General features: G+C 65.8%; 46 protein-coding genes, 1 tRNA gene and 1 pseudogene. 7 read left to right on the plus strand and 41 right to left on the minus strand.

Annotated features, from left to right (window positions below; all coding sequences use genetic code 11):
* Positions 1-94 precede the first annotated feature (94 nt).
* The 4 genes from lpdA (at position 95) to pilH (ending at position 3,854) form a co-directional block, all read left to right on the plus strand.
* Positions 95-1,519: a dihydrolipoyl dehydrogenase gene (lpdA, locus tag JMF82_RS11970; RefSeq protein WP_201314809.1), complete on the plus strand. Its 1,425-nt coding sequence runs from the start codon at positions 95-97 to the stop codon at positions 1,517-1,519.
* Positions 1,520-1,778: 259 nt separating this feature from the next.
* Positions 1,779-2,375, plus strand: a complete 597-nt coding sequence (locus tag JMF82_RS11975) for a TIGR00730 family Rossman fold protein (RefSeq protein ID WP_201314810.1) — start codon at positions 1,779-1,781, stop codon at positions 2,373-2,375.
* Between the two features lie 37 nt (positions 2,376-2,412).
* A complete protein-coding gene (locus tag JMF82_RS11980) occupies positions 2,413-3,420 on the plus strand; it encodes an oxidoreductase (protein ID WP_201314811.1) in 1,008 nt (335 codons plus the stop codon).
* Between the two features lie 68 nt (positions 3,421-3,488).
* On the plus strand, positions 3,489-3,854 hold the full coding sequence (gene pilH / locus JMF82_RS11985) for a twitching motility response regulator PilH (protein WP_038616934.1): 366 nt from the start codon (positions 3,489-3,491) through the stop codon (positions 3,852-3,854).
* A 72-nt stretch (positions 3,855-3,926) separates the two neighbouring features.
* Here the strand turns inward: pilH and JMF82_RS11990 are convergent, their stop codons facing one another.
* Positions 3,927-4,826, minus strand: coding sequence for a DnaJ C-terminal domain-containing protein (locus JMF82_RS11990; RefSeq protein ID WP_201314812.1), 900 nt, complete (start codon positions 4,824-4,826; stop codon positions 3,927-3,929).
* Between the two features lie 230 nt (positions 4,827-5,056).
* On the opposite strand from JMF82_RS11990, the gene JMF82_RS11995 reads away from it, so the two are divergent.
* The 3 genes from JMF82_RS11995 (at position 5,057) to JMF82_RS12005 (ending at position 8,116) form a co-directional block, all read left to right on the plus strand.
* The gene (locus JMF82_RS11995; RefSeq protein WP_201314813.1) at positions 5,057-5,536 is read left to right on the plus strand and encodes a peroxiredoxin; all 480 of its coding nucleotides are present in this window, start codon (positions 5,057-5,059) and stop codon (positions 5,534-5,536) included.
* A 75-nt stretch (positions 5,537-5,611) separates the two neighbouring features.
* Positions 5,612-5,992 (plus strand): DUF427 domain-containing protein, encoded by a 381-nt coding sequence (locus JMF82_RS12000; protein WP_201314814.1) that lies wholly within the window; start codon positions 5,612-5,614, stop codon positions 5,990-5,992.
* A 123-nt stretch (positions 5,993-6,115) separates the two neighbouring features.
* Positions 6,116-8,116, plus strand: coding sequence for an amidohydrolase family protein (locus JMF82_RS12005; protein ID WP_201314815.1), 2,001 nt, complete (start codon positions 6,116-6,118; stop codon positions 8,114-8,116).
* 60 nt (positions 8,117-8,176) lie between these two features.
* On the opposite strand, the gene gyrA is transcribed toward JMF82_RS12005, so the two are convergent.
* From gyrA to fabD, 40 genes and pseudogenes are all read right to left on the minus strand, one after another.
* Positions 8,177-10,792: a DNA gyrase subunit A gene (gyrA, locus tag JMF82_RS12010; RefSeq protein ID WP_201314816.1), complete on the minus strand. Its 2,616-nt coding sequence runs from the start codon at positions 10,790-10,792 to the stop codon at positions 8,177-8,179.
* Between the two features lie 137 nt (positions 10,793-10,929).
* Positions 10,930-11,340: a GtrA family protein gene (locus JMF82_RS12015; protein WP_201314817.1), complete on the minus strand. Its 411-nt coding sequence runs from the start codon at positions 11,338-11,340 to the stop codon at positions 10,930-10,932.
* A complete protein-coding gene (gene mtnA / locus JMF82_RS12020; RefSeq protein ID WP_201314818.1) occupies positions 11,340-12,350 on the minus strand; it encodes an S-methyl-5-thioribose-1-phosphate isomerase in 1,011 nt (336 codons plus the stop codon). Before mtnA ends, JMF82_RS12015 begins: the two co-directional genes overlap by 1 nt.
* 54 nt (positions 12,351-12,404) lie before the next feature.
* Positions 12,405-12,590: a PspC domain-containing protein gene (locus JMF82_RS12025; protein ID WP_201314819.1), complete on the minus strand. Its 186-nt coding sequence runs from the start codon at positions 12,588-12,590 to the stop codon at positions 12,405-12,407.
* 26 nt (positions 12,591-12,616) lie between these two features.
* Entirely contained in the window at positions 12,617-13,651 is a 1,035-nt protein-coding gene (locus JMF82_RS12030) for a class III poly(R)-hydroxyalkanoic acid synthase subunit PhaC (protein WP_201314820.1), read from the minus strand.
* 43 nt (positions 13,652-13,694) lie between these two features.
* On the minus strand, positions 13,695-14,729 hold the full coding sequence (locus tag JMF82_RS12035; RefSeq protein ID WP_201314821.1) for a poly(R)-hydroxyalkanoic acid synthase subunit PhaE: 1,035 nt from the start codon (positions 14,727-14,729) through the stop codon (positions 13,695-13,697).
* Positions 14,730-14,884: 155 nt separating this feature from the next.
* Complete coding sequence (gene pnp, locus JMF82_RS12040) at positions 14,885-16,990, minus strand: polyribonucleotide nucleotidyltransferase (protein ID WP_201314822.1); 2,106 nt, start codon at positions 16,988-16,990, stop codon at positions 14,885-14,887.
* 82 nt (positions 16,991-17,072) lie between these two features.
* A complete protein-coding gene (gene rpsO / locus JMF82_RS12045) occupies positions 17,073-17,342 on the minus strand; it encodes a 30S ribosomal protein S15 (RefSeq protein WP_038616913.1) in 270 nt (89 codons plus the stop codon).
* 145 nt (positions 17,343-17,487) lie between these two features.
* The gene (gene truB, locus JMF82_RS12050; RefSeq protein ID WP_201314823.1) at positions 17,488-18,429 is read right to left on the minus strand and encodes a tRNA pseudouridine(55) synthase TruB; all 942 of its coding nucleotides are present in this window, start codon (positions 18,427-18,429) and stop codon (positions 17,488-17,490) included.
* Between the two features lie 64 nt (positions 18,430-18,493).
* On the minus strand, positions 18,494-18,889 hold the full coding sequence (gene rbfA, locus JMF82_RS12055) for a 30S ribosome-binding factor RbfA (RefSeq protein WP_201314824.1): 396 nt from the start codon (positions 18,887-18,889) through the stop codon (positions 18,494-18,496).
* 156 nt (positions 18,890-19,045) lie between these two features.
* Complete coding sequence (infB, locus tag JMF82_RS12060) at positions 19,046-21,889, minus strand: translation initiation factor IF-2 (protein WP_201314825.1); 2,844 nt, start codon at positions 21,887-21,889, stop codon at positions 19,046-19,048.
* Positions 21,890-22,013: 124 nt separating this feature from the next.
* A complete protein-coding gene (gene nusA, locus JMF82_RS12065) occupies positions 22,014-23,519 on the minus strand; it encodes a transcription termination factor NusA (protein ID WP_201314826.1) in 1,506 nt (501 codons plus the stop codon).
* Between the two features lie 47 nt (positions 23,520-23,566).
* Complete coding sequence (rimP, locus tag JMF82_RS12070; RefSeq protein WP_038616905.1) at positions 23,567-24,082, minus strand: ribosome maturation factor RimP; 516 nt, start codon at positions 24,080-24,082, stop codon at positions 23,567-23,569.
* Between the two features lie 221 nt (positions 24,083-24,303).
* A tRNA-Met gene (locus JMF82_RS12075) sits at positions 24,304-24,380 on the minus strand.
* A gap of 111 nt (positions 24,381-24,491) precedes the next feature.
* Positions 24,492-25,931: an NADH-quinone oxidoreductase subunit NuoN gene (nuoN, locus tag JMF82_RS12080; RefSeq protein WP_201314827.1), complete on the minus strand. Its 1,440-nt coding sequence runs from the start codon at positions 25,929-25,931 to the stop codon at positions 24,492-24,494.
* A gap of 16 nt (positions 25,932-25,947) precedes the next feature.
* Positions 25,948-27,456 (minus strand): NADH-quinone oxidoreductase subunit M, encoded by a 1,509-nt coding sequence (locus tag JMF82_RS12085; RefSeq protein ID WP_201314828.1) that lies wholly within the window; start codon positions 27,454-27,456, stop codon positions 25,948-25,950.
* 13 nt (positions 27,457-27,469) lie between these two features.
* Positions 27,470-29,503 carry an NADH-quinone oxidoreductase subunit L gene (gene nuoL / locus JMF82_RS12090; protein ID WP_201314829.1) on the minus strand — a complete coding sequence of 678 codons (2,034 nt, stop codon included), beginning with the start codon at positions 29,501-29,503 and terminating at the stop codon, positions 27,470-27,472.
* A 4-nt stretch (positions 29,504-29,507) separates the two neighbouring features.
* Positions 29,508-29,813, minus strand: a complete 306-nt coding sequence (gene nuoK / locus JMF82_RS12095) for an NADH-quinone oxidoreductase subunit NuoK (RefSeq protein WP_038616898.1) — start codon at positions 29,811-29,813, stop codon at positions 29,508-29,510.
* The gene (locus JMF82_RS12100) at positions 29,810-30,463 is read right to left on the minus strand and encodes an NADH-quinone oxidoreductase subunit J (RefSeq protein ID WP_201314830.1); all 654 of its coding nucleotides are present in this window, start codon (positions 30,461-30,463) and stop codon (positions 29,810-29,812) included. The genes nuoK and JMF82_RS12100 overlap by 4 nt, the downstream gene beginning before the upstream one ends.
* A gap of 14 nt (positions 30,464-30,477) precedes the next feature.
* Complete coding sequence (gene nuoI / locus JMF82_RS12105) at positions 30,478-30,969, minus strand: NADH-quinone oxidoreductase subunit NuoI (protein ID WP_201314831.1); 492 nt, start codon at positions 30,967-30,969, stop codon at positions 30,478-30,480.
* A gap of 8 nt (positions 30,970-30,977) precedes the next feature.
* Positions 30,978-32,006: an NADH-quinone oxidoreductase subunit NuoH gene (gene nuoH / locus JMF82_RS12110; protein ID WP_201314832.1), complete on the minus strand. Its 1,029-nt coding sequence runs from the start codon at positions 32,004-32,006 to the stop codon at positions 30,978-30,980.
* Positions 32,007-32,010: 4 nt separating this feature from the next.
* Positions 32,011-34,332, minus strand: coding sequence for an NADH-quinone oxidoreductase subunit NuoG (nuoG, locus tag JMF82_RS12115; RefSeq protein ID WP_201314833.1), 2,322 nt, complete (start codon positions 34,330-34,332; stop codon positions 32,011-32,013).
* Entirely contained in the window at positions 34,329-35,639 is a 1,311-nt protein-coding gene (gene nuoF, locus JMF82_RS12120) for an NADH-quinone oxidoreductase subunit NuoF (protein ID WP_201314834.1), read from the minus strand. The genes nuoG and nuoF overlap by 4 nt, the downstream gene beginning before the upstream one ends.
* 12 nt (positions 35,640-35,651) lie before the next feature.
* Complete coding sequence (gene nuoE, locus JMF82_RS12125; protein WP_111983558.1) at positions 35,652-36,179, minus strand: NADH-quinone oxidoreductase subunit NuoE; 528 nt, start codon at positions 36,177-36,179, stop codon at positions 35,652-35,654.
* Positions 36,180-36,197: 18 nt separating this feature from the next.
* On the minus strand, positions 36,198-37,451 hold the full coding sequence (locus JMF82_RS12130; protein ID WP_201314835.1) for an NADH-quinone oxidoreductase subunit D: 1,254 nt from the start codon (positions 37,449-37,451) through the stop codon (positions 36,198-36,200).
* Positions 37,452-37,453: 2 nt separating this feature from the next.
* On the minus strand, positions 37,454-38,182 hold the full coding sequence (locus tag JMF82_RS12135) for an NADH-quinone oxidoreductase subunit C (protein WP_201314836.1): 729 nt from the start codon (positions 38,180-38,182) through the stop codon (positions 37,454-37,456).
* 18 nt (positions 38,183-38,200) lie between these two features.
* Positions 38,201-38,758: an NADH-quinone oxidoreductase subunit B gene (locus tag JMF82_RS12140; protein ID WP_038616880.1), complete on the minus strand. Its 558-nt coding sequence runs from the start codon at positions 38,756-38,758 to the stop codon at positions 38,201-38,203.
* Entirely contained in the window at positions 38,749-39,105 is a 357-nt protein-coding gene (locus JMF82_RS12145; protein ID WP_201314837.1) for an NADH-quinone oxidoreductase subunit A, read from the minus strand. Before JMF82_RS12145 ends, JMF82_RS12140 begins: the two co-directional genes overlap by 10 nt.
* Before the next feature lie 279 nt (positions 39,106-39,384).
* Positions 39,385-39,741, minus strand: a complete 357-nt coding sequence (locus tag JMF82_RS12150; RefSeq protein ID WP_038616875.1) for a PilZ domain-containing protein — start codon at positions 39,739-39,741, stop codon at positions 39,385-39,387.
* Between the two features lie 111 nt (positions 39,742-39,852).
* Positions 39,853-40,782 (minus strand): PIG-L family deacetylase, encoded by a 930-nt coding sequence (locus tag JMF82_RS12155; protein WP_236585441.1) that lies wholly within the window; start codon positions 40,780-40,782, stop codon positions 39,853-39,855.
* 1 nt (position 40,783) lies between these two features.
* Positions 40,784-42,406, minus strand: coding sequence for a hypothetical protein (locus JMF82_RS12160; RefSeq protein ID WP_201314838.1), 1,623 nt, complete (start codon positions 42,404-42,406; stop codon positions 40,784-40,786).
* Positions 42,407-42,468: 62 nt separating this feature from the next.
* Positions 42,469-43,404 carry a DNA polymerase III subunit delta' gene (holB, locus tag JMF82_RS12165; protein ID WP_201314839.1) on the minus strand — a complete coding sequence of 312 codons (936 nt, stop codon included), beginning with the start codon at positions 43,402-43,404 and terminating at the stop codon, positions 42,469-42,471.
* Positions 43,401-44,036: a dTMP kinase gene (gene tmk, locus JMF82_RS12170; protein ID WP_201314840.1), complete on the minus strand. Its 636-nt coding sequence runs from the start codon at positions 44,034-44,036 to the stop codon at positions 43,401-43,403. The genes holB and tmk overlap by 4 nt, the downstream gene beginning before the upstream one ends.
* On the minus strand, positions 44,033-45,070 hold the full coding sequence (gene mltG / locus JMF82_RS12175) for an endolytic transglycosylase MltG (protein ID WP_201314841.1): 1,038 nt from the start codon (positions 45,068-45,070) through the stop codon (positions 44,033-44,035). The genes tmk and mltG overlap by 4 nt, the downstream gene beginning before the upstream one ends.
* The gene (gene pabC, locus JMF82_RS12180; RefSeq protein ID WP_201314842.1) at positions 45,067-45,894 is read right to left on the minus strand and encodes an aminodeoxychorismate lyase; all 828 of its coding nucleotides are present in this window, start codon (positions 45,892-45,894) and stop codon (positions 45,067-45,069) included. The genes mltG and pabC overlap by 4 nt, the downstream gene beginning before the upstream one ends.
* Positions 45,894-47,222, minus strand: a complete 1,329-nt coding sequence (locus JMF82_RS12185; RefSeq protein WP_236585442.1) for an aminodeoxychorismate synthase component I — start codon at positions 47,220-47,222, stop codon at positions 45,894-45,896. The genes pabC and JMF82_RS12185 overlap by 1 nt, the downstream gene beginning before the upstream one ends.
* Positions 47,223-47,251: 29 nt before the next feature.
* On the minus strand, positions 47,252-48,490 hold the full coding sequence (gene fabF, locus JMF82_RS12190; protein ID WP_201314844.1) for a beta-ketoacyl-ACP synthase II: 1,239 nt from the start codon (positions 48,488-48,490) through the stop codon (positions 47,252-47,254).
* A 215-nt stretch (positions 48,491-48,705) separates the two neighbouring features.
* Positions 48,706-48,945, minus strand: coding sequence for an acyl carrier protein (gene acpP / locus JMF82_RS12195; protein ID WP_038616856.1), 240 nt, complete (start codon positions 48,943-48,945; stop codon positions 48,706-48,708).
* Between the two features lie 298 nt (positions 48,946-49,243).
* Positions 49,244-49,986, minus strand: a pseudogene (gene fabG, locus JMF82_RS12200) (3-oxoacyl-ACP reductase FabG).
* A gap of 64 nt (positions 49,987-50,050) precedes the next feature.
* Positions 50,051-50,998, minus strand: a complete 948-nt coding sequence (gene fabD / locus JMF82_RS12205; RefSeq protein ID WP_201314845.1) for an ACP S-malonyltransferase — start codon at positions 50,996-50,998, stop codon at positions 50,051-50,053.
* Between the last annotated feature and the right edge of the window lie 1,131 nt (positions 50,999-52,129).

Here is a 52,129-nt window from a genome sequence, read left to right on the forward strand (position 1 = left end):
GTTCGGTCTTGCCGCAACGCCTCGCTCCGCACGCACCCTCACCCGCCCTACGGGCACCCTCTCCCGATGGGAGAGGGGTAAAGCGAGAAACGATATGAGCGAGAAGTTTGACGTCATCGTCATCGGCGCCGGCCCTGCCGGTTATGTGGCCGCGATCCGCGCCGCGCAGCTGGGCCTGAAGACCGCCTGCGTGGACGCCTTCGTCGGCAAGGACGGCAAGCAGGCCCTCGGCGGCACCTGCCTCAACGTGGGCTGCATCCCGTCCAAGGCGCTGCTGGACTCGTCCAAGCAGTACTACAACATCGCCCACAACCTGCCGGTCCACGGCATCACGGTGGAAGGCGCCAAGGTCGACCTGGGCACCTTCATCGGACGCAAGGACAAGATCGTCAAGCAGTTCACCGGCGGCATCGGCCAGCTGTTCAAGGCCAACAAGGTGACCCCGTTCTTCGGCAAGGGCAAGCTGCTGAAGGGCAACGAGGTGGAGATCACCGGCAACGACGGCGCCAAGCAGACCATCAGCGCCACCAACGTGATCCTCGCTTCCGGTTCGGTGCCGATCGAACTGCCGTTCGCCAAGTTCGACAACAAGTTCATCGTCGACAATGCCGGCGCGCTGGACTTCACCGAAGTTCCGAAGCGCCTGGGCGTGATCGGTGCCGGCGTGATCGGCCTGGAGCTGGGCAGCGTGTGGAAGCGCCTGGGCTCGGACGTGACCGTGCTCGAAGCACTGCCGGATTTCCTCAGCGTGGCCGATGCGGACATCGCCAAGATCGCCGCCAAGGAATTCGCCAAGCTGGGCCTGAACATCAAGCTCGGCGCCAAGCTGACCAAGGCCGAGGTCAAGGGCAACGAAGTCGCCCTCACCTATGAGGACAAGGACGGCGCCCATGACCTGGTGGTCGACAAGCTGCTGGTCGCCGTGGGCCGCCGCGCCTACACCGACGGCCTGCTGGCCGACGACACCGGCGTGAAGCTGGACGAGCGCGGCCGCATCGTGGTCGACGAGCACAACCACACCGGCGTGAACGGCGTGTGGGCCATCGGCGACGCCGTGCGCGGCCCGATGCTGGCGCACAAGGGTTCCGAGGAAGGCGTGGCCGTGGCCGAGTGGATCGCCGGCAAGGCGGGCCACATCAACCTCGACACCGTGCCGTGGGTGATCTACACCGAGCCGGAAATCGCCTGGGCGGGCAAGACCGAGAAGCAGCTGAAGGAAGAAGGCGTCCCCTACAAGGTCGGCACCTTCCCGTTCGCCGCCATCGGCCGCGCCGTGGCCATGAACGAGGCCATCGGCCAGGTGAAGATGCTCGCCCACGCCGAGACGGATCGTATCCTGGGCGTGCACATGGTCGGCCCGGGCGTGTCCGAGCTGATCGCCGAGTGCGTCGTCGCGATGGAGTTCAAGGGCTCCTCCGAAGACCTGGCCCGCATCGTCCACGCGCACCCGACGCTGTCCGAAGCCGTGCACGAGGCGGCGCTGTCGGTCGACAAGCGCGCCATCCACAAGGGCAACTGAGGGCAGGATGCCCTTGTCCCGTGCAGGCCATGGATGGCCGGCGACACGGGATCCACGGCCCGCTCGTGACAACATGGGCGGGCCGTTTGCTTTTCCCCCCGTCATTCCGGTGAAGGCCGGAATCCAGTAGCGTGACGATCCGATGGCCGCGAACCGGCCAACGGGTTCAGCTTCATCGCGACAACCCTACGGTGCCTTCACTGGATTCCGGCCTTTGCCGGAATGACGTTCGTTCCAACCACGCGCCCCCAAAAATCCCATGCCCCAACCCACCTCTCTTTGCGTCTATTGCGGCTCCAGCAGCGGCAAGCATCCCGAATACGTCGAGCAGGCCCGCGCCTTCGGCACCGAGATGGCACGGCGGGGCATCGCGCTGGTCTACGGCGGCGGCAAGGTCGGCCTGATGGGCACGGTGGCCGATGCGGTGCTGGCGGCGGGCGGCAAGGTCATTGGCGTGATTCCCCGCCAATTGGTCGACCTCGAGGTCGCGCACGCCGACCTCACCGAACTGGTCGTGGTGGAAACCATGCACCAGCGCAAGACGCGCATGTTCGAACTGTCGGATGCTTTCGTGGCCCTGCCCGGCGGCTTTGGCACCATGGACGAGATGTTCGAGATGCTCACCTGGGCACAACTCGGCCTGCATCGCTACCCTTGCGCGTTCCTCGACGTGCGCGGCTATTACACGCAATTGCGCGCGATGATGGACCACATGGTGGACGAGCGTTTCGTCCGTCCCGAGCAGCGCGAAAGCGTATGGTTCGGTCAGGACATGCAGCAGCTGTTCGACTGGATGGAAGGCTACCAGGGCAGCCATACGCCCAAGTGGATCGACCGCAGCAGTGTCGAAGCCTGATTCCGGCGAGAAACACGAACCGACGTAAGGAACGGCCATGAACACCCCCTCCCCCTTTCGCGCCTTCCGCATCCACAACGACGACGGCGGCTACCGCGGCGGCATCGAGACGATCAGCGCCGATGCGCTGAGCCCCGGTGAAGTGCTGGTGCAGGTGGCCTATTCCTCGGTCAATTACAAGGACGCGCTGGCCGGCACCGGCAAGGGCAAGATCCTTCGCCAGTACCCGCTCAATGGCGGCATTGACGTGGCGGGCACCGTGGTTGCCTCCACCGACCCGGCCTACAAGGAAGGCGATGCCGTGCTTTGCACCGGCAGCGGGCTGTCCGAAGTGCGCGACGGCGGCTACGGCGAATACGTCCGCCTGCCCTCGGCCTGGACCATTCCGCTGCCCAAGGGCCTCAGCCTGCGCGAAAGCATGATCATCGGTACGGCCGGCTTTACGGCCGCGCTCGCCCTGCTGCGCATGGAAGACAACCGGCAGACGCCGGCGCTGGGCCCGCTCGCCGTCACCGGCGCGACGGGCGGCGTGGGCATGCTGGCCATCGACATCTTCACCCGTGCCGGCTACGCCGTGCATGCGATCAGCGGCAAGAACACGCACTTCGATTTCCTGCGCGACCTGGGCGCCGCCGAGTGCATCGACCGCCACCAGCTGGCCTTCAGTGGCAAGCCAATGGATTCGGCGCGCTTCGGCGGTGCGCTGGACAATGTCGGCGGCAGCATGCTGGCCGGCCTGCTGCCGCTGATCGCGCCCTACGGCAACGTCGCCATCTGCGGCAACGCCGGGGGCATCGGCTTCGAGAGCACCGTGATGCCGTTCATCATCCGCGGCGCCAGCCTGCTGGGCATCGCCTCGGCGGGTACCGCGCGGGACATTCGCGACCGCGTGTGGGAGCGTCTCGCCGGCGACTGGAAACCGCAGCACCTGGAGCGCATCGCCACCCGCGAGGTGACGTTGGAGCAACTGCCGGCTATTTTCGATCACATGCTCGCAGGCGAGTCATTCGGGCGTACTCTGGTGCGCGTGGGCGCCGTCGCCTGACCGCCACGCTTGGAAGCGCGGCACCTGCGCCTTAGAATCAAACGAAACAACAAGGGGAATCCCACCTTATGGCACGCATCCTGATCGTCGACGATTCGCCGTCGCAGCTGTTGGGCATCAAGCGTATCGTCGAGAAGCTCGGGCACGAGGCCCTCACCGCGGAAGATGGCGCGGCGGGTGTCGAGGCGGCCAGGCGGGAACGCCCCGACCTGATCCTGATGGACGTGGTGATGCCTAACCTCAACGGTTTCCAGGCCACCCGCACCATCAGCAAGGATCCGGACACTTCGCACATCCCGGTCGTGCTGGTCACCACCAAGGACCAGGAAACCGACAAGGTATGGGGCCTGCGCCAGGGGGCGAAGGCCTACGTCACCAAGCCGATCAAGGAAGAGGAACTGGTGACCACGCTCAAGGAACTGCTGCCCGCCTGACCGAGGCCCAGTGCTCCAAGATGAAAACGGCGCCTGGTGGCGCCGTTTTCCGTTTGGCCGTCCGTACGGCCATCAATGCCGCGGATCGTATCCCTCGAACGCTCCCCTCAGCGCCTCGTACGCCTTGCGTTGTTCGTCGCTTTCCGCGACCGGCGTGCGAATCGACAACTCCACCAGCTGGTCGCCCGGATGAGCGCCTGGCAGGCCGCGCCCCTTGAGCCTGAGCTTGCGACCGGACTGCGAACCCGCGGGAATGCGCAGGTCCACCGCGCCCGCCAGCGTAGGCACCGGCACGGTCGCGCCGAGCGCGGCCTCCCACGGCGCGATGGGCAGCACGTGCAACACGTTGCGGCCGTCCAGCTTGAACCGCGCATCGTCGCGAATGCCGACCTCCAGCAACAGGTCGCCGTTGGCGGCGCCGCCGCTTCCGGCGTGCCCCTGCCCGGCGAGGCGGATCACCTGGCCCGGCTGGATGCCGGCGGGAATCTTCACTTCCAGCACGCGTTCGCCGCCGTGCCCATCCTGCAGGGCCAGCCGCGTGCGGCCGCCGTCGAAGGCGGTCTGCAGGTCGATCTGCACATGCGCGTGGACGTCGCCGCCGCGACGCGCACGCGGTGCGCCGCGCGGGCCGCCCGCACTGCGGCCAAACAGGCTCTCGAAGAAATCGCTGAAGTCGCCGCCGCTGTCGCCACCGAAATCGAAACCGTGGCTCTGGCCCCAGCCCGGCGGCGGACGAAACTGTTCGCCACCGCGATAACCGCCCGCGCGCAGCTCGTCGTAGGCACGACGCTTCTCGGTGTCACGAAGCACTTCGTTTGCTTCGTTGATCGCCTTGAACTTCTCTTCCGCGCCCGCTTCCTTGTTGCGGTCGGGATGGTATTTCTTGGCCAGCTTGCGATAGGCGGCCTTGATCTCGGCCTCCGTCGCTTCCGGCTTCACGCCCAGGATGTCGTAATAATCTTTGAATTCCACTGCAGCTCCCCGGCGACCGCTCCGCCCCGCGTGGCGTGCGGGAACTATCGCCCTCCCGCCGCCCCGCCGGCAAGGCAGAACCCGCCTGACTCGTTTGGGTAATGCATGGCGTTGACCGCCACCCTCTCTATGGTGGTTGAGATGGGTGCGAAAGCCACGTGATTCAAGGCGACAACCCACCCTGACAGGCGCTAGCATCCGCCTCTTCTCCTCCTGCAAGGCACCTTCCCATGAGCATCCAGGTCGGCCAGGCCCTGCCCGATGTCGAGATCCGCGCGATCGGCGAAAGCATCGAGCAGACCCATACCGGCGCGCTGTTCGCCGGACGCAAGGTGGTGATGTTCGCCGTGCCGGGCGCCTTCACCCCTACCTGCTCCAACCGGCACCTGCCCGGCTATGTCCAGCATTACGCCCAGTTCCAGGCGCGCGGCATCGACGTGATGTGCCTGGCGGTGAACGACGCCTATGTGATGCAGGCCTGGGCGGCATCCCAGCACGTGCCGCACGGCATGCTGATGCTGGCGGACGGCAACGGCAGCTTCACCCGCGCGCTGGGCCTGGAGCTGGATGGCAGCGGCTATGGCATGGGCCTGCGCTCGCGGCGGTTCGCGCTGTACGCCGAAGATGGCGTGGTGAAGCAGTTGCAGGTCGAAGCACCGGGCGAGTTCCGTGTGTCTTCGGCCGAGGCGATGCTCGACGCCACGGCCTGAGGCCGGGCTGCATACACTTCAGCTGATCATCGGGGGGAGTAGCCTCGACGCTCCCTTTGCCGCAGGACGGAAGCCATGAACAGCCGCGTGCACCGGATACCCGGTCCCGATCATCCGATCGAGGTCACACCCGACCCCTCGCATATCGTCGTTCGCATCGCTGGCCGCGTGCTGGCCGATACACGGTCCGCACTCACCCTGCGCGAAGCGTCCTATCCGCCGGTGCATTACATCCCGCGCAAGGACGTGGACATGTCGCTGCTCGAACGCACCGATCACCAGACCTACTGCCCCTACAAGGGCGACTGCTCGTACTACAGCATTCCGCTAGGCGGCGACCGCTCGGTCAACGCCGTGTGGACCTACGAGCATCCGTATGACGCGGTGGCGCCCATCAAGGACCATCTCGCCTTCTACCCCAACCGGGTCGACGAGATCAGCGTGACGCCCGCCTGACGGCGGGCACGCGGCACGCACTGGCGCAGCCGAACCTGCGCAGGTAACGTCGCCGGGTCCCGCGTCGGCCATCGTGTCGACACCCGTCGGGATGCCGCCCGTCACCCGCGTCAGGAGCTGTCTATGAAGCCGGAGTGTGCAAGTGCGTTCGTCGTCGCTGCTCTCATCGCTTTCGCTTCGCCCGGCCTCCACGCGCAAGCGGCCTCGCCCAACGAACAAGGCAGCTTCGTCCTCCACAAGTTCGCGCGGGCCATCGGCAAGGAAACCTACACGCTGGAGCGCAAGGACGGACAGCTGCTGCTCACCTCGGATTTCCTGTTCACCGATCGTGGCACCCCGGTACCGCTCAAGACCGAATACCGCGCGACCGACGAGGCGCATCCGCTGTCGTTGACGACGCGCGGCAACTCCTCGCGTTCCAGCGAATTGAACGACGATTTCGCCATCGATGCGGCGCGCACGCAGGTGTCGCTCGTGCGCGACGGCAAGAAGACGCTCTATCCCGCCAACGACCACACCTTCCTGATGGACGGCTATTCGCCGGTCGCCATGCAGCAGATGTTGATGAGGTACTGGCTTGCGCAGGGACATCCCGGGCGCATCGCCGCACCGCCGGGCAACGACATCCGCATCCAGCCCACCTCCGACCTGCACATCAAGGTCGCGGATCGGGACGTCACCCTGCATGGCTACCAGGTATCGGGGCTTGCATGGGGCAGCGAAGCGCTGTGGATGGACGACAACAACCAGTTGGCCGCCCTGGTCACGCGGGACGCGGAGTTCGATCACTTCGAAGCCGTGCGCGACGCCTATGAGCCGGCGCTGGGCACCTTCATCCAGCGCGCCGCCCATGATGGCCTGTCGACGCTGGCCCAGCTGGCCGCCAAGGGCCGGCAGCCGATCGTGAAGCGTCTCGTCGTCACGAACGCCACGCTGATCGACGGCACCGGTGCGCCGGCGCAAGACGATGTTTCCGTGTTCATGGAGGACGGGCGCATCACCCGCATCGCCCACGCCAGAGACCATGCATCGACCAAAGGCTATGACGTCGTCGACGGCCACGGCAAATTCCTGATCCCCGGGCTGTGGGACATGCACGCCCACTACGAGCAGGTCGAATGGGGGCCGGTGTATCTCGCCTCGGGCATTACCACCGTGCGCGATTGCGGCAACGTGTTCGATTTCATCACCGCGGTACGCGATGCGATCGACCAGGGACGCGGCATTGGCCCGCGCATCCTCATCGCAGGCGTGATCGACGGCACCGGGCCGATTGCCTTGGGCGCGGTCATTGCCGACACGCCCGAGCAGGCCAAGGCATGGGTCAAGCGCTACAAGGACGTCGGCGCGCGGCAGATCAAGATCTACAGCAGCATGAAGCCCGAACTGGTACCGGTGATCACGGCCGAGGCGCATCGCCTCGGCATGACGGTCACCGGCCACGTACCCGAAGGCATGACATCCGAGCAGGTGGTCAAGGACGGCTTCGACGGCATCAACCACGTTCACTTCGTGGCGCGCGACCTGTTGCACATGGAGCGCAACAAGCCGCTTCCCCCGCTGGATTTCACCACGCCGGACGCGACGCGCCAGCTGGCCCTGTTCCGCGAGCATCACACGGTCATCGATGACACGATCGTCCTGTTCGAGACGCAGATGCATCCGCCATCGACGCCATTGAGCGCGATCGAGCCTGGCATCACGCACGTGGCTCCCGAACTCGCCGCCGCGCTCGACAGTCCCGGCGTTCCGCCGGAGCGCGCGAAGCGCTACGACTATCTGCTCGCCACCTTGCGCGAACTGCATCGACAAGGACTGACCATCGTCGCCGGCACGGACCAGGCCATCCCGGGTTACTCGCTGCACCGTGAACTGGAAATCTACGTCGAGGCCGGCTTTACGCCGATGGAAGCCCTCATGGCGGCAACCAGCGTACCCGCGCGCGTGATGGGCCTGGAGAACGACGTGGGCACGTTGACCGTGGGCAAGCGCGCCGACATGGTGCTGCTCGACGGCGATCCGCTCGCCGACATCCACAACACGCGGCGCATCGCGAAAACCATCGAGGCGGGTGCGGTCTACGAGCCGGCGCCGCTTTGGCGATCGGTGGGCTTCAGGCCGTAATGGCATGGCCAAAGAAAACCCCGGCAATGCCGGGGTTTTCTTTGGTACATCGAACGGCGATCACTCGTTGTCGGTGGAAACGTCGTCACCGGCAACAGGCAGGTCGCCATCGGTCGCGTCGGGGGCCGAGCCCTCTTCGCCTTCACCGTTCTCGGCTTCCGCGTCGAGACGCACCACGCTCACCAGCTTCTCGTCGGCCGGCAGGCGAATGAGCGTCACGCCCTGGGTATTGCGGCCCAGCTGCGAGACTTCGGCCACGCGGGTGCGCACCAGCGTGCCCTGGTCGGAGATCAGCATCATCTCGTGCGCCTCGGTGACCTGCGTCGCGGCCACCAGCGCGCCGTTGCGCTCGGAGCACTGGATGCCGATCACGCCCTGAGTGCCGCGGCCCTTCTTCGGGAACTCGTCGAGCACGGTGCGCTTGCCGTAGCCACGCTCGGTCGCGGTGAGGATGTCGCCCTCGGCCGCCACGATCAGCGACACCACTTCGGCATCGTCGGCCAGCTTCATGCCGCGCACGCCGGTGGCGGTGCGGCCCATCGAACGCACTTCCGATTCGTCGAAGCGCACGGTCTTGCCGTTGGAGGCGAACAGCAGCACGTCGCTGTTGCCGTCCGTCAGCGCCACGTTGACCAGCGCATCGCCCTCGTCGAGATTGATGGCGATCTTGCCCTTCTGCAGCTGGAACGCGAACTCGGTAAGCGGCGTCTTCTTCACCGTGCCCTGCTTGGTGGCGAAGAACACGAAGCGGTCTTCGGTGTATTCGCGCACCGGGAGCACGGCCTGCACCTTCTCGCCCTCGCCCAGCGGCAGCAGGTTCACCATCGGCTTGCCGCGCGCGTTCGGGCCCGACTCCGGCATCTGGTAGACGTTGAGCCAGTACACGCGGCCAGTGCTGGTGAAGGTGAGCAGCGTGTCATGGGTGTTCACCACCCACAGCTGCTCGACGAAATCCTCGTCCTTCAACGCCGACGCGGAACGACCCTTGCCGCCGCGACGCTGCGCGCGATACGTGCTGGCCGGCTGGCGCTTCACGTAACCGGTGTGCGACAGCGTGACGACCACGTCTTCCGGCGCGATCAGGTCGAGGACGTTGAGGTCTTCCTGCGAATGCTGGATCTCGGTACGGCGCTTGTCGCCGAACTCCTCGTTGATCGCGATGAGTTCCTCGCGGATCACCGCGAGCAGGCGGGCGGGATCTTCCAGGATCTGGATCAGGCCACGGATGGTCTCCAGCACCTGGCGGTACTCGTCCGAGAGTTTCTCCTGCTCCAGGCCGGTGAGGCGATGCAGGCGCATGGCCAGGATTTCCTGGGCCTGCACTTCGGACAGCTGGTAGCCCTCGGCCTTGAGGCCGTCGCGCGGATCCATGTCTTCCGGACGCGAGGCTTCCGCACCCGTCGCCTGCAGCAGCGTGGCCACCATGCCCGGCTGCCACTTGCGCGCGAGCATGCGCTCGCGGGCTTCCTGCGGCGAGGCGGAAGTGCGGATCAGCTCGATCATCTCGTCGATGTTGGCGAGCGCGACCGTGAGGCCTTCCAGGATGTGCGCACGCGCACGGGCCTTGCGCAGTTCGAAGATGGTACGGCGGGTCACCACTTCGCGGCGGTGGCGGATGAACGCCTCGAGGATGTCCTTGAGGTTCAGCAGGCGCGGCTGGCCGTCCAGCAGGGCGACCATGTTGATGCCGAACGTGACCTGCAGCTGCGTCTGCTGGAACAGGTTGTTGAGCACCACGTCGGCCATCGCGTCGCGACGGATCTCGATCACCACGCGCATGCCGTCCTTGTCCGACTCGTCGCGCAGTTCGCTGATGCCCTCGATCTTCTTTTCCTTGACCAGCTCGGCGATCTTCTCGATCAGGCGGGCCTTGTTCACCTGGTACGGCAGTTCGTGGACGAGGATCGTCTCGCGGCCGTTCGACTCCGTTTCGATCTCGGTGCGTGCACGCACCAGGATCCGACCGCGACCGGTGCGATAGGCCTCGACGATGCCGGAGGAGCCGTTGATGATGCCGGCGGTCGGGAAGTCCGGCCCCGGGATGAACTGCATCAGGTCATCGATCGACAACGACGGGTCGTCGATCAGGCCGATCGTCGCGGAGATCACCTCGTTGAGATTGTGCGGCGGCACATTGGTGGCCATGCCCACCGCGATGCCGGCCGAACCGTTCACCAGCAGGTTCGGCACGCGGGTGGGCAGCACCAGCGGCTCTTGTTCGCTTTCGTCGTAGTTGGGACCGAAGTCGACGGTGTCCTTGTCGATATCGGCCAGCAATTCCTGCGTGAGGCGCGACATGCGCACTTCGGTGTATCGCATCGCCGCGGCGTTGTCGCCGTCGACCGAACCGAAGTTGCCCTGGCCGTCGACCAGCATGTAGCGCAGCGAGAACGGCTGGGCCATGCGCACGATCGCGTCGTAGACCGAGGCGTCGCCATGCGGGTGGTATTTACCGATGACGTCACCGACCACGCGGGCCGATTTCTTGTAGGGCTTGTTCCAGGCGTTGCCCAGTTCGTTCATGGCGAACAGGACGCGGCGGTGCACCGGCTTGAGGCCGTCGCGGACATCCGGAAGGGCGCGTCCCACGATCACGCTCATGGCGTAATCGAGGTAGCTCTGGCGCATCTCGTCTTCGATGTTGACGCGAATGACTTCTTTGGCGAGTTCTGCCATCAATCGGCTTCCCTGATGAAGAAAAGGGTCGCGGCACGCGCACCCTCCGTGCGTGTGCGAGCGACCTGGAAACAACCCATGGAGTGTAACACGTTTGACGTCGAATTCACAGTATTTATTGCTTGTGAATCAACAACTTAAACCGACGTCTTGGCGCGCTTGAAAAGCACGCCGCGGGCTGTCGAAAAATTAACCAGCGAGGCCGCGGCCGAGCTCGCCGCCACGGCCAGCGCGGGCCAGCGATGCAGCCAGGGATAGAACAGCAGGATGGCCGCGTAGGCGGCGTAATTGACCACGGCGCCCACGCTCATCAGCGCGACCCAATGCAGCCACTCGGCCCGCAGCGAGCGCCCGCTGAGACGATGCGCGAAGGTGTAGCGACGGTTCCACAACCAGGTCGCCGTCGCCGCCAAGAGGAACGACACCACGCGCGCGAGATACGCGTTCCAGTGTCCCCAGCTGACCAGTGCCTGTACCACGCCGGCATCGACCACCAGGCCGATGACGCCACCAATGCCGAACAGCACGACCTGCCGGCGCAACCCCATCAGCCGAACATCGCCTGCATGGCCTGGGTGCTCGGGCGTTCGATCACGCCCTTCTCGGTGACGATGGCGTCGATCAACGACGCCGGCGTGACATCGAACACGGGATTCCACGCCTGCGCGCCATCCACCACGGTGCGCCGCCCGGCCACCGCCAGCAGCTCGGCCGGATCGCGCAGCTCGATTTCGATGTCCTCGCCCGACGCCGTGGCCATGTCGACCGTGGACGACGGCGCCACCACCATGAACTTCACGCCGTGATGGCGTGCCGCGATGGCCAGCTGGTAGGTGCCGATCTTGTTGGCGGTGTCGCCGTTGGCGGCGATGCGGTCCGCGCCCACGATCACCCACTGCACTTCGCCCGAACGCATCAGGTGCGCGGCGGCCGAATCGGCGATGAGCCTGGCCGGCACGCCGTCGCGCACGAGTTCCCACATGGTCAGGCGGGCACCCTGCTGCCACGGCCGCGTCTCGCCCGCGTACACGCGCTCGACGCGACCGCTGGCCACGCCTGCACGAATGACACCGAGGGCGGTGCCGAAGCCCGCCGTGGCGAGCGAGCCGGTGTTGCAATGCGTGAGCACGCCCGAATGGGGCGCGATGAGGGAGGCACCCAGTTCACCCATGTGGCGGTTGGCGGCCAGGTCCTCGTCCTGGATTGCCTGCGCTTCGCGTTCCAGCGCCGCGGCATCGGCACCCGCGGCGACGCGTGCCTTCATGCGATCCAGCGCCCACATCAGGTTCACCGCCGTCGGGCGTGCGGCACGCAACATGGCCAGCGCGGCATCCAGCGGCTCGCCCAGCTTCGCGGCCAGCACCACGCCCCAGGCCGCGGCGATGCCAATGGCAGGCGCGCCGCGCACGGCCAGGTCCTTGATGGCCTGGGTCACTTCGGTCGCGTTGGCGCAGTCGATCCAGCGCTCTTCCTGCGGGAGCAGGCGCTGGTCGAGCAGGCGCAAGTGATCGCCCTGCCACTGCACGGCGCGAATGCGGTCGTAACGGTCGTAATCCATAGACGGTCTTGCCAATCGAAATAAACGGAATGCGGGCACGCCCGCGATGGGAAATCAGGGGCCCTCAGGCATCAACAGCCACAGCACCAGGTAAGCCACGATGCCCGAGCCGCCCAGGAAGGTGAGGACGACCCAGAGGATGCGAACCAGGGTCGGGTCCCAGCCCAGGTATTGGGCGATGCCGCCGCAGACGCCGGCGAGCTTCCTGTCAGTGAGCGAACGATGCAGGCGCTTTTCCATGGGCCATCCTCTTCACGGGCGATGGCTCAGTTTCGCGTACTGAGCCACTGATGGATAGCCGGCGGCACCTCGCGCTGGGCGCGACCGGAGACATAGATGCCGATGTGACCGCCCTTGAAGGCGAGCTGGGTGTAATCGGTCGTGCCCACGTGGCGACCCAACGCCCGCGACGCATCCGGCGGCACCAGGTGATCCTGCTCGGCGAATATGTTGAGCACCGGCTGCGTGATCATGCCGAGGTCGACCGGCTTGCCGCCGATCACCACCTCGCCCTTGACCAGTTTGTTCTGCTGGTAGAAATCCTTGATGAATTCGCGGAAGGCTTCGCCCGCCTGGTCCGGCGAATCGAAGATCCAGCGCTCCATGCGCAGGAAATTCTGCAGCTCTTTCGGATTGTCGAGGATGTCGACCAGGCCCACGTACTTCTGTTGGTTGAGGCGCACCGGCTTGAGCGTGAGATACACCCAGTTGAGCAGCTCGGCCGGGATGTTGCCCATGGTGTCGACGAACAGATCCACGTCCAGGTCGCGCGACCAGCTCGACAGCATGTTGTCGGGGGTCTGGAAATCCACCGGCGTCACCATGGTGATCAGGTTCTTCACCTTTTCGCCGTGGGTCGCCGTGTAGCACAGCGAGAACGTGCCGCCCTGGCAGATGCCGAGCAGGTTGATCGCTTCGGCGCCCGCGGCCTTGCGAACCGCGTCCACGCAGCGATCGAGATAACCGTTGATGTAGTCGTCCAGCGTCAGCCAGCGATCGGCGCCGTCCGGATAGCCCCAGTCGAGCAGATAGACGTCTTCGCCCTGCTCGAGCAGGTTGCGGACGAGCGAACGGTCTTCCTGCAGATCGGTCATCCACACGGTGTTGACCAGTGCGTACACGATCAGCGTCGGCGTCTTCGTAGAGGGCTTGCCCTGCCCCTTCATGTGCCACACCGTGAGCTTGTCCTCACGGTATACGGCCTCACGCGGCGTGTTGGCGTACTCGGGCTCGCGTTGATGCTGCAGGTTGCCCAGGCCGGCCGCGAGCTTTCGCTGGAAAGCGGCGATCTCTCCCGTCAAGGCGGCAGGTCGGAGGCGGTAGCGGTGGAAACATGGATGCTCCTTACTTGCGCGTGCGCGTGGAACCGCGCACGGCCGACTTGCGGGCGACCACCGCGGCGGCCGGCTTGGCGCGGCGCACCACGGCGTCTTCTTCGGCTTCGCGCTTGCTGCTGCGTGCAGCCGGACGCTTGGTGGCCCTCGCCTCCTCACCCTTGCCTGCCAGCTGGCGCTTCAGGGCCGCCACTTCCGCGCGCAGTGCGCTTACTTCATCCGAACCCGCGGACGCCGCGCGATCGCGCAGTTCGCGTCGCAGCTCGTGCAGGCGCTTGCCCAGCGCGGACACTTCGCTGCGCGTCGGCATGCCCAGCTCGCGACACATCGCATCCAGTTGCTGCTGCTGCAGCTGTCGCAACCGACCCTGTGCATTGACCATCTCGCCGTAGACGTGGCGAAACTCTTCTGACAAGGCAATCTGCGCGTAGGCCTCTTCGGCGCCATCCACCCACAGGTCGTACAGCGCCTTGAGCGATTCGACCTGGCGCGTCGAGTCGGTGAAATCTGCCAGCTTGGCCTGCAGGCGCTCGAAACCTTCGGTGTTCGCGCGCTGGATCAAGGCCTGGTACTTGCCCGACCAGTCCAGGTATTCCTGCATGGCTGCCGCGATTTCCTGCTGCTGCAGCTGGCGCTCGCGGGTGAAGCCGAATGCCGCCATGTGCTCCACGTCGAAGCGCATCCCGGACTGGCTGGACTGCAGCCACGATTGCCACAACTGGCCGAAGCTGCGCGCCGCTTCGCTGTCGATGGACGCGAACGCATGCGCGAAGGGCTGCCCGCCCAGGCTGGAAAACAGGTTCTGCAGCGCCTGCTGCCACTCGGCCGGGTTCTGGCCCAGGCCACTGCCCACCGCGCCCTGCAGCCATTCGTTGTAACCCTTCAGCGCGGCCATGCTGCGAGCCATCAGGTCGTCGGCACGCGGCATCGCGGCGCCTGGATGAGTGGGCGTGGCCTGCTGCTGCAGGTATCGGGTCCAGGTATCCCAGGATTGCTGCGCCAGCGCCTGGTAGTCCTTGAACAAATCACTCGCCTGGTCGGCCATGCCTAGATCCTCGTTACACCGCCGGCATCGTAGCAAAAGCAGGTTGCAGCGAACGCAAAAACGGCATTACGGACAGGCGCTTTCGATGTCCTGGGATCAGGAAAGCAAAAGCCCGGCGCATGGCCGGGCTTTTGCGCTTGCCTGCGGAGGATGACTCAGGCGTTCGCGCCTTCGTCCTCGGCCACGGCCTTCATGGACAGGCGGATACGGCCCTGCTTGTCCACTTCCAGCACCTTGACCTTGACGATGTCGCCTTCCTTCAGCTTGTCGGAGACCTTCTCCACGCGCTCGCTGGAGATCTGCGAGACGTGCACCAGGCCGTCCTTGCCCGGCATGATGGTCACGAATGCGCCGAAGTCCATCAGCTTGGCGACCTTGCCCTCGTAGATGCGGCCCGGTTCGACGTCGGAGACGATCTGCTCGATGCGCGCCTTGGCGGCGTTGGCGGCCTCGCGGTTGACCGAGGCGATGACCACGGTGCCGTCGTCGCTGATGTCGATGGTGGTGCCGGTCTCTTCGGTGATCGAGCGGATGGTGGCGCCGCCCTTGCCGATCACTTCGCGAATCTTGTCCGGGTGGATCTTGATGGTGAGCAGGCGCGGGGCGAACTCGCTCATCTCGGTGCGCGGGGTGCTGATCACCTTCGCCATTTCGCCGAGGATGTGCAGGCGGCCACGCTTGGCCTGCTCCAGCGCCACCTTCATGATCTCTTCGGTGATGCCGTCGATCTTGATGTCCATCTGCAGCGCGGAGATGCCATCGGCGCTACCGGCCACCTTGAAGTCCATGTCGCCGAGATGGTCTTCGTCACCCAGGATGTCGGACAGCACGACGAAGTCGTTGCCTTCCTTCACCAGGCCCATGGCGATACCGGCCACCGGCGCCTTCAGCGGGATGCCGGCGTCCATCATGGCGAGCGAGGAACCGCACACCGAGGCCATCGACGAGGAACCGTTGGACTCGGTGATTTCCGAGACCACGCGGACCACGTACGGGAACTCCTCGATGGTCGGCTTCACGGCCTGCACGCCGCGCTTGGCAAGGCGGCCGTGGCCGATCTCGCGGCGCTTCGGGGCGCCGAAACGACCGGCCTCGCCCACCGAGAACGGCGGGAAGTTGTAATGGAACAGGAAGGCATCCTTCGACTCGCCTTCCGGCGCGTCGATGATCTGCGCATCACGGGTGGTGCCCAGCGTGGTCACGACCAGCGCCTGGGTTTCGCCACGGGTGAACAGCGCCGAGCCGTGCGTGCGCGGCAGGACGCCGACGCGAACGGTGATGGGGCGGATGTCGTCAAGGTTGCGGCCGTCGATGCGGACCTTGGTCTTGAGCACGCCGTCGCGCATGGTGCGGTATTCGAGCTCGGCGAATTCCTTCGCCAGCTCCGCCTTGTCCCAGCCCTTGGCTTCGGCGTCGGCGGCCAGCGAGGCCAGCACGTCGGCCTTGATGGCGGCGATGGCGTCACGGCGCTGCAGCTTGTCGCGCACCTGGAAGGCGGTCTCGAGCTGGTTGCCCACGGCGCCCGCGAGGGCGGCGACGAGCGACTCGTTGCGGGCCGGCGCCTGCCAGGCCATGGACGGACGAGCCGCCTGGGTGGCCAGTTCGGCGATGGCGCGGATGGCCGTCTGCATCTGCTGGTGACCGAACACCACGGCGCCGAGCATCACTTCCTCGGACAGCAGCTGCGCTTCGGATTCCACCATCAGCACGGCATTGGCCGTGCCGGCGACCACCAGGTCGAGCTTGGAGGTCTTGAGTTCCGAAACGGTCGGGTTCAGCAGGTACTTGCCATCGGCATAACCGACGCGGGCGGCGCCGATCGGGCCCTTGAACGGGATGCCGGCGAGGCTCAGCGCGGCGGAGGCGCCCAGCATGGCCGGGATGTCACCGTCGATCTCGGGGTTCAGCGACACGACCTGCGCGATGACCTGCACTTCGTTCTTGAACTCTTCCGGGAACAGCGGGCGCACCGGGCGATCGATCAGACGCGAGGTCAGCGTCTCCTTCTCGGTCGGACGGCCTTCGCGCTTGAAGAAGCCACCGGGGATGCGACCGGCCGAGTAGAACTTCTCGACGTAGTCGACCGTGAGCGGGAAGAAGTCCTGACCTTCCTTCGCCTTGGCAGCGGCCACCACGGTGACCAGCACCACGGTGCCGCCCATGCTGACCATGACGGCACCGGAAGCCTGGCGGGCGATTTCGCCCGTCTCCAGTGTGACTTCGTGATTACCGAACTGGAATGACTTGGTTACTTTCGCCACTGTCTTTTCCTGAATTGGGAAGTGCGGCCGGGGATGGCCGCTTCTTGATCTTCGCGTCCACGAATGAACGCAAACATCAACCTTAGCGACGGAGGCCGAGGCGCTCGATGAGGCTCTGGTAACGAGCCAGGTCACGATCCTTCAGGTAGCTCAGCAGGCGCTTGCGCTGGTTGACCAGCTTCAGCAGGCCGCGGCGGGAGTGATGATCCTGCTTGTGAGCCTTGAAGTGGTCGGTGAGGTGGTCGATGCGGGCCGACAGCAGGGCGACCTGCACTTCCGGCGAACCCGTGTCGTTCGGCACGCGGCCGAAGTCAGCGATGATCTTGCCGGTCTGTTCTGCGGTAAGGGACATGATTAGCTCTTCCTAAAAAAACGGGTGCGAAGCTTGCGCAACGTCACGCCATGACGTTGCGCAAGCTTCGCCTAGATGAATGAAAATTCTGAAACAAGCTCCGTATTGTAGCGAGCGGAGCCCAACGACAACAAGACCGTCATGGTCATCCGGCATCCTGCCCGGTCCGCGGCAGGTTGAAACCGCGCACGATACGCAGCTTGCCCCCCGCATCCTCGCCCAGGGCGAGCAGCCGGCCATCCTCGGCAAGCACGACGAACTGCCCGTCCATGGGAGTCTCCAGCGGAATCTGCTGACCCTGTGAGACAGCAAGGCTGCGGGCCTCATCCAGATGAAGGGCAGGCAGCCCCGCCAGCCCAGCCGAGACCGGCAGCAGCACGGCGAGCAAGGCGTCGTCGCCCTGTGCGGCCAGCGCCTTCAGCTGGTCCAGGGTCAGCATGACCGGCTCCCTGAACGGCTCCACCCACACGCGCCGCAAGGCAGTGAGATGGGCTCCGCAACCCAGGTCTTCGCCAAGATCCACCGCGAGGCTTCGTACGTAGGTACCCGAGCCGCATTCGACATGGAGCGTGAGCGTGTCTTCGGTGCGCGACAGCAGGTCCAGCCTGTACACCTCCACCTCGCGGGCGGGCACGTCGACGGCTTCACCGCGCCGGGCCTTCACGTAGAGCGGCTCGCCGTCCTGCTTGATCGCGGAATAGGCCGGGGGAACCTGGGTAATGCGGCCGCGCAGTTTCGCCAGGGCCTGCTCGATGGCCTCGTCGGTCAAGGGTGGAACGGGCCGCTCCAGCACCACGTCGCCCTCGAGGTCCGCCGTGGTGGTGGTGACGCCCAGCCGGCACTCGGCGGTGTAGGCCTTGCGCGAACCCAGCAGCATGCCGGCGATCTTGGTCGCTTCGCCCAGGCACAGCGGCAGCAAACCGGTGGCCAGCGGGTCGAGCGCCCCGGTGTGGCCGCCCTTCTCGGCGCGAAAAATGCCCTTGCGGACGGCTTGCAACGCTTCGTTGGAGCTCTGGCCCAAGGGCTTGTCCAGCAGGACGATGCCATGCAGGTCGCGAAAACGGATGCGGCTTTTCTTCTTGCTCATGAGGTCATGCGGACCCGCCGCCCTGCCTGGGCGATACGGGCCATCCCGTTGCGATAAACACGCCTCAGTCCTCGGCGGAGTCCTCGGCCTCGTCCCTGGAAGGCGCCGGGTAGCGGCTGCTGTCCTGCCGCAGCAGCGTATCGATGCGTTCGCCCTTGTCGACCGAATCGTCGTACTTGAAGCGCAGCTCCGGCACGCGGCGCAGGCGCATGCTGCGGGACAGCTCGCGACGGAACTCCACCGCCAGCTCCTTGAGCGCCTTGACGGCCTCGGCCGAACGCTCCGGCTGCAACGCCGTCACCCAGACCGTGGCCCAATCGAGATCGCGGGTGACCTCGACGTCGGACACGCTCACCGACGGCAACCCGTGATCGCGCACGGCGGCATGGACCAGCAGGCCAATTTCGCGGCGCAGCTCTGCGCCGACGCGGTCGGTACGTTTGAAATCGCGTGAGGGCATGGTTGGAGCCGAGAATAGGGAATAGGGAATAGGAAAAGCGGGTCGTCAGGATACTCCGACGCCCCGCTTGGGTTCCATTTGGCGGGAATGGGTGGGGTAACCGGGAGTGCTTTTGCTATTCCCTACTCCCCATTCCCAACGCTGTAACGCTCCGCGTTACAGCGTGCGGGCCACCTCGATACGCTCGAAGCACTCGATCTGGTCACCGACCTTGACGTCGTTGTACTGCTTCACGGCGATACCGCATTCCATGCCGTTGCGCACTTCGTCGACGAGGTCCTTGAAGCGGCGCAGCGACTCCAGCTCGCCCTGGAAGACCACGGTGTTGTCGCGCAGCACGCGGATCGGCTTGCTGCGCTTGACCGTGCCTTCGATGACCATGCAACCGGCCACCGCGCCGAACTTGGAGCTGCGGAACACCTCGCGGACCTGCGCCACGCCGATGATCTCTTCGCGCACTTCCTTGCCCAGCAGACCCGAAGCGGCCTGCTTCACCTGGTCGATCACGTCGTAGATGATCGAGAAGTAGCGGACATCGAGGCCGGAAGTGTCGATCACCTTGCGGGCCGAGGCGTCGGCACGGACGTTGAAACCGATCACCAGCGCCTTCGACGCGGCGGCAAGCGTGGCGTCGGACTCGGTGATGCCGCCGACGCCGGCCGCGATCACGTTGACCTTCACGTTCTCGTTGCCGATCTGGCTCAGCGACTCGCGCAACGCCTGCACCGAACCCTGCACGTCGGCCTTGACCAGGATGTTGAGCGTCTGCTGCTCGGCACCCTGGCCCATCTGGGCCATGATGTCCTCGAGGCGGTTGGCCTTGCTGACCATGCGCGTTTCGCGACGCTTGAGCTGGCGCTCGGCCGCCACTTCGCGGGCCAGGCGCTCGTCGGCCACGACTACGAAGTCGTCGCCCGACTCCGGCACGCCGGACAGACCCAGCACCTGCACCGGGATCGACGGGCCGGCTTCCTGCACGGTCTTGCCGTTCTCGTCGATCAGCGCGCGCATGCGGCCGTACTCGATACCGCAGACGACGAAGTCGCCGCGCTTGAGCGTGCCCTGCTGCACCAGCACCGTCGCCACCGGGCCGCGACCGCGGTCGAGGCTCGATTCGATGACCACGCCGGAGGCCGGGCCGTCTTCGACCGCCGTCAGCTCCATCACTTCGGCCTGGACCAGGATCGCGTCGAGCAGGTCGTCGATGCCCATGCCGGTCTTGGCCGAGATCGGCACGAACGGCGTGTCACCGCCCCACTCTTCCGGAATCACTTCCAGGTTGCCGAGACCCTGCTTGACGTGGTCCGGGTTGGCGTCGGACTTGTCCATCTTGTTGAGCGCGACGATCAGCGGCACCTTGGCGGCGCGCGCATGCTGCACGGCTTCGGCCGTCTGCGGCATGACGCCGTCGTCGGCCGCGACCACCAGCACCACGATGTCGGTGGACTGGGCGCCGCGGGCGCGCATGGACGTAAACGCCGCATGGCCCGGGGTGTCGAGGAACGTGATGACGCCCTTGGGCGTTTCCACGTGGTACGCACCGATGTGCTGCGTGATGCCGCCCGCTTCGCCCGAGGCGACCTTGGTGCGGCGGATGTAGTCGAGCGTGGAGGTCTTGCCGTGGTCGACGTGGCCCATGATGGTGACCACCGGCGGACGCGGCTTCTTCTCACCTTCCAGCTCGGCGTTCTGCGTGTGGGCAGCCAGCGCGGCTTCGGCGTTGTTCTCGTTCGCGGCCACGGCCTTGTGGCCGAGTTCCTCGATCACCAGCACGGCCGTGTCGTGGTCGATGGTCTGGTTGATGGTGGCCATCACGCCCATCTTGAAGAGGGCCTTGACCACCTCCGAACCCTTGACCGCCATCTTGTTGGCCAGATCGGCGACCACGTTGTTGTCGCCCACCACCACCTCGCGCACGACCGCGGCGGTCGGACGGGTGAAGCCGTGCGGACCGCTGGCGGCCGGCGAGCCGCCGCGCGGTACGTCGCGGTTCGGGCCCTTGCCGGGCTTGCCGCGCTTGTTGCTGGAGCGGCGCGCGCGATCGGCGTCGCTCAGGTGCAGCTCGCCCGCGGCGAAGCGCTTGCCACCCGGCGTGTCGTCGCGGTCGCGCCCGTGGCGCGCCTTGTTGCGGCTGTCACCCGCCGAGGCAGCGGCGGGCGTGGAAGCGCCCGCAGCGGCCGGGCCCGGACGGTTCGCGGCAGGCGCTGCCGTCGAGGCGGTCTTCGAGGCCGGAGCGGCCGGCGTAATGACGACCTTCTTCTCGCGGCGACGCGGCTCGTGGATGGTCGGCACGATCATGCCGAGCGAACTGTGGTCGATGCGCTGCACCGCGGGCTCGGCGACGACGGCCGCCGGCTTTTCCGCAGCCTCGACCGGCGCTTCCGCCGGCTCGGGAGCGGCGGTTTCCGCGGCCGCGGCGCGCTGTGCCTGCTCGTGCGCACGCGCGACGGCTTCGGCTTCTTCGGCCTGCTGCTGGCGGCGCTGCTCTTCCTCGGCTTCGCGCTGGCGCTGTGCTTCCGCTTCGCGCTGATGCGCCTCTTCCTGGCGGCGGCGATCCGCTTCCAGGCGCTCGTTTTCCTCGTGGTCGCGCTGCTGCTGCGATTCCTGCAGCTTGCGCACGGCATCCTCGCGCTCGACGTCGCTGCCGGCTTCTTCGGCAATGACGCTGCGCTTGACATAGGTGCGCTTGGCGCGGACTTCGACGTTCACCGTCTTGGCGCCAGCGGCGCCGCGGGCGCCAGGCGTGGCCACCTTCAGCTCGCTGACCTTGCGGCGCTTGAGCGTGATCTGGCGTGGCGAGCTGTCGTCCGATTCGGCGGCGGCGAGTTCGCCCTTGCCGTGGGTGCGGCGCAGGAAGCCCAGCAGCTTCACCTTTTCGGTGCTGCTGATGATCTGCTCCGGATCGGAGAATTTCATACCGGCCTCGGCCAGCTGTCCGAGCAGCTTGTCCACCGGCATGCCAAGTACCTTGGCGAGTTGTTTGATCGTTACGTCCGACATCGTGTTCTTTCTCCGCCGTTCCCGCGCTAGGCCATGCAGTCACTTCCGCACGGCCACCCCCATCCCTGGTGGAAGGCGTCTCAGCCTTCCTCGGCGCGCCCATCCAGGGCGCCGCCGCCCGCGGTTAGCCACCCTTCTCCAGACGCTCGATCATCGGCGCGCGTGCAGCCATGATCAGCGCCGCAGCGCGATCTTCGTCCATACCCTCGATGTCGATCAGGTCGTCGACCGCGAGGTCGGCCAGATCGTCCACCGTCACCACTTCGCGAGCCGCCAGCGCGTACGCGGTGGCTTCGTCCATGCCCGGCAGCTGCAGGAGCTCTTCCGACGGCTGGTGCTCGTCGATGCTCTCCTCCACCGCCAACGCCTCGGTCAGCAGCGCGTCGCGGGCGCGGGCGCGCAGCTCCTCGACGATGTCCTCGTCGAAGCCTTCCACCGCCAGCAGCTCGGCGCTGGGCACGTAGGCGATTTCCTCGACACTGGAGAAGCCTTCTTGCACGAGGATGTTGGCGATCTCCTGGTCCACTTCCAGCTTGTCCATGAACAGCTGGCGCGCGGCTTCCTGCTCGGCTTCGCTCTTGGCGGCGACCTGGTCCTGCGTCATCACGTTGAGCTGCCAGCCGGTGAGCTTGCTGGCAAGGCGCACGTTCTGGCCACCGCGACCGATGGCCTGGGACAGCTTGTCCTCGGCCACGGCGATGTCCATGGAATGCTTTTCTTCGTCCATGATGATCGACTGGACTTCGGCCGGCGCCATCGCATTGATGACGTACTGGGCCTGGTTCTCGTGCCACAGGATGATGTCCACGCGCTCGCCATTGAGTTCGTTGGACACGGCCTGCACGCGCGAACCGCGCATGCCGATGCAGGCGCCGATGGGATCGGTGCGCGAATCATGCGCGACCACGGCGATCTTGGCGCGGTCGCCCGGATCGCGGGCGCAGCCCTTGATCTCGACCAGGCCCTGGCCCACTTCCGGCACTTCGAGCTTGAACAGCTCGATCATGAATTCCGGCGCGGCGCGCGACACGAACAACTGCGGGCCGCGGGCTTCGGAACGCACCTCGTAGAGGTAGCCGCGGACGCGGTCGCCGACGCGGGCCGACTCGCGCGGAATCGTCTTGTCGCGCGGGATGAAGGCCTCGGCGTTGCCGCCCAGGTCGAGGTAGACATTGCCGCGCTCGACGCGCTTGACGATGCCGGTGACCAGCTCGCCCACGCGCTCCTGGAACGCGTCGACCACCTGCTGGCGCTCGGCTTCGCGAACGCGCTGCACGATCACCTGCTTGGCGGCCTGCGCGGCGATGCGGCCGAACTCGGCGTTCTCGATCTGCGTCTCGATGTATTCGCCGACCTGCGAGTCTTCACGCTCGTCGACGGCGTCCATCAGGCGCACCTGGTGGTACGGCGATTCCATCTCGCCGTCGTCGGCGATGACTTCCCAGCGACGGAAAGTCTCGTAATCACCGCTGTGGCGGTCGATGCTCACGCGGATATCCGGATCTTCGTCCGGATAGCGCTTCTTGGCAGCGGACGCGAGCGCCGCTTCCATCGCCTGGAAAATCACTTCACGCGACACGCCCTTTTCATTGGCGACCGCGTCAACCACCAGCAAAAGTTCTTTGCTCATTGCAGCAACTCCGTAGACGCCGCCGGCGCCGATCGGTTTCGATTGATTTATTTCGAGGCCTTCTTGCCCGGTTTCTTGCCCGGCTTGGGCTGCGGCACGTAACCGAGCGCTGCCCAATCGGGTACCACGCGCGCGCTTTCCACCGCGTCGTGGTCGAACTCGAAGGTCTTCCCCTCTGCTTCCAGCGAGATCCTCTCACCGTCCACCGAGATCACCTTACCGCGCAGGCGGCGGCGTCCTTCCAGGGGCGCCTTCAGCAATACCTTCACTTCCGTCCCGGACACCTTGGCGAACTGCGCCGCGGTGAACAGCGGGCGGTCGATGCCGGGGGAAGAAACTTCCAATACATAGTGGCCCGGGATCGGGTCCTCAACGTCCAGCATCGCCGACAGTTCGCGACTGGCCGCCTCGCAGTCATCGAGGTTGACCTCGCGGCCCTCGGCGTCCAGGTAGACCCGCAGAGTACTCTGCCCCTGCGACGGGGTGAACTCCACGCCAATGCATTCCAGGCCCAGATCGGCCAGGACTTCGGTGAAGCGTTGAGCTAATGCCTGCGTATCCATGATTCGTCTACCGTACGGTCGCCAGAAACAAAAAATGGGCTCAAGCGGCCCATTCCCTGCTCTTCAAGGAGAGCATCCTCGCCGATGTCCCGACCCATCCAGACCTTTCCGGGGCACCCTTGGCGCAGCCAGCATCGAAGCGGCGTGTGACACATGTGCGACGCTTCCTTGCGCCCAACAAAAAAGCCTCACGAGGAGGCTTTCTTGTTCTAAGAAAGATCTGGTAGCGGGGGCAGGATTCGAACCTGCGACCTTCGGGTTATGAGCCCGACGAGCTGCCAGACTGCTCCACCCCGCATCAGAGTCCAGAAATAGTAGCGAGATGGCCGATTTCTTGCAAGCCGTTTCGCGAAATTATTTCAGTACTTCTTCAAAAACATCGTGGCGGAAGCATCCGCCACGATGCGCATCAACCGACGAAAACCCGCTGGCACCAGCCAAACAGCGGGCCCCAGGCAAAGCCCAGCACCAGCAGCGCCAGCACGTTCAAGGACAGCACCAGGCGCACCGACGCATCGCCCTGCAGGCGCACCTCGGTGCCTTCGACCGGCTTGTCGAAGTACATCACCTTGACCACGCGCAGGTAGTAGTAGAGGCCGATGATGGCAAACACGGCACCGACGATGGCCAGCCACAGGAAGCCGGCATGGATCGCGGCCTGCAGCACCAGCAGCTTGGCGAAGAAGCCAAACAGCGGGGGCACGCCAGCCAGCGAGAACATCACCAGCATCATCAGGAACGCCGCCCACGGCGAGCGCTGGTTCAGGCCCTTGAGGTCGTCGATCTCTTCGCATTCGAAGCCGACGCGTGCCAGCGCCAGGATCACGCCGAAGGCCGCCGTGCCCATCAGGGCATAGCTGATCGCGTAGAACAGCGCCGCGGCATAGCCCTCGGGGCCGGCATTGACCAGGCCCAGCAGCAGGTAACCCATGTGCGAGATGGTCGAATAGGCCAGCAGGCGCTTGAGGTTGCTCTGCACGATGGCCACGATGTTGCCGATCGCCAGCGACAGCACCGCCAGGCAGGCCAGCATCAGCTGCCAGTGCTGCGAGAGATCACCCAGGCCCGAGGCCAGCAGGCGGTAGGCCATGCCGAACGCCGCCAGCTTCGGCGCCGAGCCGATGAAGATGGTCACGGCGGTCGGCGAGCCCTGGTAGACGTCCGGGATCCACATGTGGAACGGCGCCGCGCCCAGCTTGAAGGCGATGCCCACGATCATGAAGATCAGGCCGAACACCAGCAGGTGCGGCATGCCCGTGTGGGCCGCGGCCATGTGCAGGCGTGCCAGGTCCAGCGTGCCGGTGGCGCCGTAGACCATCGACATGCCGTACAGCAGCATGCCCGAGGCCAGCGCACCCAGCACGAAGTACTTGATCGCCGCTTCCGAGGACAGGCGCGAGTCGCGGTTCAAGGCCACCAGCGCGTACGACGACAGCGTGAGCTGTTCCAGGCCCAGGTACACCGTCACCAGGCTGCCGGCCGAAACCAGCAGCATGATGCCGATCACCGCGAAGATCGACAGCGTGTAGAACTCGCCGACGAACAGCTTGCGGTCGACCAGGTAGGGCTTGGCGTAGACAAACACCAGTGCGGTGGCGAGCAGCGCGAAGACCTTGAGGATCTCGGCCACGCCGTCGCGCACGAACATGCCGCTGAAGGCGGTGACCGGCTGGCTGGGCTGGCCGCCCACCACCAGGTAGATCGCCACCACCAGCACGGCGATGGAGAGCCAATGCAGCAGGGGACGCTGTTCCGCCTTCATGAAGGCGTCCAGGAGCAGCAGCAAGCACGCTGCCGCCACCAGATACAGCTCCGGCAGCAGGATCAGAATGTCATTGAAATTCGGCATGATCAGTCAGTCCTGCTTAGATCTTGTGATTGCCAAGCTGCGTGACCAGCTGTGACACCGAGCTGTCCATCAGATGGACCAGCGGCTCCGGCCAGATGCCCAGCACCAGCGTGCCCGCGGCGAAGACGCCCAGCACGAACCACTCACGGCCGTTGATGTCCTTCATCTCGGCCACGTGCGAATTGGTAATGTCGCCCCACAGCACGCGCTTGACGAGGTATAGCGTGTAGGCCGCGCTGATGATCAGCGTGAACGCGGCGAACAGCGCGATCCACGGGTTGGCCTGGAAGCTGGCCAGGATCACCTGGAACTCGCCCACGAAACCGCTGGTGCCCGGCATGCCGCAATTGGCCATGGCGAACAGCACGTAGAAGAAGCCGAACCACGGCATCACGTTGATGACGCCGCCGTAGTCCTTGATCTGGCGGGTGTGCAGGCGGTCATACAGCACGCCGATGCACGAGAACATCGCGCCCGACACGAAGCCGTGCGAAATCATCTGCACCATGGCGCCCTGCACGCCCAGCTTGGCGGCGTCCAGGTTGTTGTTGCCGCGCACCAGCATGAAGGCGATGAAGATGCCCAGGGTGACGAAGCCCATGTGCGCCACGGACGAGTACGCCACCAGCTTCTTCATGTCCTCCTGCACCAGCGCGATGTAGCCGATGTAGATCACCGCGATCAGGCTCAGGCCGATCACCACCCAGGCGTAAGCCTCGGAGGCATCCGGCGTGATCGGCAGCGAGAAGCGCAGGAAACCGTAGCCACCGATCTTCAGCATCACCGCGGCCAGCACCACCGAACCACCGGTCGGCGCCTCCACGTGGGCGTCCGGCAACCAGGTATGCACCGGCACCATCGGCACCTTCACCGCGAAGGCGATCAGGAAGGCGAAGAACAGCCAGGTCTGCTCCTTCATGCTCAGCGGCAGCGCGGCCAGCTGGGCCAGGTCGAACGTGCCGGCCTTCAGGTACAGGTAGATCAGGCCCACCAGCATGAAGATGGAGCCGAAGAACGTGTAGATGAAGAACTTCAACGTGGCGTACACGCGCCGCGGGCCACCCCAGACACCGATGAGGATGAACATCGGGATCAGCATGGCCTCGAAGAACACGTAGAACAGCAACGCGTCGGTGGCGCAGAACACGCCGATCATCAGGCCTTCGAGCACCAGCATGGCGGCCATGTACTGGTGCGGGTTGACCTGGATGACTTCCCAGGCGCCCACGATGACCAGGATGCCCACCAGGGTGGTCAGCAGGATCAGCGCGATGGCGATGCCGTCGACGGCCAGCGCGTAATGCACGTTGAGGCCGGCGATCCAGAGATGGTCTTCCACCATCTGCTTGGCAGCATCGGACGCGTTGTACTGCGGCAGCAGGTAGAGGCTGACCGCGAAGGTGGCGATGGCCACCAGCAGCGAAATCCAGCGCGCGGCGTTGGGCCGGCTGGAGCCGGCGAGCAGCACGGGGATGGCGCCCACGATGGGGAGCCAGATCAGCAGGCTGAGCAAATGATTGAACATGGAGCAGGTTCCCTTATTGCCCGACCAGCCAATACCCGCCGAGCAGCAGGATAAGGCCGAGAATCATTGCGAAGGCGTAGTGATAGAGATAACCGGACTGCAGGCGGCGCACGCCGCCGGCGATGCGGTCCACCAGGCCAGCCGAACCGTCGACGAGCACGCCATCGATCACCGCCGTGTCGCCGCCCTTCCACAGGGCACGACCCAGCGCGATGCCGCCGCGGGCGAACACGATGTAGTACACCGCGTCGAACCAGTACTTGTGGTTGAGCACGTTGTAGATCGGCTTGAGCGCATTCTTGATGCGATCGGCCACCGACGGGTTGAACAGGTAGATGTAGGTCTGGATGGCGAACGCCGTCAGCACCAGCAGGAACGGCAGCTGCGTGAAGCCATGCAGCGCCATGCCGACCCAGCTGTGGAACTCCTTGCCGAGCTCGCCGAGCACGTTGTTCGCCTCGTTGACGTGGATGGCCGAGCCGAACCATTCGCCGTAAAGCAGCGGCTTGATGGCGAACGCACCGACCACGATGGACGGAATGGCCAGCAGGATCAGCGGCAGCGTCACCACCCACGGCGTCTCGTGCGGGGTCTGGTGCATGATGCCAGGCTCATGGTGGCCATGGTCGTCCTTGTGCTCGACGTGATGGCCGTGGCTGTGGTCGTGCACCACCGTGAAACGCTCCTTGCCATGGAACGTCAGGTACATCTGGCGGAACGTGTACAGCGCGGTCACGAAGGCACCGGCCATCACGCAGAAGTAGGCGTAGTTCGAGCCCCAGCGATGCGACTCGCCGACGGCCTCGATGATCGCGTCCTTCGAATAGAAGCCCGCGAAGAACGGCACGCCGCACAGCGCCAGCGAACCGATCCACATGGTGATCCAGGTGATCGGCATGTACTTGCGCAGGCCGCCCATGTAGCGCATGTCCTGCTCGTGGTGCATGGCGATGATCACCGAGCCCGCGCCGAGGAACAACAGCGCCTTGAAGAAGGCGTGGGTCATCAGGTGGAACACGGCGCCGGCATAGGCCGACACGCCCAGCGCCACCGTCATGTAGCCCAGCTGCGAGAGCGTGGAGTACGCGACGACGCGCTTGATGTCGTTCTGCACGATGCCGATGAGGCCCGTGAACAGCGCACCGGTCGCGCCGATCACCATCACGAAGCTGAGCGCGGTGTCCGACAGTTCGAACAGCGGCGACATGCGCGCCACCATGAAGATGCCGGCGGTCACCATCGTCGCGGCGTGGATCAGCGCGGAGATCGGCGTGGGGCCTTCCATCGAGTCCGGCAGCCACACGTGCAGCGGCACCTGGGCCGACTTGCCCATGGCACCGATGAACAGGAAGATGCAGATGACCGTGGCGGCATCCCAATGGGTGTTCTGCGTGATCTGCAGCGTCTTGCCCACCAGGGTCGGCGCAGCGGAAAACGCGGTGGCGTAGTCGAGGGTGCCGAGGAAATACAGCACGCCGGCGATGCCGAGCAGGAAGCCGAAGTCGCCCACGCGGTTGACCACAAACGCCTTGAGGTTGGCGAAGATCGCGGTCGGGCGCTTGAACCAGAAACCGATCAGCAGGTACGAGACCAGGCCCACCGCTTCCCAGCCGAAGAACAGCTGCATGAAGTTGTTGCTCATCACGAGCATCAACATCGAGAAGGTGAACAGCGAGATGTAGCTGAAGAAGCGCTGGTAACCCGGGTCCTCATGCATGTAGCCGATGGTGTAGATGTGCACCAGCAGCGACACGAAGGTGACCACCACCATCATCATGGCAGTGAGGCGATCGATCAGGAAACCGACGTGCGCGGAGTACTGGCCGATCTCGAACCAGGTGTAGATGTTGTGGTTGTAGACCGGGGCGCCACCGGCGGTGAGCTGGTAGAGCACGTAGATCGACAGGCCGCAGGCGATCGCCACGCCGAGGATGGTCACCGTGTGCGCGCCGGCCCGGCCGATGAAGCGGCCGAAGAAGCCCGCGAGCAGGCATCCGACGAGCGGCGCCAGCGCGATGGTCAGCAAAATGGAGGTAGACAGTTCCATCGGCTCAGCCCTTCATGCTGTCGATTTCGGCGACATTGATGGTGCTGCGGTTGCGGAACAGCAGGACCAGGATCGCCAGGCCGATGGCGGTTTCCGCCGCAGCCACGGTAAGGATGAAGAACACGAACACCTGCCCGGCCACGTCCCCCAGGAAGCGGGAGAACGCCACGAAGTTGATGTTGACCGCGAGCAGCATGAGCTCGATCGACATCAGCAGCACGATCACGTTCTTGCGGTTGATGAAGAGACTGGCCAGGGCGATGCTGAAGAGCACCGCGCCGAGCACGATGAAATGGGCGAGCGTGATCATGGGGTGGTCTCCTTGCCCGGTTCTGCCTGCGGCGCGGCGGGCACTTCGGCCGCCATCTTCACCACGCGGATGCGGCTGGCCGCCTTGACGCGGACCTGCTGCGAGGCCTGCTGGTGGCGCACGCCGGTGCGATGGCGCAGGGTCAGCACCACGGCGGCGACGACGCCGACGGTGAGTATCAGCGCGGCGATCTCGAACGGCAGCAGGAACTGGGTATACAGCGCATGGCCCAGCCATTCGGTGTTGGACATGCCGACGGCGGCGGCCGGGTCGGCGCCCATCACCGCCTGGTGCATCGCGCGCACGCCGATCAGCGCGAGCATTTCGCCCAGCATGACCAGGGCCACGATGATGCCCACCGGCAGGTACTTGATGAAGCCTTCGCGCACCCGCTCCTGGTTGATGTCGAGCATCATCACCACGAACAGGAACAACACCATCACCGCGCCCACGTAGACCACGATGAGCGCGATGGCGAGGAACTCCGCTTCGGCCAGCAGCCAGATGCAGGCGGTGCTGAAGAAGGTGAGCACCAGCGACAGCACGGCCTGCACCGTGTTGCGCAGGCTGATCACGCCCAGCGCGGCCACCACGGTCACCGCGGCGAACGCATAGAAGCAGACGAGTTGGAACATTTGAGGATCGATCATGATGTCCCTGCTCCTCAGCGGTACGCGGCGTCTTGAGCGCGGGCCGCGGCGATGTCCGCTTCGAAGCGGTCGCCGATGGCCAGCAGCTGCGGCTTGGTCACCACGTTCTCGCCACGCTGCTCGAAGTGGTACTCGTGGATGTGCGTCTCGACGATCGAGTCGACCGGGCAGCTCTCTTCGCAGAAGCCGCAGAAGATGCACTTGAACAGGTCGATGTCGTAGCGCGTGGTGCGGCGCTGGCCGTCGCTCTCGCGCGGGGCCGAATCGATGGTGATGGCGAGCGCCGGGCACACCGCCTCGCACAGCTTGCACGCGATGCAGCGCTCCTCGCCGTTGGCGTAGCGGCGCAAGGCGTGCAGGCCGCGGAAGCGGTTGGACTTGGGGATGTGCTCCATCGGGTAGCGCATCGTGTATTTCGGGCTGAACATGTAGCGCATGGTCAGGCCCATGCCCTTGAACAGCTCGATGAGCAGCAGGCTCTTGAAATAGTGAGTAACGCGGGACATGGTTTTCTTCAGCCTCCCGTGCCGACGGTGACCCAGCCGAAATACTTCATGCAGCCGGCGACGAGGACCCAGACGATGGTGATGGGGATGAACACCTTCCAGCCCAGACGCATGATCTGGTCATAGCGGTAGCGCGGGAAGCTGGCGCGGAACCACAGGAAGAGGAAGGCGAAGAGGAAGACCTTGGCGAACAGCCACAGGACGCTGGCATGGCCCAGGAAGCCCCACGACGCCGGCAGCGGCGACAGCCAGCCGCCCATGAACAGGATCGAGGCCAGGAAGCTGACCAGGATCATGTTGGCGTATTCGGCCAGGAAGAACAGCGCGAAGGCCGAGCCCGAGTATTCCACGTGGAAACCGGCGACGATTTCCGACTCGCCTTCCGCCACGTCGAACGGCGCGCGGTTGGTTTCGGCCACGCCCGAGATGAAGTAGATGATGAACACCGGCAGCAGCGGCCACATGAACCAGTCGCCGATGCCCTTGCTGCCCGCCTGCGCATGCACGATGTCGGTGAGGTTCAGCGAACCGGACAGCACCAGCACGCAGACCAGGCACAGGCCCATCGCCAGTTCGTAGGAGATGACCTGTGCGGCCGAACGCATGGCGCCCAGCAGCGCGTAGCGCGAGTTGGAGGCCCAGCCGGCGAGGATGATGCCGTACACGCCCAGCGAGGTCATCGCCAGCAGGTACAGCAGGCCCGCGTTGACGTTGGCCAGCACCATCTTGTCGTCGAACGGGATCACCGCCCAGGCGGCGAGTGCCGGCACCAGGGCGATCATCGGTGCCAGGTAGTACAGCGCCTTGTTCGCGCTGGTCGGAAGGATCACTTCCTTCAGCAGCAGCTTGACCACGTCGGCGAAGGCCTGCAGCAGGCCGAAGGGACCGATCTTGTTGGGCCCCATGCGCACGTGCATCCAGCCGATGACCTTGCGCTCCCACCACACGTACATCGCGACCGCGATCACCAGCGGCAGGACGATGCACAGGATGTAGACGATTGGCCAGATGATCTGGTTGAGGATCTGTTCGCCCATGTGCTTATGCCTTGCTCAGGGTGAGGGCCGCGCCGTACGGCGGCAGCGTGACAGTGTCGTCGTGTGCGGCTTCGATCCAGGCGGCGCCATCGGGCACGCTCGCATCGATCACCAGCGGCAGCACCGCATCGGCGATGCGGACCGCGGCGCCCTCGCCCAGGCCCTGGCGCTGCGCCTCATCGGCGTTCACGCGCACGGCCGGTGCGCGGTTCAGCGGATGCTTGCCCAGTGCCGTGGCGCGACGGAGCACGGCGTCGGTGCGATAGATCGGCCAGGTGGCGAGACGGGTCAGGCCCGCAGCCGCCGGACGCTGCGCCAGTTCGGCTCGCGGCTGGTGACTACGCTCGCTGATGCCTTCACGCAGGCCGGCCAGGTCGTCGAACTCGAAACCGGCGACCTTGAGCACGCCGCCCAGGGCACGCAGCACCTTCCAGCCCGGACGGGCTTCGCCCGGCGCCTTCGAACCGGCGGCCACGCTCTGGGCCAGGCCGTCGACGTTCACCAGGGTGCCGTCGATTTCCGGCAGCAGCGCGATCGGCAGGATCACGTTGGCCACTTCGCGCAGCACGGGGCTGGCGAAGGCGGAGAATGCGACGACCTGCTGGGCGCCCTTCAGCGCCTTGAGCAGGGCGGCGCCATCGGTGACGTCCTGCGGTTCGACGCCGTACAGCACGTAACCCTTGCGCGGCTGGGCCAGCATGGCCTGCGCGTCGAGGCCGCCATTGCCCGGCAGCACGCCGACCTGGGCCAGGCCCACGGCGTTCGCGCCGACCGGCAGTTCGTCGTAACCCGCACCGGTGGCTTCCGCGATGAAGCGCGCCACGGCGCGCAGCCACGAGGCCTGCGGATGGGTGACGGCCGCCTCGCCGAGGATGACCACGGCGCTGCCGCTCTTCATCGCGGCGATGGCGTCCTTGTCGCCCTGGTCGGACGAGGCGCCATGGATGGCCGCGGCCAGCGCGGACGGCGCGCTCGCGCCGCCTTCGACGGCCGCCTTGGCCAACGCCAGCAGCGCATCGACCAGCGCCTGCGGCGCCACGATGGCTTCGCCGGCCAGCTTGTAGTTGAAGTTGAAGCTCGCCGGGTTGACGGCGTAGACCTTGGCGCCCTTCTTCACCGCCTGGTGGATGCGGTGGTTGAGCAGCGGCATTTCGTGGCGCAGGTCCGAACCGACCAGCAGCGCGGCCTTGACCTTGTCCAGCTCGGCCACCGGCTTGGCGAACGCCATGGCCGCGGCGTTGTCGGCAAAGTCGAGCTGACGCACGCGATGGTCGACATGGGCGCTGCCCAGGCCACGGGCCAGGCGCACCAGCAGGTCGCCTTCCTCGTTGGTGGTGGCCGGATGGACCAGCACGCCCAGCTCGCTGCCCGGCACCGCCTTCAGCGATTCCACGGCCGCGCCCAGCGCGTCTTCCCACGTGGTGGTCTGCCACTGGCCGTTGCGCTTCACCTGCGGCGCGCTCACGCGATCCGCGGCGTACAGGCCCTGGTGACTGTAGCGATCACGATCGGACAGCCAGCACTCGTTGATCGATTCGTTGTCGCGCGGCACCGTACGCAGCACTTCACCGCGGCGCGTGTGCAGCCACAGGTTGGAACCCAGCGCATCGTGGTAGGCGATGGACGGCTTGGCGATCAGCTCCCAGGCGCGCGCCTGGTACTGGAACGGCTTGTTGGTCAGCGCGCCCACCGGGCAGACGTCGATGATGTTGCCCGACAGTTCCGTCTCGATCGTCTTGCCGATGTAGGTGCCGATCTGCAGGTTGTCGCCGCGGCTCATGCCGCCGAGTTCGTAGGTACCGGCGATTTCGCTGGTGAAGCGCACGCAGCGCGTGCACTGGATGCAGCGGGTCATCTCGGTGGCGACCAGCGGGCCGAGGTTCTCGTCCGCGATGGTGCGCTTGCGCTCGGTGAAACGCGACACGCTGCGGCCGTAGCCGAGCGCGACGTCCTGCAGTTCGCACTCGCCGCCCTGGTCGCAGATCGGGCAATCCAGCGGGTGGTTGATCAGCAGGAACTCCATGACGTCCTTCTGATACTTCAGGGCGACGTCGGTGCGGGTCTTCACCTTCATGCCTTCGGCCACCGGGGTGGCGCAGGCCGGCTGCGGCTTGGGCATGGGCTTGCCGCCCATCTCCACTTCCACCAGGCACATGCGGCAGTTGGCGGCGATGGGGAGCTTGCGGTGGTAGCAGAAGCGCGGGATGGCGATGCCGATGGCGTCGGCCGCCTCGATGATCATGGCGCCCTTGCGGATCTGCGTGGGCTTGCCATCGACCTCGATATTGACGAGGTCGAGGTTCGGTGCTGCGGGCTGCGCACTCATGCGGCGGCTCCAAGCTTGTCGTCGACGATGGAGCGACCGTTGACGATGTAGTACTCGAATTCATCCCAGAACTGGCGCAGGAAGCCCTGCACCGGCCACGCGGCGGCTTCGCCGAACGCGCAGATGGTGTGGCCTTCGATCTGGCCGGCAATGGCCTTCAGGCGGTGCAGGTCGTCCATCGTGCCCTGGCCGGCCACGATGCGGTCCAGCACGCGGTGCATCCAGCCGGTGCCTTCGCGGCACGGGGTGCACTGGCCGCAGCTTTCCTTGTGGAAGAATTGCGAGATGCGGCGGGTGAAGCGCACCGTGCAGACGGTGTCGTCAAGCACCACGATGGCGCCCGAGCCCAGGCCCGTCTTGAGGTCACGCAGGGTGTCGTAGTCGAACGGCAGGCCCTTCAGCTGTTCGGCGCGCAGCACCGGCATGGACACGCCGCCCGGGATTGCACCCTTCAGCGTGCGGCCCGGACGCAGGCCGCCGGCCATTTCCAGCAGTTCGTCGAAGGTGGTGCCCAGCGGCACTTCGAAGTTGCCGCCCTTCTGCACGCAACCGGAGACCGAGAAGATCTTCGGGCCGCCGTTCTTGGTCTTGCTCTGCGCCAGGAACCAGTCCGCACCCTTGCGCAGGATGGCCGGCACCGACGCGTAGGTTTCGGTGTTGTTGATGGTGCTGGGCTTGCCGTACAGGCCGAAGTTGGCCGGGAACGGCGGCTTGAAGCGCGGCTGGCCCTTCTTGCCTTCCAGCGATTCCATCAGCGCGGTCTCTTCGCCGCAGATGTACGCGCCGGCGCCGAGTGCGCCGTAGATGTCCACGTTGAGGCCGGTGCCCTGGATGTTCTTGCCGAGCAGGCCGGCCGCGTAGGCTTCCTTCAGCGCCTCTTCGAAATGCTCGAACGGCTCGTGATGGAACTCGCCACGCAGGTAGTTGTAGGCGACGGTCGAGCCCGTGCAGTAGCACGCGATCGCCATGCCCTCGATCACCGCATGCGGGTTGAAGCGCAGGATGTCGCGGTCCTTGCAGGTGCCCGGCTCCGACTCGTCCGAGTTGCAGAGGATGTACTTCTGCATGTCGCCCTTGGGCATGAAGGACCACTTCAGGCCGGTCGGGAAGCCCGCGCCGCCGCGGCCGCGCAAGTTGCTCTTCTTGATCTCCTCGATCAGAGCATTGGGATCGGGCTTTTCGGCGAGGATCTTCTTCCACGCCTCGTAACCACCGACCTGGGTGTAGCTGTCCATCGCCCACGGCTTGTCGAAATGCAGCGTGGTGTAGACGACCTGATGTTCTTTCGGTGCCGGACCGTATGCCATGGCGCCCTGCCCTTACTTGAGACCGTCGAGGATCTCGTCGATCTTCTGGATCGACAGACGCTCGTGGTAGTGACCATTGACGGTCATCGCCGGCGCGCTGGCGCAGGCGGCGATGCATTCTTCTTCGCGCTTGAGGTACACGCGGCCATCGGCGGTGCTTTCGCCGAGCTTGATGCCCAGCTTCTGCTCGCAATGCTTCACTAGGTCCTCGGCGCCATTGAGCCAGCAGGAAATGTTGGTGCAGATGGCGACGTTGTTGCGGCCCACCGGCTTGGTCTCGAGCATCGAGTAGAAGCTGGCGACCTCGTACGCCCACACGGCGGGCAGTTCGAGGTACTTGGCAACGGCCGTGATCAGTTCATCGGTGAGGAAGCCGTGGTTCTGTTCCTGCGCGGCAAACAGCGCCTGGATCAGCGCCGAACGCTTGCGGTCGGGCGGAAAACGGGCAACCCACTCCTCGATGTGATGACGAGTGTGTTCGTTGAGTACGACGAGCGGGTCGACGTTCTTGACCTGCTCGTAATTTCCGGTGGCTTTCATGGTTGTGTTCCTCCGGGCTCAGCGATCGACTTCGCCGAACACGAGGTCATAGGTACCGATCATCGCCACGACGTCGGCCAGCATGTGGCCGCGAACGAAGGCGTCCATCGAGGACAGGTGGGCGAAGCCCGGCGCGCGCAGGTGCACGCGAAACGGCTTGTTGGCGCCGTCGGAGACCAGGTAGCAGCCGAACTCGCCCTTCGGCGCCTCGACGGCGGCATAGGTCTCGCCCGCGGGCACGCCGTAGCCTTCCGTGAAGAGCTTGAAGTGGTGGATCAGCGCTTCCATGTCCTCCTTCATGTCTTCGCGCTTGGGCGGCGCGACCTTGAAGTTCTGGACGATGACCGGGCCGGGGTTGGCCTTCAGCCACTTCACGCACTGCTGGATGATGCGGTTGGACTGGCGCATCTCCTCGACGCGCACCAGGTAACGGTCGTAGCAGTCGCCGCCCGAGGCCACCGGGATGTCGAAATCCACCTCGGCGTACTTGGCATACGGCTGCTTCTTGCGCAGGTCCCACTCGATGCCCGAGCCGCGCAGCATCACGCCCGTCAGGCCCCAGGCCTGGGCCATTTCCGGCGAGATCACGCCGATGCCGACGGTACGCTGCTTCCAGATGCGGTTGTTGGTGAGCAGCTCTTCGTACTCGTCCACCTTCGACGGGAAGTCGTTGGCGAACGCCTCGATGAAGTCGAGCATGGAGCCTTCGCGCCAGCTGTTGAGGCGCTTGAGGTCCTTGCCCTTGTGCCAGGGCGACTCGCGGTACTGCGACATGCGCTCGGGCAGGTCACGGTAGACGCCGCCCGGACGGTAGTAGGTCGCGTGCATGCGCGCGCCCGACACCGCCTCGTAGACGTCCATCAGTTCCTCGCGCTCGCGGAACGCGTACAGGAACACGGCCATCGCGCCCAGGTCGAGCGCGTTGGAGCCGATCCACATCAGGTGGTTGAGGATGCGGGTGATCTCGTCGAACATCGTGCGGATGTACTGCGCGCGCTCCGGCGCCTCGATGCCCAGCAGGGTTTCGATGGCGCGCACGTAGGCGTGCTCGTTGCACATCATCGACACGTAGTCGAGACGATCCATGTAGCCGATCGACTGGTTGAACGGCTTGGACTCGGCCAGCTTCTCGGTGCCGCGGTGGAGCAGGCCCACGTGCGGGTCGGCGCGGACGATGGTTTCGCCGTCCATCTCCAGCACCAGGCGCAGCACGCCGTGCGCAGCGGGATGCTGCGGGCCGAAGTTCATGGTGTAGTTGCGGATCTCTTGCATGATCAGTTGTTCCGCCAGTTGTCGGCCGCCTCGGCCTTGGCCTGCAGCAGGTCGGCGTCGTCACGGATGACGCGCGGCACCAGCACGCGCGGCTCGATCGACACGGGTTCGTACACCACGCGCTTCTGCTCGGGGTCGTAGCGCACTTCGACGTTGCCGATCAGCGGGAAGTCCTTGCGGAACGGATGGCCGACGAAGCCGTAGTCGGTGAGGATGCGGCGCAGGTCCGGATGGCCTTCGTAGACGATGCCGAACAGGTCGAACGACTCGCGCTCGAACCAGTTCACGCCCGGCCAGATGCCGGTGAGCGAGGGCACCACCGGCAGCGTGTCGTCTTCGCCGAACACGCGCAGGCGCAGCCGCTGGTTGTTTTCCAGCGACAGCAGGTGCACCACCGACGCGAAGCGGCGTTTCTGCATCTCGGGACGCGGGCGGTCGGCCCACTTGAAGCGGCCCATGGCCTCGCCTTCCACGCCACGCGAGAAGCCGGTACCGGACACGGTTTCGGTGTCCCACTCGGTCTGGCCGTAGCCCAGGTAGTCGACGCCGCAGACGTCGATGGGCACGCCGAAACGGAACGGTGCCTCGTCGCGCAGCGCGGTGGCCACCGCGAGCAGGTCGGCGGCGGCCACTTCGGCGGTGACTTCGTTGCGTACGACGCTGATCTTCAGCGTGTCGCCGAATCGCGCGGAAAGGCGCTCGGCCAGCGAGTTGATCGGTGTATCAGTCATGGCTCAGCTGCGCCTTTGTCAGGAACGCGCGATGGTGTTGGTGCGGCGGATCTTCTTCTGCAACTGCAGGATGCCGTGGATCAGCGCTTCGGCCGTCGGCGGGCAGCCCGGCACGTAGATGTCCACCGGCACGATGCGGTCGCAGCCACGCACCACGGAATACGAGTAGTGGTAGTAACCGCCGCCGTTGGCGCAGCTGCCCATGGAGATGACCCACTTGGGATCGGGCATCTGGTCGTAGACCTTGCGCAGCGCCGGGGCCATCTTGTTGACCAGGGTGCCGGCCACGATCATCACGTCGGACTGGCGCGGACTCGGGCGGAAGATCACGCCGTAGCGGTCCAGGTCCAGGCGAGCGGCGCCGGCGTGCATCATTTCCACGGCGCAGCAGGCGAGACCGAAGGTCATCGGCCACATCGAACCGGTGCGCGCCCAGTTCATCAGCGCGTCGACGCTGGTGGTGGCGAAGCCGCGCTGGACGATCGGGTTGTCCTCGGCCGGACGCAGGATGTCGTCCACCAGGTTCAACGGCTGCGGGTTGTGCATCACCCGGTCAAGGGACGAGATCACTCCCATTCCAGTGCTCCCTTCTTCCACACGTAAGCGAAACCGATGACCAGCAGCAACAGGAACGTCGCCATCTCGATCAGGGCGATGATGCCGATCTTCTGGAACACGACTGCCCACGGGAACAGGAAGGCGATTTCCAGGTCGAAAATGATGAAGAGGATCGCCAGCAGGTAGTAGCGCACGTCAAAGCGCATGCGGGCGTCTTCGAAGGCTTCGAAGCCGCACTCGTAGGGCGAGAGCTTCTCCGACTCGGGGCGACGCGGTCCGGCAAGCAGGCCAACGGCCAGCAGGACCACGCCCAGGCCGGCGGCGACGCCGATGAACAGCAGGATGGGCCAATATTCGGCAAGCACGGTGAAACGTACCTCCGCGCCTCCATCGGCGCATCAGTGACCGTCGGGGAAAAACGGTCCGGAACCGGATTCGGCAGGCCACCAGGGCCATGGGCTATGCGCCACGTTCACATGCATTTACAGCCGCGAACGTCCGACTTTCCACGATCTGAGTCGGGAATCGCGACATTGTATCAGCGCGCTTAACAACAACAAGCCTTGACGGGTATTCGCAAGGCGATTCGCACACACCTTCGAACGCCTCGCGGCGAGCGGGCGCGGGCCATATCGACCAAGGTCTTACATGGTGAGCGTGGGGCGCTCGGAGGAAGTCATGCCGGCCAGCAGGTTCTCGATGCGGGTACGGGCCGCTTCGCCGTCGGCCGACTCGTTGAAGTGCACGCCGATGCCGGCGGTGCGGTTGCCCTGGGCGCCCACCGGCGTGACCCAGACCACCTTGCCCGCTACCGACAGGCGCTCACCTTCGTCGGTGAGGTTGATCAGAAGCACCACTTCGTCTCCCAACGCGTAGCGCTGGGCCGTGGGCGCGAACAGGCCACCGTTCTTCAGATAGGGCATGTAGGCGTTGTACAACGCCGCCGTGTCCTTGATCTTCAACGAAATAATGCCCTGGCGGGCGGCAATGGCCGGATTCATGACAGCTCCTGCGGGCCACCCTCGGCCCGACACCCTCATGCCGCGCATCCTAGCGACCGGCGCGCCCCAGCCACAAGCGATGCGTCGAAGGAATGTGACGGAAGGTGCGGCTTACAGCTCGCACCAGCCCCAGCGGTCGAAGATCCACGGCGACGGCAGGTTCATGTAGAGCTTGGCAAATGCCGGACCAGGCACCTCGTCGCCGAGCGCATGCAGGACATACCGGCCCTGCCCGTCCCGGGCGAGCGGCGCCTCGCGCCACGGCCAGCTGCGCGCACCCCGGCCGTCCACCAGCATCAGGTGCAGCCAGGGATGCCATGCAGCCGACGGCTGCCAGGGAAGTACCGGGGCGGTGACACGCGCGCCTGTCCCGCGAACCTGCAGGTAGCGCTCCGCGCGATCCGCCAGGCGGCGCATGCGCTTGCCGCTCAAGGCCATCTGGCTGCGATGGCAGGCCAATGCCGCCAGCTTGTTCGCATGCAGGCCCACCGAGGAGTCGAGCTTGACCCGTCCGGTCACATGGCCTTCACGACCATGGACCAGGTAGGCCAAGAGCTCCGGTGACGGGCCCTGCCAGCGGTCCAGGGCCAACCGGGCCAGGACATGGGCAGCGCTGTGGTCGGGGTGGTGATCGCCCAAGGCGGGAAGCGCCACCAGGTTCGGCTGGCACTCGTCGAGGCAGGCCAGCAGGCTGGCGACGCTCGCGTCGAGATCGGTACGCAGCCTCGCGGTAATACCCATGTCCGGCCACCCCAGGGCCTCCAGCGCCGAGGCGTCCACGCCCAACTGGGTCATGGCCTGCCCCACTTCAGCGCGCCGCCGCTCGCCCCACCGCCGGCGCTCGTCGACGCCGATGCGCACGCGACGCTCCATCCAGCGCTGTGGCCAGGGATTGTTGTCGCCATGGGTAAGCAACAGGATGCGCACCTCGCCGCCCGACTGGCGCACCTGTTGTATCAACTCTCCGGTGGCAATCGATTCGTCGTCGGGATGGGGCGCGATCACCAGCAGGCGCGTCCTTGCGTTCAGGCTGAAGGCCATGTCAGCCCCCCTGCTGCAAGGTCACGGGGCGCCAGCCGCGATCAAAGGCCTGCCCCCACACCAGCGCGACGGGAATGCCCCCCGCGGCCTTCAGGTGATGCACGCCTCGACTGAGATGCCAGTGATCGTCAACGGGGCCACCATCCACGCTTCCCCTGAGCTGGCGGAATCCATCGGTCAACACGTAGTTGCCGGGCAGCGCCACATCGACGACCTGGTCGGGCTCGGGGGTTGGAAACATGCGGCCGGCAACCCACACGTCGCGCCCGGCGGGCACGTAGTTCTCGACCACGAAGTGCGCGCTGGCATAGGGCAACCGCCGGGGCACGACCACCATGGTGCCGTGGGTCAGCAGTTCATCGACGATGGTGTCGGTCATCAAGCCTTTGCGCAGGCGACGCATGGCGAGGCTTTCAAGCACGGGGTAGTAAGGGCGCATGCGGAAAATGGTATCGCCCTTCGGATCCATGACGGTGTCGGTCTTGTCCGTATAACGCAGCACCAGCGTCAATTCGGCGCGCTGGGCGGCCAGTTCGTCCTGCCAGGGCGGCGCATAGGCCACCACGGCCGTAAGTTCGGCGCAGAGCATCAACAGGAAAAGGGCGGCGCGCAGCCGCGGCCTCAGGCTCAACCACGGCCAGTGCGCCGCCCAGCCGATGAAGGCGAGCACCAGCGTAGGAAGCACCGGCAGGAAATCCTGCTTGGTGATCAGCGGCCAGATGAACCAGATCAGCAGGAGATAGAGCCCGCCCTGGAACGAGAAGAAGACCGTCCAGTCGAATTCACCCAGCGAGCGCCGACGCACCTCGCGGATCGCCAGCACCAATGCCGCCGAACCGAGCAGGACAAACCACAGCAACTGCTGGGCTGCGTGGCGCTTGGCCGCCCCTCCGATGTTGTAGAGCACCAATCCATACCACGCCTCGCCCAGCACGCCCTGCGCGGCCAGCCACGCGACGAAGGCCATCGGAACGACCAGTAACCCGATGGCGGCTGCGGCCCAACACCGCAGGTTCGCGTGCGGCGCGCCGGCAGGCAGCAATAGCCGGAGCACGACGACGGTGACCAAGGTGGTGGTGATCAGCGCCAGCGTTTTCTGCGATACGGCGAGCGCGGCCCCGACCAGCAGGCCCGTCAGGAAAAAACGCCATGCACGGGGCGGCACGCCCACCACGAAAGCCAGCCCTGCCAGCCACAGCGCCATCCACATATCGTCGGTGCGGAACTGTCCGCTGACGATGAAGAAGCGTGGAAACAATCCGGCAAGCAGCACCACCACCCATGCTACGCGCCCACCGTACAGACGCCTCGCCATCCAGCCGGTGGCGCCCAGCGCCACGACGTACCAGAACTGCATGGCAAGTCGCAGCCAGGTGAGCACGTCGGCACGATCGTCAAACAGTTTCAACAGCGGCGAATGCAACCAGCCGAACAAGGGGCCGTGGTTGTCGAACACATCGCGATACGGCAACAGGCCCTGCGTCCACGCCCACGCGACGTGCGCATGCTGCGCTTCGTCGGAGTTAAGCGTGTACGCATTGAGCCATGCCAGCCGGAGCACCAGCAGGAGCAGCAGGGAAATCCACGGCCAGATGGGGAGGCGTTGCTGAAGTGGGGACTTCATGCCGCCAGACTAGGGAGACGGCCTGTCACCGGGCTTTCCCGTGGCTTGCGGCCGCTGCGGTCTCAATGCCAGCCGGCGAGCAGTTCCAGCAACAACAAGTCGCCACGCAAAGGGCCACGCAGCGATTCGCGCGTGCGATTGGCCGACATGTACCAGCGGTCCAGGGATTCGTCGTCCAGCTGGCTGGCCAGCGGTCCGGTGCTGCGCACGGCGCGTGCCTTCATCTCGTCCGCGGCCGCCTGCGCGGCGAACCAGAGGCGCTGCTCCGGTTCGTTGTCCAGCCAGCGACGAGCGACTTCCATCGCCTCGCCGCGACCCGCGGCCAGTGCACCGAGATCCTTGCGCACTTCCTGGCGCCGGGCCAACGCGCCCTCTTCCGCCCACACGCGCGCCATGCCGGGGTTGCCACCGGCGGCATCGAGCGCCGCCTCGGCATCCTTCACGCCCGCCTGCTGCAGCCAGGCGAGTGCCACCTCACGCGACGGCAAATGGAATTCGATGCGCTGGCAGCGACTGCGTATGGTCTGCGGCAGCCGCCACGGCGCGTCGGCGACCAGCAACAGCAGCGTTTGCGGCGAAGGCTCTTCCAGCGTCTTGAGCAGCGCGTTCGCCGCGGCCGCGTTCATGGCGTCCGCAGGATCGATGCAGACGATCTGCCAGCCGCCGAACTGGCTGGCCATGGCGAGCCGTGCGGATAGTTCACGAATCTGGTCGACGACGATTTCGCTGCGCTGCACGCCGTCCTTGCGCAGGCCGAAACTCAGCACCGAATAGTCGGGATGCGTGCCGGCCTCGAACAGCAGGCAGCTGCGGCACACGCCGCAGGGCTCGCCATCGCCCGGCTGCTGGCACAACAGGCCCTGCGCGAAGCGATGCATGAAATCACGCTTGCCCAGGCTGGCGGGTCCGCACAGCAGCAACGCATGCGGCATGGCATCGCGGGCGCGACGCGCCTGCAGCCGGCTCCAATGCTCCTCATGCCAGGGCATCACGCTCACGCGACGGCTCCAAACAGGTGGCGCGTGGCGTCGATGGCGGCCTCGAGCACCTGCGGCGGCGTGAGGCTGGCATCGATGACGCGAAAGCGCTGCGGTTGTTCTGCGGCACGCGCGCGATAGGTTTCGCGCACGCGTTCGAAGAACGCATCCGCTTCATTCTCGATGCGATCAGCCGCGCCGCGGCCCGCGGCGCGCGCGCGGCCGGTCGCCACCGGCAGGTCGAGCAGCAAGGTGAGATCGGGCGTCAGGCCTTCCGTCGCCCATTGCTCGAGCAGCGCGATGCGTTCCGTGGGTACACCACGACCGCCGCCCTGATAGGCGTAGCTGGCGTCGGTAAAGCGGTCGCACAGCACCCACTTGCCTGCTGCCAGCGCAGGCTCGATGCATTCGCGCACGAGCTGGGCGCGCGAAGCGAACATCAACAGCAGCTCCGCCTCGGCGGACATGTCCCGGCGCTCGGCGTCGAGCACGATGGCGCGCACGGCTTCGCCCAGCGGCGTACCGCCCGGCTCCCGGGTCTGCACCAGCGCCACGCCCTGCTCGACGAGATGCTTCTGCAAGCCGGCGAGCAACGTGCTCTTGCCGGCGCCTTCGCCGCCCTCGAGCGAAATGAATTTGCCACGCTTGGTCATTGGCAGCGCTTCAACTGGTAGCAGGCCACGTTGCGATTGTGCTCATCCAGCGAAGAGGAGAACACATGCGAACCGTCGCCACGGGAAACGAAATAGAGCTCGGAGCCTTGGGCTGGATGCAGCGCCGCTTCGATGGCCGGCTTGCCCGGCATCGCAATCGGCGTCGGCGGCAGCCCCTGGCGCGTATACGTATTGTACGGCGTGTCGGTGGTCAGGTCCGACTTGTGGATGTTGCCGGCGTAGCTCTCGCCCATGCCGTAGATCACCGTGGGATCGGTCTGCAGCAGCATGTGGTTCTGCAGGCGCCGCACGAACACGCCGGCGATGCGTGGCCGCTCATCGGCACGCCCGGTTTCCTTCTCCACGATGGAGGCGAGGATCAGCGCATCGTATGGCGTCGCCAGCGGTACCTGGCTGTCGCGCTGGGCCCAGAGCGTATCGAGCATCTTCGCCATCGCCGCGTGGGCGCGACGCAGGATGTCCAGGTCGGTGTCGCCTTTCACGTAGGCGTAGGTCTCGGGCAGGAACCGCCCCTCCGGCATTTCACCGGGTGCGCCGATTTTGACCATCAGCTGGGCATCATCCAGGCCGGCGCCGTCCTGCCGGAGCTTGTCGGCCTTGGCCAGTGCCTGGCGCAGGTCACGAAACGTCCAGCCGTCGACGATGGTGAAATTGCGCTGCAGCACCTTGCCCGCGGCCATGTTGAGCAACAGGTCGCGCGGCGTCATGCCGGTGGTCAGCGCATATTCGCCCGCGTGCAGGCGGCCCGCCACCCGCAACTGCTCGGCCAGTACCCGCCAATACAGCGGCCCCGTCGTGGTGACGTGCTGCCCGCGCAGCAGGCCGACCACGTCGCGCAGGTTGCTGCCCTTGCCCACGTCGACGCTGGGCGTCTGCGCGGAAACCGCCAGCGGGCTGCGCACAAAGCGCTGGTAGTCGATCCAGCCGTAGGCCACGGCGCCCGCCATCGCCAACAGCACCAGCAGGGCGAACACGCGCCAGAACGCCCGGCCCCGCATCTTCATTCGGTTCATGCCTGCTCCATCGGGAAACCCAGCCCGCGCCAGTGCTGCTGCATGGCGCGGGTAACCGGGCCGGGACCATACACCGTATCGCCCACGGCCTGAACGGGCAGGATGCCTCGGACACTGGAACTGAGGAAGACCTCGCTGGCACGTTGCAGCTCGTCCGGACGCAGCGTGCCTACCCGTGCATCCAGGCGCACGGACAACACCTCGGCGCGGGCCACGCCCGCCACGCCACAACGCTCGACGGACGGAGTGACCAGTGCCCCATCGATCACCGCGAACAGGTTGGCCATGGTCGCCGAGATGACGTTTCCTTCGAGATCGAGCAGCAGCCCTTCGGGAATGGCGGCGTCGCTCCACTCGGCCCGCGCCAGCACCTGTTCCAGGCGGTTGAGGTGTTTCATGCCCGCCAGCAAGGGCTGCAGCCCCAGGCGCGTATCGCACCAACGCACGCGTATGCCCCGTTGGTAGTTGTCGCCATGCATCACGGGTGCTTCGAAGGCCGCCACGATACGTGTCGGCTTCGGTGCTGCCGGCGGCGCGTAACCCCGCTCGCCCATGCCCCGCGTCAACGTGATGCGCACGACGGCATGTGCCAGTCCCGTCGATACTGCCAAGGCTTCGTGCAAGCATCGCTCGGCGTCGCATGCAGGCATGCCCAGCCTTCGGGAACTTTCCCGCAGGCGCTGCATATGGCGCGCCCACAGCGGGGCGAGGCCGTGCACGAAACGGATGGTTTCAAACAGGCCATCGCCGTAGGAAAGACCGCGGTCGGCGACGGAAAGGGTATCGGCCGGCGCACCATCGACGAGGACGCGCGCGACGGTCATCAGCCCTGCACTCCCAGCGCGCGCAGCAGTCCACGCGCCTTGGCGCGGGTTTCGTCGAGTTCCTTCTCCGCCACCGAGTCTGCCACGATGCCGGCGCCCGCCCGCAGGCTGACCTGCGAGCCCGCCAGCGTGAACGTGCGAATGAGGATATTGAGGTCCAGGTCGCCATTGCGATCGAGGTAACCGAGCGCGCCGGTGTACGCGCCGCGCGGCGCATCCTCCAGCGCGGCAATGATCTCCATGCAACGCACCTTGGGACAGCCGGTGATGGTGCCGCCCGGAAACGTCGCGGCGATCACCTGCCCTGGCGTGACGTCGCCGCGCAGCCGGCCACGCACGTTCGACACGATGTGATGCACGTGCGCGTAGCTTTCCACCACCATCAGCTCGTTCACTTCGACGGTGCCGGGTACGCACACGCGTCCCAGGTCGTTGCGCTCCAGGTCGATCAGCATCACGTGCTCGGCGCGCTCCTTCGGATGCGTGCTGAGTTCGAGGATGCGCGCGCTTTCGTCGTCGCCAGGCGCTCGCGGTCGCGTGCCGGCGATGGGGCGCGTCTGCGCCAAGCCGTCGCGCACCTCGACCAGGCGTTCCGGCGAAGAACTCACCACGGCCCATCCGGGCTGTTGCAGCAAGCCGGCAAACGGCGCGGGATTGGCCTGCCTCAGGGCGGCATACAAGGACGCGGCAGACGGCGGCGTCGCATAGTGGGCGCGCCATGCGCGGGAAAGATTCACCTGGAAGATGTCGCCGGCGCGCAGGTGTTCATGGATGCGCTCGACGCCACGAAGAAAGAGCGATGGCTCGTCCTCGCCGCAGGTGTCGGGCGGCGCGAGCGCCGCCGGCATGACGTCGACCCCGAGGTCCGACTCCATCGCATCGAGCCATGCCTCGTGACCGGCTTCGGCAATGAGCACCGTGCGATGACGCTCATGATCGACCACGATGGCTGCAGGGCAACGCACCGCCAGCGCCACCGGAATCGCTTCGGGCATGCGCAGGCGCAAGCGCGGCTCGATATCGCCGGCGAGCTCGTAGGCCAGCAACAACAGCCAGCCACCGTGGAACGGGAGATCGTCCGCTTCGTTTCGCGGCAATCGCTCCGCGTTCCATGCGTCGTCCAGCGCATCGAGAAAACGCCCGGTGCGCAGGGCGCCATGGCCATCGCGCAATCGACCGTCGGCGCACAGCGTGAGGCTGTCCTGCGGAAAGGCGAACAGGATGTCGTAACGCGCCTGTGCCGAACCCTGCGTCACGCTCTGCAGCAGGCCGGGATAGCGCTCCGGAAATGCAGCGGCCGGCGCGAGGAGATCGCGCCGGCCGTGCAAGGTACGCTTGTGGAACGTGGTCACGCCGCTCAAACGCGACGGAATGCCAGCGTGCCGTTGGTGCCGCCGAAGCCGAACGAGTTGGAAATGGCCACGTCGAACTTGGCCTCGCGCGCGACGTGCGGCACGAAGTCGAGGTCGCAGCCTTCGCCCGGCTCGTCGAGGTTGATGGTCGGCGGCAGTACCTGGTCGCGCAGCGCCAGGATGGTGAAGATCGCCTCGACGCCACCGGCCGCACCGAGCAGATGGCCGGTCGCCGACTTGGTCGAGCTCATCGCCAGCTTGTAGGCGTGATCGCCGAACACGCGCTTGGCGGCCAGCACTTCGCCCAGGTCGCCCAGCGGGGTCGAGGTGCCGTGAGCGTTGATGTACTGCACGTCGGTCGGGTTGAGGCGGCCATCCTTCAGTGCGGTATCCATGCTGCGCGCCGCACCTTCGCCACCTTCGCTGGGCGCGGTGATGTGGAACGCATCGCCGCTCATGCCGAAGCCGACGAGTTCGGCGTAGATCTTCGCGCCGCGCGCCTTGGCGTGCTCGTATTCTTCCAGCACCAGCACGCCGGCACCGTCGGACAGCACGAAACCGTCACGATCCTTGTCCCAGGGACGGCTGGCCTTGGTCGGCTCGTCGTTGCGCGTGGACATGGCCTTGGCCGAGCAGAAGCCCGCCATCGCCGTGCCCGTCGTGGCGAACTCGGCGCCACCGGCGATCATCACGTCGGCATCGCCGTACTGGATCATGCGCGCGGCCAGGCCGATGTTGTGCGTACCGGTGGTGCAGGCGGTCACGCAGGCGATGTTCGGGCCCTTCAGGCCGTTCATGATCGACAGGTGGCCGGACACCATGTTGATGATCGACGAGGGCACGAAGAACGGCGACACGCGACGCGGGCCCCTGTCGTGCAGCTCGATCGAGGTGTGTTCGATGGTATGCAGGCCGCCGATGCCGGCCGCCACCGCCACGCCGATGCGCGGCGCATTTTCTTCCGTCACTTCCAGGCCGGAATCGCGCAGGGCTTGCGTGCCCGCGGCAATGCCGTAATGGATGAACGGATCCATTTTCTTGATTTCTTTCGGGGCGATCCACTGCGCGGGATCGAAATCACGTACCTGACCGGCGATGCGCGTGGCATAGGCGGTGGCGTCGAAATGGGTAACCTCGCCAATGCCGCTCACGCCCTTGAGGATGTTGTCCCAGGCGCTGGCGATATCGTTGCCTACGGGCGAAATGATGCCGAGGCCGGTTACAACCACACGTCGTTTGCTCATACTGATCTTCCCTCGTGTTTCCGTGGTCCCGCCGCGGCGGACAGACTTTCCGCGCTATCGCAGCCACGTCATCCGAACCCGGCGATGCGCGGAGGCACACCATACGGGATCGGACGTTGCAAATTGCAGAAACGAAAACTGCGCCAATGTGGCGCAGCTTCCGATATCGCCGGTGGTCGGGCGCATGGTGAGATGCGCCGGCCACAACGGAGCGATCACTCCTTGGTGTGGGCCTTGATGTAGTCAACGGCCTGCTGCACCGTGGTGATCTTCTCGGCCTCTTCGTCCGGAATCTCGGTCTCGAACTCTTCCTCGAGAGCCATCACCAGCTCAACGGTGTCCAGCGAATCAGCGCCCAGATCGTCCACGAACGAAGCGTTCGCCGTGACTTCATCTTCCTTCACGCCCAACTGCTCGACGACGATTTTCTTGACGCGCTCTTCGATGGTGCTCATGTTGCCAATACCTCCCAAGGAGTAGTTACCTGTCACACCGGCATCGGGCCGGCATATGGCCGGCGGATTGTAGTGGCTAACCTTCGTGGCTGCCATGGTCCGCCAGCGGTGGTGAAACGCAGGCCACGGGACCGGCGCGAAAGAAGCAATTGTCGCCTAAAACGCATCCGCTTGCGACAACTCCTTGTTAAGCCGGCCCGTGCCGGCATGCCAGATGCCTCTCCAGCAAGCGGGAGCGGCATCCGGCCGTTTCAAACAATGCAGGGTGCGGCGGGGGTTGCCGCCGATTCCTCATCCCTTACGGCATGTACATGCCGCCGTTGACGTGCAGCGTCTCACCGGTGATGTAAGAGGCCGCCGGAGACGCCAGGAAGGCCACTGCCTTCGCGATGTCGCTCGCTTCGCCGAGGCGGCCGAGCGCGATCTGGCCCAGCAGCGCGGTCTTGGATTCCTCGGGCAACGCGCGGGTCATGTCGGTATCGATGAAGCCCGGCGCCACCACGTTGACGGTGATGCCACGCGAACCGATTTCCCGAGCCAGCGACTTGGAGAACGCGATGATGCCGGCCTTGGCGGCAGCGTAATTGGCCTGCCCGGGGTTACCGGTGAGGCCGATCACCGAGGCAATGGAAATGATGCGCCCCTGCGTGCCTTCATCATCCCGCGCATGACCGCCTTGGAGGCGCGATACACCGAGGTGAGGTTGGTATCGAGAATGGCTTGCCAGTCCTCGTCGCGCATGCGCATCAGCAGCTGGTCGCGGGTGATGCCGGCGTTGTTCACCAGGATTGACACGGCGCCGAATTCCTTGGTGATGCTGTCGATCAGCGCCTCGACGGCGCCTTCGCCGGTCACGTCGAGCACGCGGCCATGGCCGCCGTGCGGCGCGAGACGTTCGCCGATCGCAGCCGCGCCACTCTCGCTGGTGGCGGTGCCGATGACGGTCGCGCCGAGCGATGCGAGTTCGTCGGCGATGGCGGCACCGATGCCGCGGCTGGCGCCGGTGACGAGGGCGATTTCACCTTGCAGTGTCTTGCTCATCTGTCATTTCCCTTTGGATGGCCAAACGTCGATACGTCCAGCCGCATGATGTCTGTAGAGTCGCTCAGGCCCATTCCGCACGCGCGGCATCGAGCTCGCCAGGCGTGCCGATGGCGCGTGCCTCGACGCTCTTGTCGATGCGCTTGATCAGGCCCGCCAGCACCTTGCCCGGCCCCGCCTCGGCCACCCGCGTGGCGCCACCGGACACGAGTGCCTGCACGCATTCGGTCCAGCGCACCGGCAGGTACAGCTGGCGCTGCAATGCGCCGCGGATGTCTTCGAGCGTGCCGTAGCTGCGCGCTTCGGCATTCTGGATGACGGGGATGGCCGGCAGCTGCCACTGGATGGATGCCATGCGCTCACCGAGGCGATCGGAAGCGTCGCGCATGAGCGCGCAATGCGACGGCACCGACACGGCGAGCTTGATCGCCTTCTTCACGCCCTGCTCCGCCAGCCTGGCAAGCGCGCGATCCACGGCCTCGGCGTTGCCGGCGATGACCAGCTGGCCCGGCGAATTGAAGTTGGCCGGTGAAACCACCTGACCTTGCGCCACTTCGTCGCACACGGCTGCGATCTGGGCGTCGTCGCCACCGAGAATGGCAGCCATCGCGCCCACGCCCGGCGGCACCGCGGCCTGCATCAGGCGACCACGCTCGGCCACGAGTGCCGCCGCGTCATGCAACGACAGCGCCCCGGCGCATACCAGCGCGCTGTACTCGCCCAGGCTGTGACCCGACAGCTGAGCCGGCTGCGCGCCGCCCAGCTTCTGCCATACGCGCCATACGGCCACGCTCGCCGCCAGCAATGCCGGCTGGGTGTTTTCGGTGCGGTTGAGGTCTTCTTCCGGCCCCTGCTGGCTCAACGCCCAGAGGTCGACCCCAGCGCCTTGCGAAGCCTCGTCGAACGTCGCTTTCACCTCAGGATGGGCGGCGGCCAGTTCGGCGAGCATGCCCACGGACTGGGAGCCCTGCCCCGGGAAAACGAATGCGAGCGTTGCGGCGGTCTGGGTCATGGAGCGCGAATCTTCCGAATCGAAAAACGGAATGGTGCCAGCAATGGGCGCCATACGCAGCTGTATATGCCCGGCGGACGGGTTGAGATGGTGTTTTTGCGGAGGGTTTGCCTGGGTTTTCCGGGCACGTGTGGCGGCATGCGTCGGACTGTGGCAATGGCCTTCGCGGTCGGTTTTCCGGGTGGTGTGTGGCGCGGGCTGTGTGAACGCCAGGCGAGTCGCGGTTTTTTTGTTCGTCGCCCTGCAGGCAGGACACGTGCCAGGCGCGCGGAACGCCCTGGGCCGGCCGCGAAGGGGCGAGCGCAGCGGGTCATCGCTGTTGGGCTCTGATTTGGCCGCATCGCGATTGGGCTCGCCTGCGACCGAAGGGAGTCCCTGTGGGGCCGCGGGCTTCCGCTCGTCTGCCGACGAGCGGGTCACTAATCTCTTTGCGTGGCCACGCACGCGCAGGAGCGTGCGAACGGCGAAGCCGGCCCGTACGCGGGGAGGCGCCATGGATGGCGCCGCTTTGAGGAGCGAGGAAGGGCGGAGGGCAGGATGCCCGGAGTAAAGAGAAGTAACCAAGAGAAAGGCCACCCCGATGCCGCGCCCCTGCGGGGTCGCAGGCGGGAGGCGGGGATCCTCTGGCCGGCGTCTTGCCGGCCACCCTTCGGGCGATTCCACCTCCCGCCTGCTCGCGCCATAGGGGGGGAAGATCAAGAGCGGACCCTACCTTGTAGGAGCGCACCCAGTGCGCGACCGCAGAGGTCATCGATGCGCCGCTGTCGCGCACTGGGTGCGCTCCTACAGAGAGAGGGAGGGGGAGGTTGTCGCTCGCGATGTGCCGCGCAGCGGCACGAGCCTTCAACCCATCCCCTGTGTGGCGGTGAGGGGTGGTCGATCAGGCCCCGCAGGGGTGCCCGACACGGATGTCGGGCACTTTTCGTCCGGGCAGGAGCCCGGTCGAAAAGCCCGGCCGCCCCTCACTGACTGGCTGGGCGAAGCCCAGACAGCGCCACGCGGGGTGCCCTTCTCTTTGGTTACTTTCTCTTGGGCAAGCAAGAGAAAGTGACCCGGCCTCCGGCAGGAGGGCGGAAGCCCGCCGCCCCACAGGGACTCCCTTCGGTCGCAGGCGAGCCAGGTTGCGAGAAA

Origin of the sequence: Dyella sp. EPa41, assembly GCF_016586165.1 — a bacterium.
Taxonomy (GTDB): Bacteria; Pseudomonadota; Gammaproteobacteria; order Xanthomonadales; family Rhodanobacteraceae; genus Dyella.

Bases quoted from the DNA above. Each gene is read 5' to 3' on its own strand.
- nuoH (WP_201314832.1), bottom strand. From the start codon at position 32,006: ATGGGCGAACAGATCCTCAACCAGATCATCTGGCCAATCGTCTACATC.
- JMF82_RS12100 (WP_201314830.1), bottom strand. From the start codon at position 30,463: ATGATCGATCCTCAAATGTTCCAACTCGTCTGCTTCTATGCGTTCGCC.
- infB (WP_201314825.1), bottom strand. From the start codon at position 21,889: ATGTCGGACGTAACGATCAAACAACTCGCCAAGGTACTTGGCATGCCG.
- JMF82_RS11995 (WP_201314813.1), top strand. From the start codon at position 5,057: ATGAGCATCCAGGTCGGCCAGGCCCTGCCCGATGTCGAGATCCGCGCG.
- rpsO (WP_038616913.1), bottom strand. From the start codon at position 17,342: ATGTCCCTTACCGCAGAACAGACCGGCAAGATCATCGCTGACTTCGGC.
- nuoG (WP_201314833.1), bottom strand. From the start codon at position 34,332: ATGAGTGCGCAGCCCGCAGCACCGAACCTCGACCTCGTCAATATCGAG.
- nusA (WP_201314826.1), bottom strand. From the start codon at position 23,519: ATGAGCAAAGAACTTTTGCTGGTGGTTGACGCGGTCGCCAATGAAAAG.
- JMF82_RS12150 (WP_038616875.1), bottom strand. From the start codon at position 39,741: ATGAATCCGGCCATTGCCGCCCGCCAGGGCATTATTTCGTTGAAGATC.
- JMF82_RS11980 (WP_201314811.1), top strand. From the start codon at position 2,413: ATGAACACCCCCTCCCCCTTTCGCGCCTTCCGCATCCACAACGACGAC.
- JMF82_RS12140 (WP_038616880.1), bottom strand. From the start codon at position 38,758: ATGGGAGTGATCTCGTCCCTTGACCGGGTGATGCACAACCCGCAGCCG.
- JMF82_RS12155 (WP_236585441.1), bottom strand. From the start codon at position 40,782: ATGGCCTTCAGCCTGAACGCAAGGACGCGCCTGCTGGTGATCGCGCCC.
- lpdA (WP_201314809.1), top strand. From the start codon at position 95: ATGAGCGAGAAGTTTGACGTCATCGTCATCGGCGCCGGCCCTGCCGGT.
- JMF82_RS12025 (WP_201314819.1), bottom strand. From the start codon at position 12,590: ATGGAAAAGCGCCTGCATCGTTCGCTCACTGACAGGAAGCTCGCCGGC.
- tmk (WP_201314840.1), bottom strand. From the start codon at position 44,036: ATGACCAAGCGTGGCAAATTCATTTCGCTCGAGGGCGGCGAAGGCGCC.
- rbfA (WP_201314824.1), bottom strand. From the start codon at position 18,889: ATGCCCTCACGCGATTTCAAACGTACCGACCGCGTCGGCGCAGAGCTG.
- JMF82_RS12035 (WP_201314821.1), bottom strand. From the start codon at position 14,729: ATGGCCGACCAGGCGAGTGATTTGTTCAAGGACTACCAGGCGCTGGCG.
- JMF82_RS12085 (WP_201314828.1), bottom strand. From the start codon at position 27,456: ATGTTCAATCATTTGCTCAGCCTGCTGATCTGGCTCCCCATCGTGGGC.
- fabF (WP_201314844.1), bottom strand. From the start codon at position 48,490: ATGAGCAAACGACGTGTGGTTGTAACCGGCCTCGGCATCATTTCGCCC.
- JMF82_RS12000 (WP_201314814.1), top strand. From the start codon at position 5,612: ATGAACAGCCGCGTGCACCGGATACCCGGTCCCGATCATCCGATCGAG.
- JMF82_RS12015 (WP_201314817.1), bottom strand. From the start codon at position 11,340: ATGGGGTTGCGCCGGCAGGTCGTGCTGTTCGGCATTGGTGGCGTCATC.
- JMF82_RS12005 (WP_201314815.1), top strand. From the start codon at position 6,116: ATGAAGCCGGAGTGTGCAAGTGCGTTCGTCGTCGCTGCTCTCATCGCT.
- gyrA (WP_201314816.1), bottom strand. From the start codon at position 10,792: ATGGCAGAACTCGCCAAAGAAGTCATTCGCGTCAACATCGAAGACGAG.
- JMF82_RS11975 (WP_201314810.1), top strand. From the start codon at position 1,779: ATGCCCCAACCCACCTCTCTTTGCGTCTATTGCGGCTCCAGCAGCGGC.
- nuoF (WP_201314834.1), bottom strand. From the start codon at position 35,639: ATGGCATACGGTCCGGCACCGAAAGAACATCAGGTCGTCTACACCACG.
- mtnA (WP_201314818.1), bottom strand. From the start codon at position 12,350: ATGGATTACGACCGTTACGACCGCATTCGCGCCGTGCAGTGGCAGGGC.
- fabD (WP_201314845.1), bottom strand. From the start codon at position 50,998: ATGACCCAGACCGCCGCAACGCTCGCATTCGTTTTCCCGGGGCAGGGC.
- mltG (WP_201314841.1), bottom strand. From the start codon at position 45,070: ATGAACCGAATGAAGATGCGGGGCCGGGCGTTCTGGCGCGTGTTCGCC.
- nuoI (WP_201314831.1), bottom strand. From the start codon at position 30,969: ATGTCCCGCGTTACTCACTATTTCAAGAGCCTGCTGCTCATCGAGCTG.
- JMF82_RS12130 (WP_201314835.1), bottom strand. From the start codon at position 37,451: ATGCAAGAGATCCGCAACTACACCATGAACTTCGGCCCGCAGCATCCC.
- acpP (WP_038616856.1), bottom strand. From the start codon at position 48,945: ATGAGCACCATCGAAGAGCGCGTCAAGAAAATCGTCGTCGAGCAGTTG.
- JMF82_RS12160 (WP_201314838.1), bottom strand. From the start codon at position 42,406: ATGAAGTCCCCACTTCAGCAACGCCTCCCCATCTGGCCGTGGATTTCC.
- nuoE (WP_111983558.1), bottom strand. From the start codon at position 36,179: ATGAAAGCCACCGGAAATTACGAGCAGGTCAAGAACGTCGACCCGCTC.
- nuoK (WP_038616898.1), bottom strand. From the start codon at position 29,813: ATGATCACGCTCGCCCATTTCATCGTGCTCGGCGCGGTGCTCTTCAGC.
- JMF82_RS12135 (WP_201314836.1), bottom strand. From the start codon at position 38,182: ATGACTGATACACCGATCAACTCGCTGGCCGAGCGCCTTTCCGCGCGA.
- truB (WP_201314823.1), bottom strand. From the start codon at position 18,429: ATGAGCAAGAAGAAAAGCCGCATCCGTTTTCGCGACCTGCATGGCATC.
- pabC (WP_201314842.1), bottom strand. From the start codon at position 45,894: ATGACCGTCGCGCGCGTCCTCGTCGATGGTGCGCCGGCCGATACCCTT.
- rimP (WP_038616905.1), bottom strand. From the start codon at position 24,082: ATGGATACGCAGGCATTAGCTCAACGCTTCACCGAAGTCCTGGCCGAT.
- nuoL (WP_201314829.1), bottom strand. From the start codon at position 29,503: ATGGAACTGTCTACCTCCATTTTGCTGACCATCGCGCTGGCGCCGCTC.
- pilH (WP_038616934.1), top strand. From the start codon at position 3,489: ATGGCACGCATCCTGATCGTCGACGATTCGCCGTCGCAGCTGTTGGGC.
- nuoN (WP_201314827.1), bottom strand. From the start codon at position 25,931: ATGCCGAATTTCAATGACATTCTGATCCTGCTGCCGGAGCTGTATCTG.